Origin of the sequence: Pseudomonas sp. IT-P218 (assembly GCF_949767605.1) — a bacterium.
Lineage (GTDB): Bacteria > Pseudomonadota > Gammaproteobacteria > Pseudomonadales > Pseudomonadaceae > Aquipseudomonas > Aquipseudomonas putida_AE.
In genome coordinates, this window is the sequence record NZ_CATKQQ010000096.1 from 1 (window position 1) to 55,687 (window position 55,687).

The following is a 55,687-nucleotide window of genomic DNA, read 5'->3' on the forward strand; positions in this document are numbered from 1 at the left end:
TTTTGTCCGCAGGAAAATCTGTCACCCCGGGTTTCTATGCAAGGGCTCAGGGCGTGGCTATCATGCGGGCCTCATTGTGAGGCGAGACCTGCATGCTGACGTTGTTAGAGCTTCTTAAAGATGGCCGATTCCATTCGGGCGAGGCGCTGGGCGCTGCCCTGGGTATCAGTCGCAGTGCTGTGTGGAAGCAGCTTCAGCATCTTGAGGCTGAGCTGGGGTTGTCCATTCATAAGGTTCGAGGACGCGGCTATCAACTGGCTGCGCCGTTGACTCTGCTTGATCCCGTGGAGGTAGAGCGACTGGCTCCCTCTTGCAAATGGCCAGTTCTGGTCTTCGACTCTCTTGATTCCACCAATGCCGAAGCCTTGCGCGCCATCGAGCGGCACCAGGTTGCGCCTTTTGTTGTGCTTGCCGAGCGGCAGACTGCGGGCCGCGGGCGGCGAGGGCGAAAATGGGTCAGTCCATTCGCAGAGAATATCTACTACAGCCTGGTCTTGCGGATCGAGGGGGGCATGCGCCAGCTGGAAGGCTTGAGCCTTGTCGTGGGGCTCGCCGTCATGCAGGCCTTGCGCGAGCTTGGTATTCCCGGTGTGGGCTTGAAATGGCCCAACGATGTGCTGGTGGGGCAGAAGAAGATCGCCGGCATCCTGCTTGAGTTGGTGGGGGACCCTGCCGACGTCTGTCACGTGGTGCTGGGTGTCGGGATTAATGTAAACATGCAGATGACCGATGAAGTCGACCAGCAATGGACGTCCATGCGCCTGGAGTCGGGCAGGGCGTTTGATCGCAATCGCCTGGTCGCGCAGCTGGGGGAAATGCTGCAGAAGTACCTGGCTCGCCATCAGGCGGATGGCTTTTCGGCAATCCAGGCTGAGTGGGAGCAGCATCACCTGTGGCAGGGGCGTGCGGTGTCGTTGATTGCGGGTGCAAACCAAATAGATGGCGAAGTGCTGGGCATCGATGGTCAGGGTGCGCTGCGCTTGAAGGTGGGTGATGTGGAAAAAGTCTTCAGTGGTGGTGAGCTAAGTCTGAGGTTGCGTCATGATTCTTGAGCTCGACTGCGGAAACAGTTTCATCAAGTGGCGCGTCCTCGAGGCGAATGCCCGTCAGGTCGTGGGAGAGGGTGTCGTCGATTCCGACCTGGCATTGCTTGAGGGTGTGAAAGAGATTCAAGGCCTTGCCCTGAAGTTCTGTCGCCTGGTGAGTGTCAGGACGGCCGAAGAAACCGGTGACTTGATTGCCCGGCTGAAGGCGACCTTCGACATTTCAGTGGTCTGTGCAGCCCCCACAGAGGCAATGGCCGGTGTTCGCAACGGCTATGAGGAATTCGAACGACTGGGCCTTGATCGCTGGCTGGCGCTGCTGGGAGGTTTTCATCTGGCGTCTGGCGCCTGCCTTGTACTTGATTTTGGTACGGCGGTGACTGCGGACTTTGTTTCCGGGAATGGAGAGCATCTCGGAGGGTTCATATGCCCTGGGATGCCATTGATGCGAAACCAGCTGCGCACCCACACCCGCAAGATTCGTTATGGAGATCTGGCGGCTGAGCGCGCCTTGGAGCGGCTTGTTCCAGGTCGTACAACGGTCGAGGCGGTTGAGCGCGGCTGCCTGCTGATGCTTCGGGGGTTCGTTCTGACGCAGCTGGAGATGGCGCGTGGTTATTGGGGGGAGAGTTTTACGGTATTCCTCACTGGTGGCGATGCGACGCTGGTCAGCGAGATCGTGCCTGAGGCTCGGGTGGTTCCCGACCTGGTGTTCGTCGGCTTGGCGATGGCATGCCCTTTGTCCTGAGGTCTTTATGCGTTGGTTGTTTCTGCTGCTGCTCGTTCTCAATGTGTTCTATTACGTCTGGCATCAACAGGAGGCCCCCCTGCGAGCCAAGGATGTGACGCCCCTGAGCTTGTATCGCGGCTCCCAGCAGGACATTCGTCTCTTGAGCGAGGCGACGGACAAGGCCAAGGATAAAGGGCAGGTGGCGCAGGCAGAGGCGGAGTGCCTATATCTGGGTGGTTTTACTCGCCAGGAGGTCGAGCAAGCGCTTGAACGCAGGTTGACCGGCATGGGCGTGAAGTATCAGTCGCTGCCGCCCAGTGCCGCTGAACCCCCTGCGTACTGGGTCCGAGTGGCCCCTGAAAGCAAGCGCTGGCTGGATGACCTGCAGCTGATAAACCTTTCTAGAGAATTCAATGAGTTAAAACATAAAATAATGCTGTGTGGGGGGGTTGCACCCACCGAATAGTTTGCATAGAATGGCGCCCGCTCCACAGCGAAGACCTAAAGCGGTCAACGAGGTGAAGCGAGGTCAACGCAGATAAGCTCAGGATTTTAATGAGAAAAATGCTTGACAGAAGGCTGGCATGATGTAGAATGCCGGCTCGCTTAGGAGGGGTTCCCGAGCGGCCAAAGGGATCAGACTGTAAATCTGACGTCTACGACTTCGAAGGTTCGAATCCTTCCCCCTCCACCATTTTTAGCGAGAGCTGCAAGCCTCGCGGGTATAGTTTAGTGGTAGAACCTCAGCCTTCCAAGCTGATGATGCGGGTTCGATTCCCGCTACCCGCTCCACGTTTGCAGGTTTTGCACAGTGTTACGCTCTTGTAGCTCAGTTGGTAGAGCACACCCTTGGTAAGGGTGAGGTCAGCGGTTCAAATCCGCTCAAGAGCTCCATATAACAAGGCAGATATGAAAATATCTGCCTTTGTTTTAATGGCCTGGTTGTGTTTCGTTGTGCTTGAGGGCGGTTTGAGTCCCAGGTGCTGGTGGAGTGCAAAGGTCATTGAGTAAGTGTTGTAAAGTCTTTTTCGGGCCTGCATAATGGTCGGCCTGATTTTGTTTTAGGTCAGTAGCTCAATTGGCAGAGCGACGGTCTCCAAAACCGTAGGTTGGGGGTTCGATTCCCTCCTGACCTGCCAGATTCACTCGGTGTGTCTGGCTTTCTTTTCACAGGATCTTCATAGATGACTCCTAAAGCTGAAGCTCAAGGCTCGCGCTTAGATCTGCTCAAGTGGCTAGTAGTAGTCGCTTTGGTGGCTGTTGGCGTTGTTGGCAATCAGTATTACTCTGCTTCGCCAATCCTGTACCGCGTGCTCGCTTTGCTTGTGATCGCTGCTGTAGCTGCCTTTGTAGGCCTGCAGACGGTCAAGGGCAAGTCTTTCTTTGTACTGGTTAAGGAAGCGCGCACCGAGATTCGTAAAGTCGTATGGCCAACTCGCCAAGAAACCACGCAGACCACGTTGATCGTTGTGGCTGTTGTCCTGGTTATGGCGTTGCTGTTGTGGGGGCTTGATTCCCTGCTCGGCTGGCTTGTTTCCTTGATTGTCGGCTAAGGGTGTCCCGTGGCTAAGCGTTGGTACGTTGTGCATGCTTACTCCGGTTACGAGAAGCATGTTATGCGCTCGCTGATCGAGCGCGTGAAGCTGGCTGGCATGGAAGATGGCTTCGGCGAAATTCTGGTTCCCACTGAAGAAGTGGTTGAAATGCGTAATGGCCAGAAGCGCAAGAGCGAACGTAAGTTCTTCCCTGGCTATGTGCTGGTCCAGATGGATATGAACGAGGGTACTTGGCACTTGGTCAAGGATACTCCTCGTGTGATGGGCTTCATCGGCGGTACTGCCGATAAGCCGGCACCGATCACGGATAAAGAGGCAGAAGCGATTCTGCGTCGCGTCGCCGATGGTAGCGACAAGCCTAAGCCGAAGACGTTGTTCGAGCCGGGCGAGTCGGTGCGCGTCAATGACGGTCCGTTTGCCGATTTCACCGGCACGGTCGAAGAAGTCAACTACGAAAAGAGCCGGATCCAGGTCGCGGTGCTCATTTTCGGACGCTCTACCCCGGTAGAGTTGGAGTTCAGTCAGGTCGAAAAGGTCTAACTGAACAAGCATCCCAACCCCGCAGCCTTAGGCTGTGGGGTTTTGTCGTCACTGGGATAAACGCGCAAGTAACCGGGGAGCCTTTCGAGGCGTTTGAACCCGTAATTGGAGTGCCTCATGGCCAAGAAGATTACCGCTTACATCAAGCTGCAAGTGAAGGCCGCTCAGGCTAACCCAAGCCCACCTGTTGGTCCTGCTCTGGGTCAGCACGGCGTGAACATCATGGAATTCTGCAAGGCTTTCAACGCCCGTACTCAGGGTCTTGAGCCAGGTCTGCCGACTCCAGTGATCATCACTGTCTACAGCGACCGTAGCTTCACGTTCGAAACCAAATCCACCCCTGCTTCGGTTCTGCTGAAGAAGGCGGCCGGTCTGACCAGCGGTTCCGCTCGTCCGAACACCGTTAAGGTTGGCACTGTAACCCGTGCTCAGCTGGAAGAAATCGCGAAAACCAAAAACGCGGATCTGACTGCAGCTGATATGGAAGCAGCCGTGCGTACTATCGCCGGTTCTGCTCGTAGCATGGGCCTTAACGTGGAGGGTGTGTAATGGCTAAGCTGACCAAGCGTCAAAAGGCTATCGCCGGCAAAATCGAAGCAGGCAAGGCCTACAACTTTGTAGACGCCGCTGCTCTGCTGGCTGAGCTGTCGACTGTCAAGTTCAGCGAGTCGTTCGACGTTGCTGTAAACCTGGGTGTTGACCCGCGTAAATCCGACCAGGTCGTTCGTAGCGCTACTGTGCTGCCACACGGCACTGGCAAGACCGTTCGCGTTGCTGTGTTCACCCAGGGGCCAGCTGCTGAAGCCGCTCTGGCTGCCGGCGCTGACCGTGTAGGCATGGACGACCTGGCTGCCGAAATGAAAGGCGGCGACCTGAACTATGACGTAGTGATCGCATCCCCGGATGCCATGCGCGTTGTAGGTCAACTGGGTCAGATCCTCGGTCCACGTGGTCTGATGCCTAACCCGAAAGTCGGCACCGTAACTCCAGACGTAGCTACCGCGGTTAAAAACGCCAAGGCTGGTCAGGTTCGTTATCGCACCGACAAAAACGGCATCATCCACACTTCCGTTGGCAAGATCGGCTTCGACGCCGTCAAGCTGAAGGAAAACGTTGAAGCCCTGATCGCTGATCTGAAGCGTATCAAGCCAGCTTCCTCGAAAGGCATCTACGTCAAGCGCGTTACCCTGAGCACCACTATGGGCCCAGGTCTGGTTATCGACCAGAGCTCGCTGGACGCGTAAGACACAGATTGGCGCGAGTGATCACGCCAATTGAAAAATTGGGGTCCCTGCCTGGCGGGGGCTATCCAAGACCGTAGGCGACGCAAGTCTTAAACCACAAGCCTACGCAGATGGTGCTCCCGGTTCCTTACCGAATCAGACACCAAAACGACATCCGGTTTCGACCAGATGAAACGGTAACAAGCAGGAGTTAAACCCGTGGCAATTAAACTCGAAGACAAGAAGGCCATCGTCGCTGAAGTCAACGAGGCTGCCAAAGTCGCTCTGTCCGCTGTCGTGGCTGATGCCCGTGGCGTAACAGTAGGCGCGATGACCGGACTCCGTAAAGAGGCTCGTGAAGCTGGCGTTTACGTACGTGTTGTACGTAACACCCTGCTCAAGCGCGCTGTTGCTGACACTGAATTCAGTGTCCTCAACGACGTGTTCACTGGCCCTACCCTGATTGCCTTCTCCAAGGAACATCCAGGCGCTGCTGCCCGGATCTTCAAAGAGTTCGCAAAGGGTCAGGACAAGTTCGAGATCAAGGCAGCTGCGTTCGAGGGCAAGTTCCTCGCAGCTAACCAAATCGACGTACTGGCAACTCTGCCGACCCGTGACGAAGCAATTTCTCAGCTGATGAGCGTGATTCAAGGCGCTACCAGCAAATTGGCTCGTACTCTGGCGGCAATTCGCGACCAGAAAGAAGCTGCTGCAGCCTAAGGCTCGTCAACTTCTCGCGTTTTTTGTTTTTTTCGATGGTCGCGTAGGCCGTCCCCAATATCAGGAATTAGATTCATGTCTATCTCTCAGAACGATATCCTTGAAGCAGTTGGCAACATGTCCGTAATGGAAGTTGTTGAGCTGATCAAAGCTTTCGAAGAAAAATTCGGTGTTACCGCTGCTGCTGCTTCGGCAGGTCCAGCTGCTGCTGCCGCCGTTGTTGAAGAGCAAACTGAATTCAACGTCATGCTGACCGAAGCTGGCGAGAAGAAAGTTAACGTGATCAAGGCAGTACGTGAACTGACCGGTCTGGGCCTGAAAGAAGCCAAGGCTGTAGTTGACGGCGCTCCTGCCATGGTTCTGGAAGCTGTTGCCAAAGACGCAGCTGACAAAGCCAAAGCAACTCTGGAAGAAGCAGGCGCTAAAGTCGAGCTGAAGTAAGCATCGACTTTGCGTCTCCAGCCCGAGCGTTAAGCGACAGGCTGATGGCTGGTGGCTCTTGCCACCGGCCTTTTTCCGTTATTGGCAGCCGACTGGGTCGGTGCCGGTAACGAGCTGTAACCACCCGATGCGGTGGCGCAAACCATGGGGTTTGCACGATTTTCTGGCTGCTCCCGTCGGGAGGGGCCAAACAAGCAGGTGACCAAGCTGGGGAACGCTGATGGCTTACTCATATACTGAGAAAAAACGTATCCGCAAGGACTTTAGCAAGTTGCCGGACGTCATGGATGTGCCGTACCTCCTGGCCATCCAGCTGGATTCGTATCGTGAATTCTTGCAAGCGGGAGCGACTAAAGATCAGTTCCGCGACGTGGGCCTGCATGCGGCCTTCAAATCCGTTTTCCCGATCATCAGCTACTCCGGCAATGCTGCGCTGGAGTACGTCGGTTATCGCCTGGGCGAACCGGCATTTGATGTCAAAGAATGCGTATTGCGCGGTGTAACTTACGCCGTACCTTTACGGGTAAAAGTGCGCCTGATCATTTTCGACAAAGAATCGTCGAACAAAGCGATCAAGGACATCAAAGAGCAAGAAGTCTACATGGGTGAAATCCCCCTGATGACTGAGAACGGTACCTTCGTAATCAACGGTACCGAGCGTGTAATCGTTTCCCAGCTGCACCGTTCCCCTGGCGTGTTCTTCGACCACGACCGTGGCAAGACGCACAGCTCCGGTAAACTGCTGTACTCCGCGCGCATCATTCCTTACCGCGGTTCGTGGCTGGACTTCGAGTTCGACCCGAAAGACTGCGTGTTCGTGCGTATCGACCGTCGTCGCAAGCTGCCTGCATCGGTACTGCTGCGCGCGCTCGGCTATACCACTGAAGAAGTGCTGGACGCGTTCTACACCACCAACGTATTCCACGTTAAGGGCGAGACCCTGAGCCTGGAGCTGGTGCCTCAGCGCCTGCGCGGTGAAATCGCTGTCCTCGATATCCAGGACGACAAAGGCAAGGTTATTGTCGAGCAAGGTCGTCGTATCACTGCTCGCCACATCAACCAGCTGGAAAAAGCCGGGATCAAAGAGCTGGATGTGCCTCTGGACTACGTCCTGGGTCGCACAACCGCCAAGGTCATCGTGCATCCGGCAACCGGCGAAATCCTGGCAGAGTGCAACACCGAGCTGAACACCGAGATCCTGGCGAAAATCGCCAAGGCCGGCGTTGTTCGCATCGAAACTCTGTACACCAACGATATCGACTGCGGTCCGTTCGTCTCCGACACGCTGAAGATCGACTCCACCAGCAACCAACTGGAAGCGCTGGTCGAGATCTATCGCATGATGCGTCCTGGCGAGCCGCCAACCAAAGACGCTGCCGAGACTCTGTTCAACAACCTGTTCTTCAGCCCTGAGCGCTACGACCTGTCTGCGGTCGGCCGGATGAAGTTCAACCGTCGTATCGGTCGTACCGAGATCGAAGGTTCGGGCGTGCTGTGCAAGGAAGACATCGTCGCGGTACTGAAGACCCTGGTCGACATCCGTAACGGTAAAGGCATCGTCGATGACATCGACCACCTGGGTAACCGTCGTGTTCGCTGCGTAGGCGAAATGGCCGAGAACCAGTTCCGCGTTGGCCTGGTACGTGTTGAGCGTGCGGTCAAAGAGCGTCTGTCGATGGCAGAAAGCGAAGGCCTGATGCCGCAAGACCTGATCAACGCCAAGCCAGTGGCTGCGGCGGTGAAAGAGTTCTTCGGTTCCAGCCAGCTGTCGCAGTTCATGGACCAGAACAACCCGCTGTCCGAGATCACCCACAAGCGTCGTGTTTCTGCACTCGGCCCTGGCGGTCTGACGCGTGAGCGTGCCGGCTTTGAAGTTCGTGACGTTCACCCGACGCACTACGGTCGTGTTTGCCCGATCGAAACGCCGGAAGGTCCGAACATCGGTCTGATCAACTCCCTGGCCGCCTATGCGCGCACCAACCAGTACGGTTTCCTCGAGAGCCCGTACCGTGTGGTGAAAGACGCCCTGGTCACCGACGAGATCGTGTTCCTGTCCGCCATCGAAGAAGCCGATCACGTGATCGCCCAGGCTTCGGCCACGATGAACGACAAGAAAGTCCTGATCGACGAGCTGGTAGCTGTTCGTCACCTGAACGAGTTCACCGTCAAGGCGCCGGAAGACGTCACCTTGATGGACGTATCGCCCAAGCAGGTAGTTTCTGTTGCAGCGTCGCTGATCCCGTTCCTCGAGCACGACGACGCCAACCGTGCGTTGATGGGTTCGAACATGCAGCGTCAAGCTGTACCGACCCTGCGCGCTGACAAGCCGCTGGTAGGTACCGGCATGGAGCGTAACGTAGCCCGTGACTCCGGCGTTTGCGTCGTGGCTCGTCGTGGCGGCGTGATCGACTCCGTCGACGCCAGCCGTATCGTGGTTCGTGTTGCCGATGACGAAGTTGAAACCGGTGAAGCCGGTGTCGACATCTACAACCTGACCAAGTACACCCGCTCCAACCAGAACACCTGCATCAACCAGCGTCCGCTGGTGCGTAAAGGTGATCGGGTTCAGCGTAGCGACATCATGGCCGACGGTCCGTCCACCGACATGGGTGAACTGGCACTGGGTCAGAACATGCGCATCGCCTTCATGGCATGGAACGGCTTCAACTTCGAAGACTCCATCTGCCTGTCGGAACGCGTTGTTCAGGAAGACCGTTTCACCACGATCCACATCCAGGAACTGACCTGTGTGGCCCGTGACACCAAGCTTGGCCCAGAGGAAATCACTGCGGACATCCCGAACGTGGGTGAAGCTGCACTGAACAAGCTGGACGAAGCCGGTATCGTTTACGTAGGTGCTGAAGTTGGCGCAGGCGACATCCTGGTCGGTAAGGTCACTCCGAAAGGCGAGACCCAACTGACTCCGGAAGAAAAACTGCTGCGTGCGATCTTCGGTGAAAAAGCCAGCGACGTTAAAGACACCTCCCTGCGCGTACCTACCGGTACCAAAGGTACTGTCATCGACGTACAGGTCTTCACCCGCGACGGCGTTGAGCGTGATGCTCGTGCCCTGTCGATCGAGAAGTCCCAGCTGGACGAGATCCGCAAGGACCTCAACGAAGAGTTCCGTATCGTCGAAGGCGCTACTTTCGAACGTCTGCGTTCCGCACTGGTCGGCCACAAAGCCGAAGGCGGCGCCGGCTTGAAGAAAGGCCAGGACATCACCGACGAAGTTCTCGACGGTCTTGAGCACGGCCAGTGGTTCAAACTGCGCATGGCTGAAGATGCTCTGAACGAACAGCTCGAGAAGGCCCAGGCCTACATCGTTGATCGTCGCCGTCTGCTGGACGACAAGTTCGAAGACAAGAAGCGCAAACTGCAGCAGGGCGATGACCTGGCTCCAGGCGTGCTGAAAATCGTCAAGGTCTACCTGGCAATCCGTCGTCGCATCCAGCCGGGCGACAAGATGGCCGGTCGTCACGGTAACAAGGGTGTGGTCTCCGTGATCATGCCGGTTGAAGACATGCCGCACGATGCCAATGGCACCCCGGTCGACGTCGTCCTCAACCCGTTGGGCGTACCTTCGCGTATGAACGTCGGTCAGATCCTTGAAACCCACCTGGGCCTCGCGGCCAAGGGTCTGGGCGAGAAGATCAACCGCATGGTTGAAGAGCAGCGTAAAGTTGCCGAGCTGCGCAAGTTCCTGCACGAGATCTACAACGAGATCGGCGGTCGTCAGGAAAGCCTCGATGACTTCTCGGACCAGGAAATCCTGGACCTGGCTCAAAACCTGCGTGGCGGCGTTCCAATGGCCACTCCAGTGTTCGACGGCGCCAAGGAAAGCGAAATCAAGGCCATGCTGAAACTGGCAGACCTGCCAGAAAGCGGCCAGATGCAGCTGACCGACGGCCGTACCGGCAACAAGTTCGAGCGCCCGGTTACCGTTGGCTACATGTACATGCTGAAGCTGAACCACTTGGTAGACGACAAGATGCACGCGCGTTCTACCGGTTCGTACAGCCTGGTTACCCAGCAGCCGCTGGGTGGTAAGGCGCAGTTCGGTGGTCAGCGTTTCGGGGAGATGGAGGTCTGGGCACTGGAAGCATACGGTGCCGCTTACACTCTGCAAGAAATGCTCACAGTGAAGTCGGACGATGTGAACGGCCGTACCAAGATGTACAAGAACATCGTGGATGGCGATCACCGTATGGAGCCGGGCATGCCCGAGTCCTTCAACGTGTTGATCAAGGAAATTCGTTCCCTCGGCATCGATATCGATCTGGAAACCGAATAACACGTGACGCGAATCGAGAGCGGGGCAGCACTGCCCGCTCTCTGCTCCGCCAGGAGGAAAGGCCTTGAAAGACCTACTGAATTTGCTGAAAAACCAGGGTCAAGTCGAAGAGTTCGACGCCATCCGTATCGGATTGGCATCGCCTGAGATGATCCGTTCGTGGTCGTTCGGTGAAGTTAAAAAGCCGGAAACCATCAACTACCGTACGTTCAAACCCGAGCGTGACGGCCTGTTCTGCGCCAAGATCTTTGGCCCGGTAAAGGATTACGAGTGCCTGTGCGGTAAGTACAAGCGCTTGAAGCACCGTGGTGTGATCTGCGAGAAGTGCGGCGTTGAAGTCGCGCTGGCAAAAGTTCGTCGTGAGCGCATGGCGCACATCGAACTGGCCTCGCCAGTTGCCCACATCTGGTTCCTGAAATCGCTGCCGTCGCGTATCGGCTTGCTGATGGACATGACCCTGCGCGATATCGAACGCGTTCTCTACTTCGAGAGCTACGTCGTTATCGATCCAGGCATGACCACCCTTGAAAAAGGTCAGCTGCTCAACGACGAGCAGTACTTCGAAGCGCTGGAAGAGTTCGGCGACGATTTCGATGCCCGCATGGGTGCCGAAGCTGTCCGCGAACTGCTGCACGCTATCGACCTGGAACACGAGATTGGCCGTCTGCGTGAAGAAATTCCGCAAACCAACTCCGAAACCAAGATCAAGAAGCTGTCCAAGCGTCTGAAGTTGATGGAAGCCTTCCAGGGTTCCGGCAACCTGCCAGAGTGGATGGTGCTGACCGTTCTGCCGGTTCTGCCGCCAGACCTGCGTCCACTGGTCCCGCTGGATGGCGGTCGCTTCGCGACTTCCGACCTCAACGATCTGTATCGTCGAGTGATCAACCGTAACAACCGTTTGAAGCGCCTGCTGGATCTGTCCGCTCCGGACATCATCGTGCGCAACGAAAAGCGTATGTTGCAGGAAGCTGTCGATGCACTGCTCGACAACGGTCGTCGTGGCCGCGCTATCACCGGTTCCAACAAGCGTCCTCTGAAATCCCTGGCTGACATGATCAAGGGTAAGCAGGGTCGTTTCCGTCAGAACTTGCTCGGTAAGCGTGTTGACTACTCCGGTCGTTCGGTAATTACCGTAGGCCCGACCCTGCGTCTGCACCAGTGCGGTCTGCCGAAGAAGATGGCTCTCGAGCTGTTCAAGCCGTTCATTTTCGGCAAGCTGGAAATGCGTGGTCTGGCGACCACCATCAAGGCTGCCAAGAAGATGGTCGAGCGCGAACTGCCAGAGGTTTGGGACGTTCTCGCTGAAGTGATTCGCGAACACCCGGTTCTTCTCAACCGTGCACCGACCCTTCACCGTCTGGGTATCCAGGCGTTTGAACCGGTACTGATCGAAGGTAAGGCTATCCAGCTGCACCCGCTGGTCTGCGCCGCGTACAACGCCGACTTCGACGGCGACCAAATGGCCGTGCACGTACCGCTGACGCTGGAAGCCCAGCTCGAAGCGCGTGCGTTGATGATGTCGACCAACAACATCCTGTCGCCAGCCAACGGTGAGCCAATCATCGTTCCGTCGCAGGACGTTGTATTGGGTCTGTACTACATGACGCGTGAAGCGATCAACGCCAAGGGCGAAGGTCGTGTGTTCGCGGATCTGCAGGAAGTTGACCGTGTGTTCCGTGCCGGCGAAGCCGCACTGCACGCCAAGGTCAAAGTGCGGATCAACGAAACCGTCAACGACCGTGATGGCGGCAGCGTGACCAACACCCGTATCGTCGACACCACTGTCGGCCGTGCGCTGTTGTTCCAGGTTGTGCCAAAAGGTCTGTCGTACGACGTCGTCAACCTGCCGATGAAGAAAAAGGCGATTTCCAAGCTCATCAACCAGTGCTACCGCGTGGTTGGTCTGAAAGAGACCGTGATCTTCGCTGACCAGTTGATGTACACCGGTTTTGCCTATTCGACCATTTCCGGCGTTTCCATCGGCGTTAACGACTTCGTTATCCCGGATGAAAAAGCCCGCATCATCGGTGCTGCCACCGACGAAGTGAAAGAGATCGAAAGTCAGTACGCCTCCGGCCTGGTAACCCAGGGCGAGAAGTACAACAAAGTGATCGACCTTTGGTCCAAGGCGAACGACGAAGTTTCCAAGGCGATGATGGCCAACCTCTCGAAAGAGAAAGTCATCGACCGTCATGGCGTCGAAGTCGACCAGGAGTCCTTCAACTCGATGTACATGATGGCCGACTCGGGTGCGCGGGGTTCCGCAGCACAGATTCGTCAGCTGGCCGGTATGCGTGGCCTGATGGCCAAGCCGGACGGTTCCATCATCGAAACGCCGATTACTGCGAACTTCCGTGAAGGTTTGAGCGTACTCCAGTACTTCATCTCCACTCACGGTGCTCGTAAAGGTCTGGCGGATACCGCGTTGAAAACGGCGAACTCGGGTTACCTGACCCGTCGTCTGGTAGACGTGGCGCAAGACCTGGTTGTAACCGAGATCGATTGCGGCACCGAACACGGTTTGCTGATGACTCCGCACATTGAAGGCGGTGACGTAGTAGAGCCGTTGGGTGAGCGCGTATTGGGTCGTGTTATCGCCCGTGACGTATTCAAGCCAGGTACCGAGGACGTTATCGTTCCTGCCGGCACCCTGGTGGACGAGAAGTGGGTCGAGTTCATCGAACTCAACAGCATCGACGAAGTGATCGTACGTTCGCCGATCAGCTGCGAAACCCGTTTCGGTATCTGCGCCAAGTGCTACGGTCGCGACCTGGCTCGTGGTCACCAGGTGAACATCGGTGAAGCGGTCGGCGTTATCGCTGCCCAGTCCATCGGTGAGCCGGGTACCCAGCTGACGATGCGTACGTTCCACATCGGTGGTGCGGCAAGCCGGACCTCCGCAGCCGACAGCGTTCAGGTGAAGAATGGCGGTACCGTCCGTCTGCACAACCTGAAACACGTTGAGCGAGTGGATGGTCACCTGGTTGCTGTGTCCCGTTCCGGTGAGCTGGCTATCGCTGATGACTTCGGTCGTGAGCGCGAGCGCTACAAGCTGCCGTACGGCGCCGTGATTTCGGTTAAAGAAGGTGACAAGGTCGACGCTGGCGCAATCGTGGCCAAGTGGGATCCGCACACTCACCCGATCGTTACCGAAATGAAAGGTACCGTGACCTACGTGGGCATGGAAGAAGGCATCACGATCAAGCGTCAGACTGACGAATTGACCGGTATGACCAACATTGAAGTACTCGACGCCAAAGACCGTCCAGCTGCCGGCAAGGATATCCGTCCTGCTGTGAAGATGGTCGATGACAACGGCAAGGATCTGTTGCTGCCAGGCACTGACGTTATCGCTCAGTACTTCCTGCCAGCCAACGCCCTGGTCGGTGTGGCGGACGGTGCGAAGATCGCGATCGGTGATGTTATCGCGCGTATCCCGCAAGAAACTTCGAAGACTCGTGACATCACCGGTGGTCTGCCGCGTGTTGCCGACTTGTTCGAAGCTCGTCGTCCGAAAGAAGCGTCGATCCTGGCTGAAGTCAGCGGCACCATCGCGTTCGGTAAAGAGACCAAGGGCAAGCGCCGTCTGGTTATCACCCCGAACGACGGTAGCGATCCGTATGAAGAGCTGATTCCGAAGTGGCGTCACCTGAACGTGTTCGAAGGCGAACAGGTAAACCGCGGCGAAGTTATCTCCGACGGCCCGAGCGATCCACACGACATCCTGCGTCTGCTGGGTGTGAGTGCGCTGGCCAAGTACATCGTCAACGAGATCCAGGACGTTTACCGTCTGCAAGGCGTGAAGATCAACGACAAGCACATCGAGACCATCCTGCGTCAGATGCTGCGTAAAGTTGAAATCGCTGAATCCGGCGATTCCAGTTTCATCAAGGGCGACCAGATGGAATTGACTCACGTTCTGGTAGAGAACGAGCGTTTGAGCGGCGAAGACAAGTTTGTCTCCAAGTTCACTCGCGTTCTGCTGGGTATCACCAAGGCGTCGTTGTCCACCGAATCGTTCATCTCGGCGGCTTCCTTCCAGGAAACCACTCGCGTACTGACCGAAGCGGCGGTAACCGGCAAGCGCGATTACCTGCGCGGCCTGAAAGAAAACGTGGTCGTGGGTCGTCTGATCCCGGCTGGTACCGGTCTGGCTTATCACAGCGAGCGTAAGCGTCGCCGTGATGCAGACAAGCCGTTGCGCGTGAGCGCCAGTGAAGTGGAAGCTGCACTGACCGAAGCGCTGAACTCGAGCGGTAACTGAGTTCTGCGGTAAATGAGCTGAGGCCCTGGTCACTCCGTTCATCGAATCGAGACAATTTGTCGAGGTTTGATAGGCGGGGAGGTCGGGGCCTTGCCTTGACTGGGGACAAGATCCTCTTTAGACTCTTGTACCCCTAAATTTGGCGGGAATTCGTTCCTGCCATTTTGCTTTTCTTGCAAGACAATAGCGTCGCAAGACAACAGTGGAGCTAGTAGATGGCAACTATCAACCAGCTGGTACGTCAGCCGCGTAAGCGTATCGTCGAGAAATCCGACGTGCCTGCGCTGCAGAACTGCCCGCAACGCCGTGGCGTGTGCACCCGTGTGTACACCACCACGCCGAAAAAACCTAACTCGGCACTGCGTAAAGTATGCCGTGTGCGCCTGACCAACGGTTTCGAGGTTTCCTCGTACATCGGCGGTGAAGGCCACAACCTGCAAGAGCACAGCGTGGTACTGATCCGCGGCGGTCGTGTAAAAGACTTGCCAGGTGTTCGTTACCACACCGTTCGCGGTTCGTTGGATACTTCCGGCGTTAAAGGTCGTAACCAGGGTCGTTCGAAGTACGGTACCAAGCGTCCGAAGTAATGGTCGCTTGCTGCAAAAAACTGATTTCTATTTTTCTGAGTCGATAAGAGTAAGGTCGGAGGCGTCCCGTAACGGGCACCGATTCCGAGCGAACCTGAAGACCGTTTGAGGGCTTATCCATGCCAAGAAGACGCGTAGCAGCCAAGCGCGAAGTGCTTGACGATCCAAAATACGGAAGCCAAATCCTGGCCAAGTTCATGAACCACGTGATGGAAAGCGGCAAGAAAGCCGTTGCCGAGCGTATCGTTTATGGCGCGCTGGAAAAGGTTAAAGAACGCAAGAACAGCGACCCCCTGGAAATCTTCGAGAAAGCTCTCGACGCCATCGCTCCGCTGGTCGAAGTAAAGTCGCGCCGTGTAGGCGGTGCTACTTACCAGGTTCCGGTTGAAGTTCGTCCGTCCCGTCGTAACGCTCTGGCAATGCGCTGGTTGGTAGACTTCGCCCGTAAGCGCGGCGAGAAGTCTATGGCTCTGCGTTTGGCTGGCGAACTGTTGGACGCTGCCGAAGGTAAAGGTGCTGCAGTTAAGAAGCGTGAAGACGTGCACCGTATGGCTGAAGCTAACAAAGCTTTCTCGCACTACCGCTTCTAATTTTAGCGTCACTCATTTTGCGAGGGCTTTATGGCTCGTACTACACCGATTAACCGCTACCGTAACATTGGTATCGTTGCTCACGTGGATGCTGGTAAAACCACCACCACCGAGCGCGTCCTTTTTTACACTGGCAAAAGCCACAAGATGGGCGAAGTGCATGACGGCGCTGCGACCACTGACTGGATGGTTCAGGAGCAGGAGCGTGGTATTACCATTACTTCTGCTGCTATTACCGCCTTCTGGCAGGGTTCTGCGAAGCAGCACAAAGACCAATACCGCTTCAACGTCATCGATACCCCGGGCCACGTAGACTTCACCATTGAAGTTGAGCGTTCCCTGCGTGTACTCGACGGCGCTGTCGTTGTGTTCTGTGGTACTTCCGGCGTTGAGCCGCAGTCCGAAACCGTATGGCGTCAAGCCAACAAGTACGGTGTTCCACGTATCGTTTACGTGAACAAGATGGACCGTGCCGGCGCGAACTTCCTGCGCGTGATCGCTCAGATCAAGCAGCGTCTGGGTCACACTCCGGTGCCGATCCAGTTGGCTATCGGTTCCGAAGACAACTTCCAGGGTCAGATCGATCTGATGACCATGGAAGCGGTTTACTGGAACGATGCTGACAAGGGCATGACTCCACGTCGCGAAGCCATCCCTGCTGAACTGCAGGAACTGGCTGAAGAGTGGCGCAGCAACATGGTAGAGGCCGCGGCCGAAGCCAGCGAAGAGCTGATGAACAAGTACCTGGAAGGTGAAGAGCTCACCATCGAGGAAATCAAGGCCGCTCTGCGTCAGCGTACTATCGCTGGCGAAATCGTCCTGGCTGTTTGCGGTTCTTCGTTCAAGAACAAGGGTGTTCCCCTGGTTCTCGACGCCGTTATCGACTACCTGCCGGCTCCAGTCGACATTCCTGCTATCAAGGGTTCCAACCCTGATAACGAGGAAGAAATGATGGAGCGTCATGCAGACGACAACGAGCCGTTCTCGGCTCTGGCGTTCAAGATCGCTACCGACCCATTCGTGGGTACCTTGACCTTCGTCCGCGTTTACTCGGGCGTGTTGGCCTCCGGCGACGGCGTGATCAACTCGGTTAAAGGCAAGAAAGAGCGCGTGGGTCGTATGGTGCAAATGCACGCAAACGCCCGTGAAGAGATCAAGGAAGTACGCGCTGGCGACATCGCGGCCCTGATCGGCATGAAGGACGTCACCACTGGTGAAACCCTCTGCAACGCTGACAAGCCAATCATCCTGGTTCGCATGGACTTCCCGGAGCCGGTTATTTCGGTTGCCGTAGAGCCTAAGACCAAGGATGACCAGGAAAAAATGGGTATCGCTCTGGGCAAACTTGCTCAGGAAGACCCGTCTTTCCGCGTCAAAACTGATGAAGAGACTGGTCAAACGATCATCTCCGGCATGGGCGAGTTGCACCTGGACATCCTGGTTGACCGGATGCGCCGTGAGTTCAACGTCGAAGCCAACATCGGTAAGCCTCAAGTTTCGTATCGTGAGCGCATCACGAAGAATTGCGAAATCGAAGGCAAGTTCGTTCGTCAGTCCGGCGGTCGTGGCCAGTTCGGTCACTGCTGGATCCGTTTTGCTCCTGCTGACGAAGGTCAGGAAGGTCTGCAATTCGTGAACGAAGTAGTGGGTGGTGTGGTTCCTAAGGAATACATCCCGGCTATCCAGAAGGGTATCGAAGAGCAGATGAAGAACGGCGTAGTTGCCGGCTATCCGCTGATCGGCCTGAAGGCTACCGTGTTTGATGGTTCTTACCACGACGTCGACTCGAACGAGATGGCGTTTAAGGTGGCTGCTTCCATGGCGACCAAGCAACTGGCCCAGAAGGGCGGTGGTGAGTTGCTCGAGCCGATCATGGCGGTAGAGGTTGTTACGCCTGAAGACTATATGGGTGACGTGATGGGCGACCTGAACCGTCGTCGCGGCATGATTCTGGGTATGGAAGATACGGTTTCCGGTAAGGTTATCCGTGCTGAAGTTCCGTTGGGCGAGATGTTCGGTTATGCGACCGACGTTCGTTCGATGTCCCAGGGTCGCGCAAGCTACTCTATGGAATTCAAAAAATACAATACGGCTCCGTCGCACATCGTCGAAACCGTTACCAAAAAACAAGGCTGATTCAGTCCTTTAGGCAAGGAGTTAATTGTCGTGGCTAAAGAAAAATTTGATCGTTCCCTACCGCACGTAAACGTTGGCACCATCGGCCACGTTGACCACGGTAAAACCACTCTGACCGCTGCTCTGACTCGCGTCTGCTCCGAAGTTTTCGGTTCGGCCGTAGTTGAATTCGACAAGATCGACAGCGCTCCAGAAGAAAAAGCTCGTGGTATCACCATCAACACCGCGCACGTCGAGTACAACTCGAACATTCGTCACTACGCTCACGTTGACTGCCCAGGTCACGCTGACTACGTGAAGAACATGATCACTGGTGCTGCCCAGATGGACGGCGCGATCCTGGTTTGCTCGGCCGCTGATGGTCCGATGCCACAAACCCGTGAGCACATCCTGCTGTCCCGTCAGGTAGGCGTTCCGTACATCGTGGTTTTCCTGAACAAGGCTGACCTGGTAGACGACGCTGAGCTGCTGGAACTGGTTGAGATGGAAGTTCGCGACCTGCTGTCCACCTATGACTTCCCAGGCGACGACACTCCGATCATCATCGGTTCTGCTCGTATGGCGCTGGAAGGCAAAGACGACAACGAAATGGGCACCACTGCCGTTCGTAAGCTGGTTGAAACTCTGGATACCTACATCCCAGAGCCAGAGCGTGCTATCGACAAGCCATTCCTGATGCCAATCGAAGACGTATTCTCGATCTCGGGTCGTGGTACTGTTGTGACTGGTCGTATCGAGCGCGGTATCGTTCGCGTTCAAGATGCACTGGAAATCGTTGGTCTGCGTGACACCACCACCACCACCTGCACCGGTGTTGAGATGTTCCGCAAGCTGCTCGACGAAGGTCGTGCTGGCGAGAACTGCGGCGTTCTGCTGCGTGGCACCAAGCGTGACGACGTTGAGCGTGGTCAGGTTCTGGTTAAGCCAGGTTCGGTTAAGCCGCACACCAAGTTCACCGCAGAAGTTTACGTTCTGAGCAAGGAAGAAGGCGGCCGTCACACTCCGTTCTTCAAAGGCTACCGTCCACAGTTCTACTTCCGTACTACTGACGTGACCGGTAACTGCGAGCTGCCAGAAGGCGTTGAAATGGTAATGCCAGGTGACAACATTCAGATGACTGTTACCCTGATCAAAACCATCGCAATGGAAGACGGTCTGCGCTTCGCTATCCGTGAAGGCGGCCGTACCGTTGGTGCTGGCGTTGTAGCTAAAATCATCGAGTAATCTCCTCACCGAGACAGCTTTGATGTTTTGAAAAGGCCCCCGCTCAGCGGGGGCCTTTTTTATTGGGTTGACACCTATCTGGGGCGTCTATAGAATTGCGCCTCCTTTTAACGGGCGTATTGCGCTCGGTGGGAATAGCAGCCGGAGTCTGAAATCCAATGCAAAATCAGCAAATCCGTATCAGGTTGAAGGCTTTTGACCATCGCCTGATCGACCAATCCACCCAGGAAATCGTGGAAACCGCGAAACGTACTGGTGCTCAAGTGCGTGGTCCAATTCCACTGCCTACCCGTAAAGAGCGGTTCACCGTTCTGGTCTCCCCGCACGTCAACAAAGACGCGCGTGACCAGTACGAGATCCGTACTCATAAGCGCGTTCTGGACATCGTCCAGCCAACGGATAAAACCGTTGATGCACTTATGAAGCTTGATCTTGCGGCCGGTGTGGAAGTGCAGATCAGCCTCGGCTAAGACTCGGTCTTAGTCGTGTAACGCTCTGAAATGGGCGGCCATAGCGGGTGAAAGCCCCGTACACTCATGAGGTTTACAACATGACTATTGGTGTAGTCGGTCGTAAATGCGGTATGACCCGTATTTTCACCGAAGAAGGTGTCTCCATTCCGGTCACGGTCATTGAGATCGAACCGAATCGCGTCACCCAGTTCAAAACTGAAGAGACCGATGGCTATCGTGCAGTGCAAGTCACTGTCGGCGAGCGTCGTGCTTCGCGTGTAACAGCAGCTCAGGCTGGCCACTTCGCTAAAGCGAACGTTGCCGCTGGTCGTACCGTAATGGAATTCCGCCTTGAAGAAGGCGAGTACCAGGCCGGCGATCTGATCAACGCTGAAATCTTCGCCGCTGGTCAACTGGTTGATGTAACCGGTCAGTCCAAGGGTAAAGGCTTCCAGGGTACGATCAAGCGTTGGAATTTCCGCGGGCAAGATAACACCCACGGTAACTCCGTATCCCACCGCGTTCCAGGCTCTATCGGCCAGTGCCAGACTCCTGGTCGTGTATTCAAGGGCAAAAAAATGTCCGGTCATATGGGCGCTGAGCGCGTGACCGTGCAGTCCCTCGAAGTAGTGCGCGTGGACGCTGAACGCAATCTGTTGTTGGTCAAGGGCGCTGTTCCTGGCGCTACTGGCGGCAACTTGGTTGTACGTCCAGCAGCCAAGGCTCGCGGTTAAGGGGAAGCTGACATGCAATTAAATGTAAATGACGCTCAAGCGATCGAAGTTTCCGAACTGACATTTGGCGGCGAATTCAACGAGACGCTGGTTCACCAAGCAGTCGTAGCCTACATGGCTGGCGGTCGTCAGGGTTCCAAGCAGCAAAAGACCCGTTCCGACGTTCGTGGTGGCGGTAAGCGCCCATGGCGTCAGAAAGGTACTGGCCGTGCTCGTGCCGGTACTATCCGTAGCCCAATCTGGCGTGGCGGCGGTACCACTTTCGCAGCTCGTCCTCAGGATCACTCCCAGAAGCTGAACAAGAAGATGTATCGCGCAGCAATGCGTTCCATCCTTGCTGAGCTGGTGCGTACTGATCGTCTGGTCGTGGTTCAGGATTTCGCCGTTGAAACGCCGAAAACCAAAGACCTGCTGGGCAAACTGAACAACATGAGCCTGACCGACGTTCTGATCGTGTCGGACGCTGTTGATCAGAACCTGTACCTGGCTGCTCGTAACCTGCCACACGTAGATGTACGTGACGTGCAAGGTTCCGATCCAGTTAGTCTGATCGCATACGACAAGGTGTTGATCACCGTGTCGGCCGTGAAGAAATTCGAGGAGCTGCTGGGATGAACCAGGAACGCGTATTTAAAGTTCTGCTTGGCCCGCACGTTTCCGAGAAGGCTACGGTTCTGGCAGACAAGAAAGGCCAGTTCGTTTTCAAGGTTGCTACTGACGCAACCAAGCTGGAAATCAAGAAGGCCGTCGAAAGCCTGTTCAGCGTGAAAGTAGAGCGTGTTACTACCCTGAATGTTCTGGGTAAGAGCAAGCGCACTGCTCGCGGTCTGGGCAAGCGTAATGACTGGAAGAAGGCAGTTATCTCCCTTCAGCCAGGCCAAGATCTCGATTTCAGCAGCAGTGCTGAGTAAGGAAGGGGTGCATCATGGCAATCGTTAAATGCAAACCGACTTCCCCTGGCCGCCGTTTTGTGGTCAAGGTGGTCAACCAGGAGCTGCATAAAGGCGCTCCTCACGCACCGCTGCTCGAGAAGAAGTCGAAGTCTGGTGGTCGTAACAACAATGGCCGTATTACCACTCGTCACATCGGTGGTGGTCATAAGCAGCATTATCGTCTGGTCGACTTCCGTCGCAACGACAAAGATGGCATCGCTGCCACTGTCGAGCGTATCGAATACGATCCAAACCGTACTGCTCACATCGCTCTGCTGCTGTACGCAGATGGCGAGCGTCGCTACATCATCGCCCCTAAAGGCGTGAGTGCTGGCGACCAGCTGATCGCAGGCGCACTGGCTCCAATCAAGCCAGGTAACGCTCTGCAACTGCGTAACATTCCAGTTGGTAGCACCGTACACGGCATCGAATTGAAGCCAGGTAAAGGCGCTCAGATCGCTCGTTCCGCTGGTGCTTCGGCTCAGCTGATCGCTCGTGAAGGCGTTTACGTGACCCTGCGTCTGCGTTCTGGTGAGATGCGTAAAGTGCTGGCTGAATGCCGCGCGACCCTGGGCGAAGTCTCGAACTCCGAGCACAGCCTGCGTTCGCTGGGTAAAGCTGGTGCCAAACGCTGGCGTGGCGTTCGCCCAACCGTTCGTGGTGTTGCCATGAACCCGGTTGACCACCCACATGGTGGTGGTGAAGGTCGTACCTCTGGTGGTCGTCATCCGGTATCGCCATGGGGCTTCCCGACTAAGGGCGCGAAGACTCGTGGTAATAAGCGTACCGACAAAATGATCGTCCGTCGTCGCAAGTAAATAGAGGGATACGACAGTGCCACGTTCTCTGAAAAAAGGTCCTTTTATCGATCTTCACCTACTGAAGAAGATCGAAGTGGCGACGGAAAAGAACGATCGCAAGCCGGTGAAAACCTGGTCGCGTCGTTCGATGATCCTGCCACAAATGGTCGGTCTGACCATCGCAGTACACAACGGTCGTCAACACGTCCCAGTTCTCGTTAACGAAGACATGGTCGGCCACAAACTGGGCGAGTTCGCCGGTACCCGCACTTATCGTGGGCACGTGGCAGACAAGAAAGCCAAGCGTTAAGGGGTTAGGAAATGGAAGTAGCCGCTAAGTTGTCGGGCGCTCGAATCTCCGCCCAGAAAGCCCGCTTGGTCGCCGACCAGATCCGCGGGAAGAAGGTGGGCGAAGCGCTCAACCTGTTGGCTTTCAGCAGTAAGAAAGCCGCCGAGATCATGAAGAAAGTGCTGGAGTCGGCCGTAGCCAACGCCGAGCATAACGAAGGCGCAGACGTTGATGACCTGAAGGTCAGCACCGTTTTCGTCAACGAAGGGCGTTCGCTGAAGCGCATCATGCCACGTGCCAAAGGCCGTGCTGATCGCATCGTCAAGCGGTCTTGCCATATCACTGTCAAGGTTGCTGACAAGTAACGGAGTCGAAGAGATGGGTCAGAAAGTACATCCCATTGGCATTCGCCTGGGAATCGTCAAGGAGCACACCTCCGTCTGGTACGCAGACGGTCGGACTTATGCGGACTATTTGCTCGCAGATCTGAAGGTGCGTGAGTATCTCCAAGACAAACTAAAAAGCGCGTCCGTAAGCCGTATCGATATCCATCGTCCGGCCCAAACTGCACGTATCACCATCCACACCGCTCGTCCAGGTATCGTTATCGGGAAGAAAGGTGAAGATGTTGAGAAACTGCGCCAGGACCTGACCAAGCAAATGGGTGTGCCTGTGCACATCAATATCGAAGAGATCCGCAAGCCGGAACTCGACGGTATGCTGGTTGCGCAGAGCGTAGCTCAGCAGCTGGAGCGTCGCGTAATGTTCCGTCGCGCTATGAAGCGCGCTGTACAGAACGCAATGCGCATTGGTGCCAAAGGCATCAAAATCCAAGTGAGCGGTCGTCTCGGCGGTGCTGAAATCGCACGTACTGAATGGTATCGCGAAGGTCGTGTGCCATTGCACACCCTGCGTGCCGACATCGACTATGCCAACTACGAAGCTCACACCACCTACGGTGTGATCGGTGTAAAGGTTTGGATCTTCAAAGGCGAAGTAATTGGTGGTCGCCAAGAAGAACTGAAACCACAAGCACCAGCGCCTCGTAAAAAAGCTGCTAAGTAAGGGGTACGCCAAATGTTGCAACCAAAGCGTACGAAGTTCCGCAAGCAAATGACTGGTCACAACCGTGGCCTGGCATTGCGCGGTAGCAAAGTCAGCTTCGGCGAGTTCGCGCTGAAGTCTGTAGCTCGTGGTCGTCTCACCGCTCGTCAGATCGAGTCAGCACGTCGTGCTCTGACCCGTCACGTAAAACGTGGCGGCAAGATCTGGATCCGTGTATTCCCGGACAAGCCGATCTCCAAAAAGCCTCTCGAGGTTCGGATGGGTAAAGGTAAGGGTAACGTGGAATACTGGGTTGCCCAGATTCAGCCAGGCAAAGTCCTGTATGAAATCGAGGGTGTTTCTGAAGAGCTGGCGCGTGAGGCTTTCGCCCTGGCTGCTGCAAAGCTGCCGCTCGCCACCTCCTTTGTTAAACGGACGGTGATGTGATGAAAGCGAATGAACTTCGTGAAAAATCCGCACAGCAGCTGAACGAGCAACTGCTCGGCCTGCTGCGCGACCAGTTCAATCTGCGTATGCAGAAAGCAACTGGCCAGTTGGGGCAGTCTCATCTGCTCTCGCAAGTTAAGCGTGACATCGCTCGCGTGAAGACTGTGCTCAACCAGCAGGCAGGTAAGTAATCATGGCTGAAGCCGAAAAAACTGTCCGTACGCTGACTGGCCGTGTTGTCAGCGACAAGATGGACAAAACCATCACCGTTCTGATCGAGCGTCGCGTTAAGCACCCGATCTACGGTAAATACGTTAAGCGTTCGACTAAGCTGCACGCGCACGACGAAACCAATCAGTGCCACATCGGCGACAAAGTCACTATTCGTGAAACTCGTCCTTTGGCCAAGACCAAGTCTTGGGCGCTGGTTGATGTTCTCGAACGCGCTGTGGAAGTCTAAGGACTAGGGGTCGGAGAAATTATATGATTCAGACTCAATCCATGCTCGATGTGGCCGATAACAGCGGCGCTCGCCGCGTTATGTGCATCAAGGTGCTGGGTGGCTCCCATCGTCGTTACGCTGGTATCGGTGACATCATCAAGGTTACCGTTAAGGAAGCAATTCCTCGCGGTAAAGTGAAAAAAGGCCAAGTGATGACTGCTGTTGTAGTCCGCACTCGTCACGGCGTACGTCGTGCTGATGGCTCCATTATCCGCTTTGATGGCAACGCTGCTGTTCTTCTGAACAACAAGCAAGAGCCGATCGGCACCCGTATCTTTGGGCCAGTGACCCGTGAACTTCGTACTGAGAAGTTCATGAAGATCGTCTCGCTCGCCCCAGAAGTGCTGTAAGGAGATCCGACATGCAAAAGATTCGTCGTGACGACGAGATCATCGTGATCGCCGGCAAAGACAAAGGTAAGCGCGGTAAGGTGCTGAAGGTTCTTGCTGACAACCGTCTGGTTGTTGGTGGTCTGAACCTGGTCAAGCGTCATACCAAGCCTAACCCGATGTCGGGCGTACAAGGCGGTATCGTCGAGAAAGAAGCGCCACTGCACGCTTCTAACGTAGCCATCTTCAACGGCGAAACCAACAAGGCTGACCGCGTTGGTTTCAAAGTAGAAGACGGTAAGAAAATTCGTGTCTTCAAGTCGACCCAAAAAGCGGTTGATGCTTGAACACTGCTAGGTAGAAGACCATGGCACGACTAAAAGAGATTTACCGGAAGGAAATCGCTCCGAAACTTAAGGAAGAACTTAAGCTTTCGAACGTGATGGAAGTTCCGCGCGTTACCAAAATCACCCTGAACATGGGTCTGGGCGAAGCGATCGGCGACAAAAAAGTCATCGAGCACGCTGTTGCTGACCTGGAAAAGATCACCGGCCAGAAAGTCGTTGTGACCTACGCTCGCAAATCCATCGCTGGCTTTAAAGTCCGTGAAGGTTGGCCGATCGGCGTCAAAGTGACCCTGCGCCGTGAGCGTATGTACGAGTTCCTGGATCGTCTGCTGTCGATCTCCCTGCCTCGGGTTCGCGACTTCCGCGGCCTGAATGCCAAGTCCTTCGATGGTCGTGGTAACTACAGCATGGGCGTGAAAGAGCAGATCATCTTCCCGGAAATCGACTACGACAAGATCGATGCTCTCCGCGGTCTGGACATCACCCTGACCACCACTGCCAAGAACGATGATGAAGGCCGCGCTCTGCTGCGTGCGTTCAAATTCCCGTTCCGCAACTGATTGGAGTAGGACCATGGCCAAGATGAGCATGAAAAACCGCGAGCTGAAGCGTCAGCTCACGGTTGCCAAGTACGCCAAGAAGCGTGCAGCACTGAAAGCTATCATCGTTGATCTGAACGCAAGTCCAGAAGCGCGTTGGGAAGCTACAGTAGCCCTGCAGAAGCAGCCACGTGACGCAAGCGCTTCGCGCATGCGTAACCGCTGCCGCCTGACCGGTCGTCCACACGGCGTTTACCGCAAGTTCGGCCTCGGCCGTAACAAACTGCGTGAAGCGGCAATGCGTGGTGACGTACCAGGTCTGGTTAAAGCCAGCTGGTAAGTACTGTCAAAGTCTCGGTGGGAAGGTTCGCAAGAACCTGACCACCGGTGGCCTTGAATCTGGAACAAGCCCCTTTTGGGGCTTGTTTCATTTCCGGAGTGTGTCTAGAATACCCGGCTCGCCTGAGCCCGTGTTTTTTTACCCGGAGATTCTCGGCGACACGTAGTAGCCGCAAGGCTAATTTTTCTGTATTAGGAGCGTCTAGCCCATGAGTATGCAGGACCCGTTAGCGGACATGCTAACTCGAATCCGTAATGCCCAGATGGCTGAAAAGTCCGTCGTAAGCATGCCATCTTCCACGTTGAAGGTAGCTGTTGCCAAAGTCCTGAAGGACGAAGGTTACATCGCGGGTTATCAGATCAGCAGCGAAACCAAACCACTGCTGTCTATCGAGCTGAAATATTTCGAAGGCCGTCCGGTTATCGAAGAAGTGAAGCGCGTTAGCCGTCCAGGCCTGCGTCAGTACAAGTCCGTCGATGATCTGCCAAAAGTTCGTGGCGGTCTCGGTGTGTCTATCGTCTCCACCAACAAGGGTGTGATGACTGATCGTGCTGCGCGCGCTGCCGGTGTCGGCGGCGAAGTTCTTTGCACTGTGTTCTAAGGGGGGATAAGCATGTCTCGCGTCGCTAAGAACCCCGTTAAGCTGCCAGCCGGCGTCGAAGTAAAATTCGCAGGCCAACAGCTTTCGGTGAAGGGTGCCAAGGGCACTCTCGAACTGAACATCCATTCGTCCGTTGAGATCGTTGAAGAAGCTGGTGAGCTGCGTTTCGCTGCTCGCAATGGCGATCAACAAACTCGCGCAATGGCTGGTACCACTCGTGCGTTGGTAAACAACATGGTCCAAGGCGTAAGCCAAGGCTTCGAGCGCAAGCTCCAGCTGGTCGGTGTTGGTTACAAAGCGCAAGCAAAAGGCACAGTGCTGAACCTGGCTCTTGGCTTCTCGCATCCAGTGGATTACGAACTGCCGGAAGGCATCACCGCTGAGACTCCTAGCCAGACCGATATCCTGATCAAGGGCATCGACAAGCAGCTGGTAGGTCAAGTGGCCGCCGAGATCCGCGACTTCCGTCCACCAGAGCCGTACAAAGGCAAAGGTGTGCGCTACGCGGACGAAGTCGTCCGTCGTAAAGAAGCCAAGAAGAAGTAGGGCATAGCAAATGACCGACAAAAAAGTTACTCGACTGCGTCGCGCTCGCAAAGCACGCCTGAAAATGCACGAACTCGAAGTCGTGCGTCTCTGCGTGTTCCGCTCTTCGCAGCACATCTACGCCCAGGTCATTTCGGCCGACGGCAACAAAGTCCTGGCAAGCGCCTCGACTTTGGATAAAGAACTGCGTGATGGCGCCACTGGCAACATCGACGCGGCCACTAAGGTTGGCCAGCTGGTCGCTACGCGTGCTAAGGCCGCTGGCGTCTCGCAGGTGGCTTTCGACCGCTCTGGCTTCAAGTACCACGGCCGCGTTAAAGCGCTGGCTGATGCTGCTCGTGAAGCTGGGCTGGAGTTCTAAGTTATGTCAAATAACGACCAAAAGCGCGACGAAGGCTACATCGAGAAGCTGGTTCAAGTTAACCGCGTAGCCAAAACCGTTAAAGGCGGCCGTATCTTCACTTTCACCGCGTTGACCGTGGTTGGTGATGGTAAAGGGCGTGTTGGCTTCGGCCGTGGCAAGTCGCGTGAAGTGCCTGCTGCGATCCAGAAGGCAATGGAAGCTGCTCGCCGCAACATGATCCAGGTTGATCTGAACGGCACCACCCTGCAGTACGCAATGAAGTCCGCCCATGGCGCTTCGAAGGTGTACATGCAGCCTGCTTCTGAAGGTACCGGTATCATCGCTGGCGGCGCTATGCGTGCCGTTCTCGAAGTTGCTGGCGTTCAGAACGTTCTGGCCAAGTGCTACGGCTCGACTAACCCTGTAAACGTGGTTCACGCCACTTTCAAGGGTCTGAAGGCTATGCAGTCTCCTGAATCCATTGCCGCCAAGCGTGGCAAAAGCGTCAAGGAGATCTTCTGATCATGGCTACCGTTAAAGTTACGCTGATCAAAAGCATGACCGGCCGCATCCCTAACCACAAACTGTGCGTTAAGGGTCTGGGTCTGCGTCGCATCGGTCACACTGTAGAAGTCCAGGATACTCCCGAGAATCGCGGGATGATCAACAAGGCTTACTACATGCTGCGTGTCGAGGGTTAATCGATGAAACTCAATGATCTGAGTCCAGCGCCGGGTTCCCGTCGCGAAAAGCATCGTCCGGGCCGTGGTATCGGTAGTGGTTTGGGTAAGACTGGTGGCCGTGGTCACAAAGGTCAGACTTCCCGCTCCGGTGGCACCATTGCTCCAGGCTTTGAAGGCGGTCAACAGCCGCTGCATCGTCGCCTGCCGAAGTTCGGTTTCGTTTCCCTGAAAGCCATGGACCGCGCAGAAGTGCGTCTGTCCGAGCTGGCCAAAGTGGAAGGCGACATCGTCACCGTGCAGTCCCTGAAAGATGCCAACGTGATCAACGTCAACGTACAGCGTGTGAAAATCATGCTGTCCGGTGAAGTGACTCGCGCTGTCACTATCGGCAAGGGAATCGGCGCCACCAAAGGTGCGCGTGCGGCTATCGAAGCAGCTGGCGGCAAGTTCGAGGAATAAATGGCTAAGCAAGGTGCTCTCTCTGCGCTCGGCAAAGGCGGTATGTCTGAACTCTGGGCTCGTCTGCGTTTTCTGTTCCTGGCGATTATCGTCTACCGAATAGGCGCACACATCCCGGTTCCAGGTATCAACCCGGACCGACTCGCGGACCTGTTTCGACAGAATGAGGGGACCATTCTTAGCTTGTTCAACATGTTTTCCGGCGGCGCGCTGGAGCGGATGAGCATCTTTGCACTGGGGATCATGCCGTACATTTCGGCATCGATCATCATGCAACTGATGTCAGCCGTCAGCCCGCAGCTGGAGCAGTTGAAGAAGGAAGGTGAAGCTGGCCGTCGCAAGATTAGCCAGTACACCCGCTACCTCACTGTCGTACTTGCTCTTGTCCAGGCCATTGGCATGTCCATTGGTCTGGCGGGGCAGGGCGTTTCGTTCACTGGTGACTTTAGCTTCCATTTCGTCGCGGTAACCACTTTTGTGGCTGGTGCGATGTTCATGATGTGGCTGGGTGAGCAGATTACTGAGCGTGGTGTTGGCAACGGTATCTCGATGTTGATTTTTTCGGGTATCGTCGCCGGTCTTCCGAGAGCGATCGGGCAGTCTTTCGAGTCTGCACGTCAGGGTGATATCAACATCTTCGCCCTGGTTGCCATCGGTTTGCTGGCAGTAGCGATCATCGGTTTCGTGGTGTTCATTGAGCGTGGTCAGCGTCGTATCGCTGTTCACTACGCCAAGCGTCAGCAGGGCCGCAAGGTCTTCGCTGCGCAGACTAGCCACTTGCCGCTGAAAGTGAACATGGCCGGTGTTATTCCGGCCATTTTCGCGAGCAGCATTTTGCTGTTCCCGGCTTCGCTGGGTGCCTGGTTCGGTCAGTCTGAAGGTATGGGCTGGTTGCAGGACATCTCGCAGTCGATCGCTCCTGGTCAGCCGTTGAATATTCTGCTGTTTAGTGCAGGGATTATTTTCTTCTGCTTCTTCTATACGGCGTTGATGTTCAATCCGAAAGACGTAGCGGAAAACCTGAAGAAGTCCGGTGCCTTTATTCCGGGCATCCGTCCAGGTGAGCAGTCTGCGCGCTACATTGATGGCGTTCTGACTCGTTTGACCCTGTTCGGTGCTCTTTACATGACGGCCGTGTGCCTGTTGCCCCAGTTCCTGGTGGTTGCAGCCAACGTTCCGTTCTACCTTGGCGGGACCTCGTTGCTGATCGTCGTCGTGGTTGTGATGGACTTCATGTCCCAAGTACAATCGCACCTCGTTTCGCACCAGTACGAATCCCTGATGAAGAAAGCCAACCTGAAGGGTTACGGCAGCGGCATGCTGCGCTGACCCATAAGGTTCGAGGAGTTGGTGATGAAAGTTCGTGCATCGGTGAAAAAGCTGTGCCGTAACTGCAAGATTATTCGCCGCGAAGGTGTTGTTCGAGTAATTTGCAGCGCGGAACCGCGTCACAAACAGCGCCAAGGCTGAGTGTGATTGTGCTTCAAGCCCGGCAGCTAGTGCGCTGCCGGGTTGATTATTTGTTATTACAGCGATATTATCTCGCGCCCTATTTCTTGGCTTCCGGGGCGTAGGTAGCTGTCAATTGGAGTCCCACTGAATGGCCCGTATTGCAGGCGTTAACATTCCAGATAACAAGCATACTGTTATCTCGCTGACCTACATCTATGGTGTTGGTCGCACTACTGCACAGAAAATTTGTGCAGAGACTGGGGTAAACCCAGCAGCAAAGATCAAAGATCTGAGCGACGAGCAGATTGAACAGCTGCGTGGCGAAGTGGCGAAGTTCACCACTGAAGGTGACCTGCGTCGCGAAATCAACATGAAAATCAAGCGCTTGATGGACCTCGGTTGCTATCGCGGTCTGCGTCATCGTCGTGGTCTGCCAGTACGCGGTCAGCGTACCAAGACCAACGCGCGTACCCGTAAAGGTCCGCGTAAGCCGATCCGCAAGTAATCGCCCCAGCGAATCGACAGGAAAATTATCATGGCAAAACCTGCTGCTCGTCCTCGTAAAAAAGTTAAAAAGACAGTGGTTGATGGCATCGCCCACATCCATGCATCTTTTAACAACACCATCGTGACCATTACCGACCGTCAAGGTAACGCTCTTTCCTGGGCTACCTCCGGTGGTTCGGGTTTCCGCGGTTCCCGCAAGTCCACCCCGTTTGCTGCTCAAGTAGCTGCTGAACGTGCTGGTCAAGCTGCGCTGGAATACGGCCTGAAAAACCTCGACGTAAACGTCAAAGGTCCAGGTCCAGGTCGTGAATCCGCAGTCCGCGCTTTGAACGGCTGTGGCTACAAGATCGCCAGCATCACCGACGTGACGCCAATCCCGCACAACGGGTGCCGTCCGCCGAAGAAGCGCCGCGTGTAATCCAGGAGATTGTAAAGAATGGCTCGTTACATTGGTCCAAAATGCAAACTCGCTCGTCGCGAAGGCACCGATCTCTTTCTGAAGAGCGGCGTGCGCGCGATCGAATCGAAGTGCAACATTGAAGCAGCACCTGGTATCCACGGCCAACGCCGCGGTCGCCAGTCCGACTACGGCACCCAACTGCGTGAAAAGCAGAAGGTCCGTCGTATCTACGGCGTTCTCGAGCGTCAATTCAGCGGCTACTACAAAGAAGCTGCTGGCAAGAAAGGTGCAACCGGTGAAAACCTGCTGCAACTGCTCGAATGCCGTCTGGACAACGTTGTATACCGTATGGGCTTTGGTTCTACTCGTGCCGAATCCCGTCAGCTGGTATCGCACAAGTCGATCAGCGTAAACGGTCAGACCGTTAACGTTCCGTCCTACCAGGTTCGTGCTGGTGACGTGGTCGCTGTTCGCGAGAAAGCAAAAAACCAACTTCGCATTGTCCAAGCTCTCGATCTGTGTGCCCAACGTGGCCGCGTAGAATGGGTAGAAGTAGACACTGAGAAGAAGTCGGGCGTTTTCAAGAACGTTCCAGCTCGCAGTGATCTGTCCGCCGACATCAACGAAAGCCTGATTGTCGAGCTCTACTCCAAGTAAGGGCTAGAAAATAGGTGCATCCATGCAGATTTCGGTAAATGAGTTCCTGACACCTCGCCACATTGATGTGCAAGTTGTCAGTCCAACCCGCGCCAAGATCACGCTCGAGCCTCTCGAGCGTGGCTTTGGCCACACCCTGGGCAACGCGCTGCGCCGCATCCTGTTGTCCTCAATGCCCGGCTGTGCAGTAGTCGAGGCCGAGATTGACGGTGTGCTCCACGAGTACAGCGCCATCGAAGGTGTACAGGAAGACGTAATTGAAATCCTGTTGAACCTTAAAGGTCTGGCTATCAAGCTGCACGGCCGTGACGAAGTTACGCTGACCTTGTCGAAGAAGGGTTCGGGGGTGGTTACCGCTGCCGATATTCAGCTGGATCATGATGTCGAGATCGTTAACCCCGATCACGTAATCGCTAACCTGGCGTCTAACGGCGCCCTGAACATGAAGCTCGTAGTAGCTCGTGGTCGTGGTTATGAACCGGCAGACTCGCGTCAGAGCGATGAAGACGAAAGCCGCAGCATCGGTCGCTTGCAGCTTGACTCTTCGTTCAGCCCGGTTCGCCGTATCGCATACGTGGTGGAAAACGCCCGTGTCGAACAGCGTACTAACCTGGACAAGCTGGTTATTGATCTGGAAACCAACGGTACCCTGGATCCTGAAGAGGCTATCCGCCGTGCTGCAACCATTCTGCAACAGCAGTTGGCTGCGTTCGTCGACCTCAAAGGTGACAGTGAGCCAGTGGTTGTCGAGCAGGAAGACGAGATCGATCCGATCCTGCTTCGCCCGGTTGACGATCTGGAACTGACTGTACGTTCGGCTAACTGCCTTAAGGCGGAAAACATCTACTACATCGGCGACCTGATTCAGCGTACCGAAGTAGAGCTGTTGAAGACTCCGAACCTGGGCAAGAAATCCTTGACTGAAATCAAGGACGTTCTGGCCTCCCGCGGTCTGTCCCTCGGCATGCGCCTCGACAACTGGCCGCCTGCAAGTCTTAAGAAGGACGACAAGGCGACTGCCTGATCGTCGTAATCACCGAACGTAGTGTTTGGTAAGGAATGAACCATGCGTCATCGTAAAAGTGGTCGTCACCTGAGCCGCACCAGCTCGCACCGCAAGGCCATGTTCCAAAACATGGCGGTGTCGCTGTTCGAGCACGAGCTGATCAAAACGACTCTGCCAAAAGCTAAAGAACTGCGCCGCGTTGCCGAGCCGCTGATCACTTTGGCCAAGACAGATAGCGTTGCTAACCGTCGTCTGGCTTTCGACCGTACTCGTTCGAAAGCTATCGTTGGTAAGCTCTTCAACGACCTGGGCAAGCGTTACGCTACCCGTGAGGGTGGCTACCTGCGCATCCTCAAGTGCGGTTTCCGCGCTGGCGACAACGCGCCTATGGCGTACGTCGAGTTGGTTGATCGTGCTACTGCTGGCGAAGCTGTATCTGCCGAGTAAGACGTCAGTCTGAAACAAAAAACCGGGCCTAGTGCCCGGTTTTTTGTGCCTGTAATAAACGCGCCCTTTGTACAAGTCTCTCCTTCGTCACGTCGTCATTATGTGATGGGGATGATCATTAGTATTTCTCTATCGATGTCTACAGGTTAATGAATTTGTAGCTGACATAGCGATGATCAATACTCCTTCTCAGCCGATAGCCGGCAGTTCAAGACCGATAGATGAAGGAAGATCGCATGAGCCAAAACAAAACGCTTACCACCGCCAGTGGCGCTCCTGTTGCCGATAACCAGAATTCCCGTTCCGCCGGCCCTCGCGGCCCACTGCTGCTCGACGACTTCCACCTGATCGAAAAGCTGGCACACTTCAACCGCGAAAACATCCCGGAACGCCGTGTGCACGCCAAAGGCTCAGGCGCCTACGGTACCTTTACTGTTACGCGGGATATCACCCAATACACCAGCGCCAAGCTCTTCGAGACCGTCGGTAAGCAAACGCCAACCTTCCTGCGATTTTCCACTGTCGGTGGTGAACGCGGTTCAGCGGATACCGAGCGCGATCCTCGTGGTTTCGCGCTGAAGTTCTACACCGAGGAAGGCAACTGGGACATTGTCGGCAACAATACGCCGGTGTTCTTCATCCGTGATCCGCTGAAATTCCCGGACTTTATCCACACCCAAAAACGCCTGCCGCAAAGCAATCTCAAAAGCGCACAGGCCATGTGGGACTTCTGGTCGCACTCTCCGGAAGCGCTGCACCAGGTCACCATTCTGTTCTCCGACCGGGGTATTCCTGATGGCTACCGTCACATGCACGGCTTCGGCAGCCACACTTACAGCCTGATCAGCGCCAATGGCGAGCGCCATTGGGTCAAGTGGCACTACAAGACCCAACAAGGGATCAAGAATCTCGCCCCTGCAGAGGCGGCGCGCCTGGCAGGCACCGATCCGGATTACGCCCAGCGCGACCTGTTCGAAGCCATCGAGCGCGGTGACTTTCCGAAATGGCGTGTGTGCATTCAGATCATGACCGAGGCCCAGGCCGCAGCACACTACGAGAACCCGTTCGACGTGACCAAGACCTGGTCGCAGAAGGAGTTCCCGTTGATCGAAGTCGGTGAGTTGGAGCTCAATCGAAACCCGCTGAACTACTTCGCCGAAGTCGAGCAAGCCGCGTTCGGCCCCAGCAACATGGTGCCAGGCGTCGGTCTTTCGCCAGACCGCATGCTGCAAGGTCGTGTGTTCGCTTACGCTGATGCGCACCGCTACCGTGTCGGCACCAATCACCAGCAGTTGCCGGTCAACGCGTCACGCAGCCCGGTGAATACCTATCAGCGCGATGGCTCCATGGCTTTTGGCAGCAATGGCGGTGCGGCACCGAACTACGAGCCCAATAGCTACATCGAGTCGCCAAAACAGGCACCTCGTTATGCTGAACCGGCGCTGGCCTTGAGAGGTGCGGCTGGTCGCTACGATCATCGCGAAGACACCGATTACTACAGCCATGCCGGCGCGCTGTTCCGCCTGATGAGTGACGAGCAGAAAGCGCTGCTGGTCAATAACATTGCCAGCGCCATGGCGGGTGTCTCGAGCGACGTCGTCGATCGCCAGTTGCAGCACTTCTTCAAGGCCGATCCGGCGTATGGAGAAGCAATCGCAACGCTGCTCAACGTACAGCTTAACGAAGTCTAAATGAGAAGCAGAACCGCCCTTAATTGGGCGGTTTTTGCGTTATTTAAGCTGCTTTTCTCAGAATATCTTCGCTTTTATTGCGTCTTCCGAGTGACGTTGGCGCCAGGTTGGTTCAAACTACAGACTTTCAAGCAGGGAGATGTAGGGCGATGCAAGGCCACCCAGACGTTATCGATTACCTCAACACGTTGCTGACCGGCGAACTGGCCGCGCGTGATCAATATTTCGTCCACTCGCGGATGTATGAGGACTGGGGTTTCACCAAGCTCTACGAACGAATCAACCACGAGATGGAAGAGGAAGCAGGGCACGCTGATGCACTGATGCGCCGGATCCTGATGCTCGAAGGCACGCCGCGCATGCGTCCGGACGATCTGGATGTCGGCACCACAGTGACGGAGATGCTCGAAGCGGATCTGCGCCTGGAATACAAGGTACGGGCTGCGCTGTGCAAGGGCATCAAGCTCTGCGAGCAGCACAAGGACTATGTCAGTCGCGAAATGCTACGGGTCCAGTTGCATGACACCGAAGAAGATCACACCTACTGGCTCGAGAAGCAGTTGGGCCTGATCAAGTTGATCGGTCTCGAGAATTACCTGCAATCCCACACCTGATTGCGGCGGATACAAAAAAGCCCCTGTCACTGATGAAGTGACAGGGGCTTTTTCATGGGGCTCGATCAGGCCCGGTCGCGCTCCAGCAAAGGCTTGAGGTAGTAACCGGTGTGGGACTGCTTCATCTCGGATACTTCCTCAGGCGTGCCGACGGCAATGATCTGCCCGCCCTTCGAACCTCCTTCCGGCCCCAGGTCCACCAGCCAGTCGGCGGTCTTGATGACGTCCAGGTTGTGCTCGATCACCACCACGGTGTTGCCGTGGTCACGCAGGCGATGCAACACGTCCAGCAGTTGCTGGATGTCCGCGAAGTGCAGCCCGGTGGTGGGTTCGTCGAGGATGTACAGGGTCTTGCCGGTATCACGCTTGGACAGCTCGCGGGACAGTTTCACCCGCTGGGCTTCACCGCCGGACAGCGTGGTCGCCGATTGCCCCAGCTTGATGTACGACAGACCGACGTCCATCAACGTTTGCAGCTTGCGCGCCAGGGCCGGTACCGCATCGAAGAACTCCCGGGCTTCCTCGATGGTCATCTCGAGGGTTTCATGGATGCTCTTGCCCTTGTACTTGATCTCGAGGGTTTCACGGTTGTAGCGCTTGCTCTTGCAGACATCGCAGGGCACATAGATGTCCGGCAGGAAGTGCATTTCCACCTTGATCAGGCCATCACCCTGGCAGGCCTCGCAGCGTCCGCCCTTGACGTTGAAGGAGAAACGCCCGGGGCCATAACCGCGGGAGCGGGATTCCGGCACGCCGGCAAACAGCTCGCGAATCGGTGTGAACAGGCCGGTGTAGGTGGCCGGGTTGGAACGCGGCGTACGACCGATGGGGCTCTGGTCGATGTCGACGACCTTGTCCAGGTGCTCCAGGCCCTTGATGCTGTCGTGAGCGGCCGCTTCGAGGGTGGTCGCACCGTTGAGTGCCGTGGCGCTCAACGGGAAGAGCGTGTTGTTGATCAGCGTCGACTTGCCTGAGCCGGACACGCCGGTCACGCAGGTCAGCAGGCCGATCGGGATCTCCAGGTCGACATTGCGCAGGTTGTTGCCACGGGCACCCTTGAGTGTCAGCGACAGCTTTTTGTTGCGCGGCGTACGTTTGGCCGGCACCGCGATCTTCACCCGGCCCGACAGGTACTTGCCGGTCAGGGAGTCGGGATGCGCCATTACCTCGGCCGGCGTACCTTCGGCGACGATGTGCCCACCGTGAACCCCCGCGCCCGGGCCGATATCCACGACATAGTCGGCCAGGCGAATCGCGTCTTCATCGTGCTCGACCACGATCACCGTGTTGCCGATGTCTCGCAGGTGTTTCAACGTGCCGAGCAACCGGTCGTTATCGCGCTGGTGCAGGCCGATCGAAGGTTCGTCGAGGATGTACAGGACGCCGACCAGGCCGGCACCGATCTGGCTGGCCAGGCGAATACGCTGGGCCTCGCCACCGGACAGGGTGTCCGCGCTGCGATCCAGCGACAGATAATCGAGGCCGACGTTGACCAGGAACTGCAGGCGTTCGCGAATTTCCTTGAGGATCTTGTCGGCAATCTCGCCACGACGGCCAGTCAGCTTCAACCCACCGAAATAATCGCAGGCATCGCCGATGGGCAGGTTGGTCACCGCCGGCAGGGTTTTTTCGCCGACCCACACATGCCGCGCCTCGCGACGCAGGCGGGTGCCGCGGCAATCAGGGCAGGACTGGGTGCTGAGGAACTTGGCCAGTTCTTCGCGTACCGAGGCCGACTCGGTTTCGCGATAACGACGCTCCAGGTTGGGCACGATGCCTTCGAACGGGTGCGAGCGCTTGACGATATCGCCGCGGTCATTCAGGTATTTGAAATCGACGTTTTGCGAACCGCTGCCGTGCAGGATGCTCTTCTGCTGATCGGCCGGCAGTTCGTTGAACGGCACTTCCAGGCTGAACTTGTAGTGGGAGGCCAGCGAGCCGAGCATCTGGAAATAATAGACGTTGCGCCGGTCCCAGCCTCGAATCGCGCCTTCTGCCAGGGTCAGTTCACCGTTGACCAGGCGCTTGATGTCGAAGAACTGCTTGACCCCCAGGCCATCACAGGTCGGGCAGGCGCCAGCCGGGTTGTTGAAGGAAAACAGCTTCGGCTCGAGTTCGCTGATGGCATGCCCGCAGATCGGGCAGGCGAAACGCGCGGAGAAGATCATCTCTTCGCCCGGCTCGTCGTCCATCGGCGCTACCAGGGCGATGCCGTCTGCCAGTTTCAGCGCGGTTTCAAAGGATTCGGCCAGTCGTTGTTGCAGGTCCGCGCGAACCTTGAAACGGTCGACCACGACATCGATGGTATGTTTTTTCTGCTTGTCGAGCTTGGGCGCTTCATCCAGCTCATACAGCTTGCCGTTGATCCGGGCCCGGACGAAACCCTGGGCGCGCAGCTCTTCGAAGACTGAAAGGTGTTCACCTTTGCGCTCGCGAATGACCGGGGCCAGCAGCATCAGCTTGCTGCCCTCCGGTTCGGCGAGGACCAGGTCGACCATCTGGCTGACGGTCTGCGCTTCCAGGGGAATGTCGTGGTCCGGGCAGCGCGGAATGCCGACGCGTGCATACAGCAGGCGCAGGTAGTCATAGATTTCGGTGATGGTGCCGACGGTCGAACGCGGGTTGTGCGAGGTCGACTTCTGTTCGATGGAGATCGCCGGCGACAGGCCTTCGATGGTGTCGACGTCAGGTTTTTCCATCATCGACAGGAACTGCCGGGCGTAGGCCGACAGCGACTCGACATAACGACGCTGGCCTTCGGCGTACAGCGTGTCGAAAGCCAGGGAGGACTTGCCGGAGCCGGACAGGCCGGTGATGACGATCAGCTTGTCCCTTGGCAGGGTCAGGTCGATGTTCTTCAGGTTGTGGGTTCGGGCCCCACGAATCAGGATCTTGTCCAAAGTGGCCTCGCTCGGCGGGCGTCGAAAACGTAGGAGTATACGGCCAAATACTGGATGGATGCACACTATCGAATACTGGTTTTGTCGCCTTACATGAAAGCTCTTTCATCTACACGTGGCAAAGCGTCGCGATATACCCTGTCAATCGATGGGACTGGTAGAATCGCCGCCGGTTCACATGAGGTTTTTCCATGCACGATCCCCACAGCGAACGCATGAGTGGCAGTGAGACCCGCGCAGCAAGCGGTCTGGCCCTGGTGTTCGCCTTCCGTATGCTTGGCATGTTCATGGTGTTGCCGGTATTGGCGACCTATGGCATGGACCTGGCGGGAGCGACCCCGGCCCTCATCGGGCTGGCGATTGGCGCTTACGGCCTGACCCAGGCGATTTTCCAGATTCCCTTCGGTTTCATTTCCGACCGCATCGGGCGCCGCCCGGTGATTTACCTGGGGCTGATCGTCTTCGCCCTCGGCAGCGTTTTGGCGGCCAACGCCGACTCGATCTGGGGCGTGATCGCCGGGCGCATCCTGCAAGGTGCTGGCGCGATTTCCGCGGCGGTGATGGCCTTGCTGTCCGACCTGACCCGCGAGCAGCATAGGACTAAAGCCATGGCCATGATCGGCATGACGATCGGCCTGTCGTTTGCGGTCGCCATGGTGGTAGGGCCGTTGCTGACCCGTGCTTTCGGCCTGTCCGGATTGTTCCTGGCCACCGGTGGCATGGCACTGTTCGGTATCGTGATCGTGATGTTCATGGTGCCGTGCTCCACGGGTCCGTTGCAGCACCGTGAATCCGGCGTCGCCCGCCAGGCACTGATACCGACGCTCAAGCACCCGGACCTGCTGCGCCTGGATCTTGGTATCTTCGTGTTGCATGCGATGCTGATGTCGAGTTTCGTCGCCTTGCCCCTGGCGCTGGTCGAGAAAGCCGGCCTGCCCAAGGAGCAGCATTGGTGGGTGTACCTGACCGCGCTGCTGATTTCCTTCTTCGCCATGATTCCGTTCATCATCTACGGCGAGAAGCGACGCAAAATGAAACGAGTTTTGCTCGGCGCCGTCGTGACGCTGATGCTCACTGAGCTATTCTTCTGGCAGTTCGGCGACAGCTTGCGAGCTCTGGTGATTGGAACCGTGGTGTTTTTCACGGCCTTCAATCTGCTGGAAGCTTCGTTGCCGTCGCTGATCAGCAAGGTTTCACCGGCGGGCGGCAAGGGCACGGCGATGGGGGTCTACTCCACCAGTCAGTTCCTCGGTTCGGCACTGGGCGGCATACTCGGCGGCTGGCTGTTCCAGCATGGCGGTCTGTCGGTTGTGTTCCTTGGATGCGCCGGTCTGGCTGCCCTCTGGCTGGCCTTTGCTGTTACCATGCGTGAACCTCCCTACGTGACAAGCCTGCGCTTGCCATTGTCGCCCGAGGCGATCCGCGAAGCGGGGCTGGTTGAGCGCCTGAAGGCCGTCGTAGGGGTAACAGATGCAGTGATAGTCGCTGATGAGGCGGCCATTTACATCAAATTGGACACCGAACTATTGGATCGCACCACCCTTGAAAGCCTGGTGAACAACCCGGCCGGGGCAGCGTGCGTAGCCTAGGAGAACGTAATGGCCCGTGGGGTTAACAAAGTCATATTGGTCGGCACTTGCGGCCAGGATCCTGAAGTTCGTTACCTGCCGAATGGCAACGCCGTGACCAACCTGAGTCTGGCAACCAGCGAACAGTGGACCGACAAGCAAACCGGTCAGAAAGTCGAAAAAACCGAATGGCACCGTGTGTCGATGTTCGGCAAGGTCGCAGAGATCGCCGGCGAATACCTGCGTAAAGGTTCGCAGGTCTACATCGAAGGCAAACTGCAGACCCGCGAGTGGGAAAAAGACGGTATCAAGCGTTACACCACTGAAATCGTGGTCGACATGCAAGGCACCATGCAATTGCTGGGCGGTCGTCCACAGCAGGGTGACCAGCAAGGCCAGGGCGGTGGTAACAACTACCAGCAATCCGCGCCACGCCAGCAGGCTCCGCGTCCACAGCAGTCGGCCCCGCAACAGTCGCGCCCGGCTCCTCAGCAGGCCGCTCCGCAGCCGGCTCCGGACTTCGACAGCTTCGATGACGATATTCCGTTCTAAAACAGCGGTAAGCCCCGAGCTACAAGCGGCGAGCTGAAAAACAAAACCCGCACTTCGATCTGAAGTGCGGGTTTTTTTTGCGGTGAAACTCCTTGAAAGAAGTTTCAGTTCGCGAGGAATTCGTCCGTGGACACCACGTTGGCGTAGGCAAAGCCCAGGGCCGACATGAAGGCTGCATGTACATGAGCCGCCGGAACGGTCACGCCGTTGAACTCCAGGTCACGGGAGGCACAGGCATCGTGGATCACCGTGACGCTGTAGCCGAGGTCGTTGGCAGCGCGGGTGATGCCGTCGACACACATGTGGCTCATGCTGCCGACCACCACCAGTTCCTTGATGCCTTGCTCGTCGAGAATGGACTGCAGTTCGGTTTCGCGGAACGAGTTGACGAAGTGTTTGAGCACCACTGGCTCATTGTCCTGGTTGAGCACTTTAGGGTGCAGCTTGGCGCCGTCGGAGCCTGGGGTGAAAAACGGTGCGTCTTCGGAAGTGAATTCGTGGCGGATGTGCACCACCGAATCCCCGGCATCACGAAAGGCCTTGAGCAGGCGGACGGCGTTGTCTGCCGCGGCATCGGCGCCGGCCAGCGGCCACTTGCCTTCTGGGAAGTAGTCTTTTTGGATATCGACTACGATGAGTGCTTGCTTGGCCATGACTGTTTCCTCGAAGTGCGGTTTGGGTGTGGAATGGAGTATTGGCCCTGGCCGAGCGTCCGGGGATTGGCCGCACCGACAATAGAAGGGGGAAAACTGACAATGGATGCACAAAGGGCGATCGCCGAGCTGGGCGTGTTGATCTATCCCGGCGCGCAGATGGCGGCGGTGCATGGCTTGACGGACCTGTTCGGGGTGGCCAACCGGATCGCCGCCGAGCATCAAGAGGCGCGCTTGCCCTTGCTGCGCGTGAGCCATTGGCAGGTCGATGGCCAGCAGGCACCGTCGCGCGTCTATGACAGTCATCCCGCGACAGACGACGCATTGGTGGCGGTATTGATTCCACCGTCGATTGCCGGGTTCACCGAAGGCCAGGCGCCGCAGCCGTTGCTGCGCTGGCTGCGCCAACAACACGCCAGCGGCGCGACCCTCGGGGGCGTCTGCGTGGGTTCGCTGCTGTTGGCTGAAAGCGGACTGCTCGACGGGCGCAGCGCCACCACTCACTGGACTTCGGCAAAGTCCTTCAGCGAGCGTTACCCGGCGATCAAGCTCAAGGCCGATACTCCCATCGTCGATGACGGTGACCTGATTACCACCGCCGGACTGATGGCCTGGTCTGAATTGGGACTGCGCCTGGTGGATCGACTGTTGGGGCCGAGCATTGCCACCGGCACTGCGCGTTTCCTGGTGGTGGAACACAGCGACAGCGCCAGTGAGTGCGGCAGCAATTTCGCGCCGATTCTCAACCATGGCGATGCCTCGATTCTCAAGGTTCAACACTGGCTGCAAAGCACTGGCGCCACCGATGTCTCGCTGGCGACCATGGCTGAGCGGGCAGGGCTGGAAGAGCGTACGTTCCTGCGCCGTTTCCGCGCGGCGACGGGGCTCAAGCCTACGGAATATTGCCAGCATCTGCGGGTCGGCAAGGCTCGGGAAATGCTCGAGTTTACCAACGGCACCATCGATCACATTGCCTGGACCGTCGGGTATCAGGATCCGGGAGCGTTTCGTTCGACGTTCAAGAAGATTACCGGGCTGGCGCCGAGTGATTATCGGGCGCGGTTTGGGGTGATGCCCAGTGTTGCAACCCGTTAGCGGCTGCATCACACAACCCTGTGGGAGCGGGCTTGCTCGCGAAAGCGGTATGTCAGTCAAAACTGGTGGGACTGGAAGATTGCTTTCGCGAGCGAGCCCGCTCCCACAGGGGGGGCGATGTCAGGTTTGAATCGTGCAAAATGCCGGTATGAAAAATCCGGTCGTGCAGAATAAGGCGGGCGAGGTGCCACCATCGTTTCTGCTACAGGCTGATTTACATAGCATTTTTCTCAGCAGGCGGTTGGCCTGAACCCTGCACCCCATCAGCTACATTCATATCGCGACAACTGAAGGGGGACGCATGACCCCAACAAACCGCAAGAAATTGGTCGTCGCCCATTCGGTGCGCGACGATGCACCGGTTCACGAAGTCGAAACCAATCGCGCCCTGGCCCGTTGGCTGGCGCAAATCCTCGGGCTCAAATTCGGCGGCAGCTACGATCCGCAGGTACACAGCGGTCGAGACATCTATCTGTTACCGACCCAGACCCTGGTGGGGGCCGCAGCCGCCCGGCATTTGGGCGTCAAGGGACCGGAGGATTTGTGGGGCGGTTATGTCGAGCATGATTTCATCTGCACCAAAGCCATCAGCCATGGTTTGTTGAATCGACATGCCCATGCTCCGCAAGGCTGGGCGCCGTTGTTTTCCGAACGGGTGCGCACGGTGGTGCTTGATGGTCTGAGTGTGTTCTCGTTCGAGGATGCGCGTCCGGCGGCGGAGCATCTGCTCTACAGCGGCGCGATCCGCATCAAGCCGATCCATGCCTGTGCCGGGCGTGGTCAGGAAGTCATCAAGAGCCTCGACCAGTTCGACGAAATCCTCGCCCGTCCTGATGCGAAAGCGCTGTTCAGTGAAGGCGTGGTGCTGGAGCAGGACCTGGACCAGGTGATTACCCACAGCGTCGGGCAGAGTTTCATTGGTGAAAAGGTGCTCAGTTACTGCGGTGATCAATACTTGACCACAGACGCCCACGGCGAAGAGGTCTATGGTGGTTCCAACCTGCTGGTGGTGCAGGGTGGCTACGACGATCTGCTGACCCTGGATTTACCCGACGATGTGCAACTGGCGATCCGGCAGGCTCAGGTATTTGACGGTGCCGCAGACGAAGCCTATCCCGGTTTCTACGCCTCACGGCGCAATTACGACATCGCCCAGGGTATCGCCAGTGATGGCCAGCAACGCAGCGGCGTGCTCGAGCAATCCTGGCGCATGGGTGGGGCTAGCAGCGCTGAAGTCGCAGCCTTGCAGAGCTTCGTCAACGATCCGGGGATGCGCGCGATTCGCGTGTCTTCGGTGGAGACCTACATCGATCAACCCTTGCCGGCGGACGCCATCGAGGTGTACCGCGGGCCGGCGGAAAACAGCGATTTCCTCCTCAAGTACGTAACGGTCAAATCCTATGACGGCTAGAAGCGAAAGCATTCAAATCGACATCGACGACGAACAGATGAGCGGGACTTTTCTCAGCCCCAAATCGAAAGTCCCCGGCGTGTTGTTTGTGCACGGCTGGGGCGGCAGTCAGGAGCGGGACCTGGAACGGGCGAAGGGTATCGCCGGATTGGGTTGTGTGTGTTTGACCTTCGATCTACGCGGGCACACCGGCGGCACGGGTATTCCGCTGACCCGGGTAACCCGCGAAGACAACCTGCGCGACCTGCTGGCGGCCTACGACCGTTTGCTCGCGCACCCGGCGCTGGATACCTCGGCGATTGCCGTGGTCGGCACCAGCTACGGCGGTTACCTGGCTTCGATCCTCACTTCGCTGCGGCCGGTGCGCTGGCTGGCGTTGCGTGTGCCGGCGCTGTACCGCGACGATCAATGGCACACGCCCAAGCGCGACCTGGACAAGCTTGACCTGCGCGACTACCGCAGCACCCTGGTGCGCGCCGATAGCAACCGGGCGCTGCATGCCTGTTCGCAATTTACCGGGGATGTGTTGCTGGTAGAGTCGGAAACCGATGTCTACGTACCCCACGCGACCATCATGAGTTATCGCGCGGCGTGTCAGCAGACCCACTCGCTGACTCACCGCATCATCGATGGGGCCGATCATGCGCTGAGTGAACCCGTTTCACAGCAGGCCTACACCTCGATCCTGGTGGACTGGATCACGGAAATGGTGGTGGGTGAGCGGTTGAGCATTATTCAGTCCTCATAATCTTGTGGTGTTCTTTCGGGCTTCGAAAACAGCACCCATCACTTGGGCTTCTTCGAGATCCGCAACGACTTGGCCTTGGCCTCCACCAGCAGGTACATCACCAGCGTGATCAACAGCGGCAACAGGAAATAGATCGCCCGATAAGCCAGCAACCCCGCCACCAGGCTGCCCCGCGAGGCTTCGTGTTGCAGCAGTGCCACGAACACCGCTTCCAGCACACCGAGCCCGGCCGGAATGTGGGTGATGACCCCGGCGATGGCGCTGATCAGCAACACACCCAGCACCAGCGGATAGTCCAGTTTGCTCGGCAACAGGGTGAAAATCACTGCGGCCATCAACGACCAGTTCAGCGCCCCCAGGGCCAGTTGCAGGATTGCCATGCGCAGCGACGGCAAGTTGATTTCCACCCCGCGAATCGACCATTCCCGACGCTTGGAGAACTGGCACGCCGCCAGATACCCCGCACTCACCAATAGCAGCAACACGCCCACCGCCTGTAGCGCGCCGCTGCTCAGTTTCCAGCCTGGTGGCATGCGCACCAGTCCGCTGCTGAACACCGCGCCGGCGATCACCATGTAGCCGAACCAGTTGGTCGCCAGGCTCAGGCCGAGGATTTTCGCAATGTTGGATTTGCTCACCCCGAGACGTGAATACAGGCGATACCGCATGGCAATGCCGCCGACCCAGGCGCTCAGGTTGAGGTTGAAGGCGTAGCTGATGATGCCCACCGGCAGGATCTGTTTCCACGTCAGGTCCTGGCGGATGTAGGTGCGGCCAATCAGGTCGAAGCAGGCATAAACCAGGAAGCTCACCAGGGTCAGGCCGGCCGCGATGATCAAGGTGCGTACCTTGAAATCGGTCAGGGTCTCGAACACTTCGTTCCATTCAATGCGCTGGGCGAACATCGTCAAGAGGACGATCAGCGCCAGGAAAAACAGCATCGTCAACGGTCTTTTCCAACGGCTCCAGCGCGATTTGGCCGGGTGCTCGGCGTGGGACGCCGCCTGTGCTTCAGTGCGGCTCATGTTGATCGCTCCCGGTCGGTGGGGTGAATGCTTTCAATCGTGGTTTGTGCGCGGGCAACCAGCCGGCCCATGCCGGAAAATGCCGCAGGAAGTGGAACACCAGGAAGCCCACGGTCATGTGCCAGATTCGCCCGCGCGGGGCTTTGTCCACGGACATGGCCTTGCAATGGTTATCGCTGAGTTCCTCGAGCCGTTCGAACAGGTCACGGTTGAACGCACGGTCACGGATCAACACGTTGGCCTCCAGGTTCATCGACAGGCTCAACGGGTCGAGGTTGCTCGAGCCGACGGTGCTCCAGTCTTCGTCCACCAACGCGACCTTGCCGTGCAGTGGGCGGTCGCAGTATTCGAAGATTTTCACACCGGACTTGAGCAGGTAATCGTAAGTCATGCGCGCTGCCAGTTTGGCCACCAGCATATCCGGCTGGCCCTGCAGGATCAGGCGCACTTCAACGCCGCGGCGCGCCGCGTTACGGATCTCGCGCAGCAAGCGATAGCCTGGAAAAAAGTAGGCGTTGGCGATGACCACGCGCCGCTGCGCCGTGCGCAGCGCCAGGCGGTAAACCTCTTCGATGTCGGTCGAATGCTCGGCGTTGTCGCGGTACACCAGCCGCACCTGGCCATCGTGATCGGTCACGACCAGTTCCGAGCGCCGTTGCCGACGGCGTTGCCACCAGTATTTCGCGCGGGCCGGGCGACCGCATTGCAGCAAGGCAAAGTGGTGGATGTCGGCCACCGCCGGGCCTTGCACTTCAACCGAATAATCCTGTTTGGCTTCCGGGCCGAAGTCGGCCAGATGATCGGCGGAGAAGTTGATCCCGCCGATGAACGCAAGCGTTCCGTCCACCACCACGATCTTGCGATGCAGGCGGCGGAACCAGTTGGTGCGGATGCCCAGGCGCTTGGGGGCCGGGTCGAACATCTGCAAATGCACGCCGGCACCGCTCAGGGCGGTGAGATACCCGGCAGACAACTCTCCGCAGCCAAACCCGTCAAAACTGGCCGTCACGCGTACGCCCCGTTGAGCCGCCTCGATGAGCACGTCCTTCAGTTCTTCGCCCACCTTGTCCTCGAACACAATGAAGGTTTCCAGGAGTATCTCGGTTTTGGCCTGGCGCATGGCCTCGAACACCCTGGGGAAATAGGCTTCGCCATTTTCCAACAGTTCGACCCGATTGTTACCCTGCCAGCCGTACTCGACGTCGACCCTTTGCGGCTCGCTCATGGGCGGCGCGGCTATCGTTTTTTCCAGCGCGGTTTTTTCCATCGACGGGCTACTCATAGCTCAATCTCCACCGACAACGGTGCGTGATCCGAAAGGTGTGACCAGGGCCGGGTGGCCAGTACCTGCGGACGGCTGGCCTTGAGGTTGCGCACGTAGATGCGGTCCAGGCGCAGGGTCGGCAATCGCGCGGGAAAACTGCGCGCCGGCTTGCCATGGTGCTCGGCGAACACTTCGCGCAAACCGCAGGGCTTGAGCAGGGCATCGGCGCGTTGGCGCCAGTCATTGAAATCACCGGCCACGATCACCGGCGCGTCGCCTGGCAACGACTCAAGACGGCGCCCCAGCAACTTGAGCTGTTCATTGCGGTGGTTTTCGCGCAATCCGAGATGGACGCATATGGCATGCACCTCCGGGCCTTCGCCAGGCAGGCGCAGCACGCAGTGCAAAATGCCGCGGTTCTCGTGGCCGCTGATGGACACGTCGAGGTTGTCGTGGCGAACGATCTGGAATTTCGACAACAAGGCATTACCGTGATCGCCTGCCGGATAGACCGCGTTGCGGCCGTAGGCAAACTGCGGCCAGAGGGTATCGGCGAGGAATTCGTACTGGGGTATCGCCGGCCAATTGTCGTAGCGCTTGGGATGATGTTCGTGGGTGCCGTGTACCTCCTGCAGAAACACCACGTCGGCAGACACGCTGCGCACCGCTTCGCGCAGTTCAGGCAGGATGAAGCGCCGGTTCAACGCCGTGAAACCCTTGTGGGTGTTGACCGTCAGCACGGTGAAACGGTGCACCGTGCTCTCGATGGTCGCCTGCTCGTCGGTGGTACCAACCGGTTCGGAAATGCTCATGGCAACACTCCTTCGGCAGCGGGTTCGCCGGGGGCAGTGAGCAGCTCTTTGTCGAGGTCGAAGCGCTCCAGCAAACGACGCGCATCGAAGGGCGCGCGAACCTTGATGTCGTTATCGAAATAGCAGAACACTTCCCGAGACTTGCGCGCCCTGGGTTTCAGGCGCGGCGCGATCAAATGCGGATCGGCCGGTTGCCGCCCCTGATGCCAGGCCTCGATCCGGTCGCCCCAACGCTTCAGTGCCTGAGGGGTGTAGCCGCTGGCGTAGAGCTCTTCGGCACCGTGCAGCCGCAGGTACACGAAGTCGCTGGTGAGGTCCTCGCGGTACGGCCATTTGCCGGCGGTGTCGGCGATGACCAGGGCCGTGTTGTGGCGTTTGAGCAGGCGGACAAATAGCGGATCGATGAAGCTCTCGTTGCGGATTTCCACGGCATGGCGCAAGGGCTGTTTCCTGCTCGCCTTCAGGCTGGCGTGGCCGTTTACGTGGGAATCGTGCTGGCGGGCGAGGGCGGCGGCCTGTTGGGTGTCGTGGGGCAATTGTTCGAGGAAGGTCTCGAACAGTTCGGCGTCGAATTTGAAGTTGGGCGGAAACTGCCAAAGAATCGGGCCGAGTTTTTCCTTGAGTTCCAGCACCCCGGAGGCGAAGAAATTCGCCAGGGGTTTGTGGATGTCACGCAGACGCTTGATATGGGTGATGAAACGCGGGGCTTTGACGCTGAACACGAAGTGCGCCGGGGTTTCGGCATACCACTGGGCGTAGCGTTCGGGCCGTTGCAGGGCGTAGAACGATCCATTGATCTCGATGCTGTTGACCGCCCGTGAGGCGAATTGCAATTCGCGCCTCTGGGCCAGGCCCTTCGGGTAGAAATCCCCCCGCCAGGGCGTGTAGCGCCAACCTGATATACCGATGTGAATCGCCGCCATGTCGCCTCCCGTGTGACTGCCCCCTGATCTTTTGATGACTGTGGGGCAGTGGCGAAAGTTTCGATGGAGCTACGGACGGTCACGTTTTACAAGTCACCACAAAACCAGTAGGAGCCGGCTTTCTGGCGATGGCGGCGGCACATTCGACATGGATGTGACCGACATATCGCTATCGCCAGCAAGCCGGCTCCTACGGGGGATCAGAGGCCTGCGACCAGGCCGGTGAACATGATCGCGCTGGCGGCTTTTCCCTCGGGCACTAGACTGGTGGCGATGGTAAAAATACAGGGATGAACATTTGATATTTGTCTTGAGCGCAAAGATTGCTGGGGATTTGCCGGCCAGCAGCGAACTAGTCCGGCAATTCTCGATCAGTTCCTTACAGTCCTATCCAAAGGAGCGGATGCCTTGATCAGGCTCAAGACAGCGATATTACTGGGGGCGCTGTTGTTTTTCGGCAGCGAGGAACTGCAGGCAGCGGCCATACCGGGCGTGCCGGCCGCCGCCACACCGGCGGCACACCCGGAACCCTTGGTCCAGGGCGGGTTGCTGGGCGCCATCAGTTCGAGCATCGACGACGTCCAGAGCAAGCTCAACCTCGACAAGGACCTGCTCGACGCCTGGCGTTTGCGCGCTGATCGTGCGGCCGATGAGGTAGACCAACTGGTCAATCGCCCATCGACCCGTTCGAGTTGGAGCGTGGCGGGGGATTTCCTGCTGCTGACGGCGGTGTGGGCGGGTGTCTTCGGCCTGCTCTGGATGTTCGGCAAATTCTTGACCGAACGCCTGTGCCGCCATCGTGTGCTGCTCAGCCGAGAGCGTGGGCAGGCCTTGCTGGGTTATGTCTTGCCCTACAGCATCCCCGCGGTGATCAGCCTGCCGTTGACGATTTATGCCAGCCAGTTATTGCCGGTGTCGGCCGGCAGGGCGCTGGCGTTGTGTTTTGCCTATGCCACCAGCAGTGGCGTGTTCGCTTCGTCGTTGGTGATGTCCCTGGTGGTGCTGTTCAATGTCGGTCACAAACGCCGGGCGGTGCAGATCATTCGCCAGGACAGCCCACGACCGCTGTTCGCGATTGGTTTCCTGGTCGCCCTGAGCGACGCCTTGACCAGCCCGCAGATCGCCCATCAACTGGGGAACAATCTCACCAGCAGCATCGCTGTATTTACCGGGCTGGCGGCCTCGATTTCCTTTGGTTTGCTGGTGTTCCGCCTGCGCCGTCCGGTCGCCCAGGTGATCCGTATCCTGCCGCTGGCCCAGCGTCGGGCGCAGCCAGCGTTGCGCGAAACCCTGCGGATTTTTTCCGGGCTCTGGTACTGGCCGATCCTGTTGATGGTGCTGGTCTCTGTCATCAACCTGATCGGCATTGGCGATGACAACCAGCAAGTGCTGCGCAGCGCGCTGTTCACCACGGTGTTGCTGATTGCGACGGTGTTTCTCAGCACGACGCTGCACCACCTGTTCAAGACCCGCAGCGAGTCCGAGGTGCGCCGCAGTGGCGCCTACAAGGAACGCTTCCTGAGCCTCTCCCACGCGTTGTTGCGCATCGCCATGGCCATCGTGTTCATCGATATCCTCGGACGAATCTGGGGCGTGTCGCTGTTCGATTTTGCGGTCAGCAATGCCGTGGGACGGGCGATCAGTGACTCCTTGAGTCATATCGGCCTGATCTTCCTGGTGACCTGGATGGTCTGGGTGGTGCTCGACACGGCGATCCAGGAGGCCCTGAAACCTCCGGCCAGCAAACGCGGGGCACGCCAGCCGAGTACGCGTATCAAGACCATCCTGCCGTTGCTGCGCAATGCGATCAAAATCATTCTGGTGGTGATCTGCGCCATCACCACCATGGCCAATCTTGGCATCAATGTCGCGCCTTTCCTGGCCGGTGCCGGGGTCATTGGCCTGGCCATCGGTTTTGGCTCCCAGCAACTGGTGCAGGACGTAATTACCGGGTTGTTCATCATCATCGAAGACACCCTGTCGATCGGTGACTGGGTGGTGCTCGATTCCGGGCATGCCGGCACGGTCGAAGGCCTGACCATCCGCACCTTGCGCCTGCGCGACGGCAAGGGCTTCGTGCACTCGGTGCCCTTTGGCCAGATCAAGGCCGTGACCAACCAATCACGGCAGTTTGCCTATGCGTTCTTCTCCGTGCAGTTCACCTATGACACCGATGTCGACAAGGCCATCGAACTGATTCGCGAGGCGGGGCATTCGATCAGTGAAGACCCGTTCCTGCGGTACAACCTGCAAGGGCCACTGGATGTGTTCGGCGTCGACAGGATGGACCTCAATGGCGTAGTGCTGACGGCACAATTTCGCACCGTGTCGGGCGGGCAATATGCGGTGAGCCGGGCGTTCAACCAGCGGTTGAAAAAGCTTGTGGATAACAGTCCGTGGGTGCATTTCGCGCAGACTTATCCACAGCAGGTTTTAGTGCAGGGGCCGGCGGCGGAGCCTGTGCATGATGGGGCGGCTGAGCCGGAACATGCGGCGGTGTTGATGCCGGATCGGCCACGGCCTCAATAAATTTGGCGGCTGTTATGGCCCCATCGCCAGCAGGCTGGCTCCCACAATGGATCTGTGAACACCGGTCCAGTGGGAGCTAGCCTGCTGGCGATGGGGCCGGCGCAGGCAACCCTAATGCCGGATCAGCTTGCTCTGCACTTCAACCATGGCCTGATGCTCCAGCTCCAGCCACACATGCTTCTTGCCCGCAATCTCCGCCGCTGCCGGTAAACCATCGCGATACACCAGCCGATTGCTCGCCAGCGCCGGCACTTTCGCACCGGGCAACAGGGTGCCGGCAAGGTTCAGCGGATCGACCCCGCACACCGCGACCAAGCTGCCGTCATGGGGTCGGCGGCGGACTTCGCGCAGCAATGGAATCGCCTCCGGCAGCGCGAATTGCTCGCCCGCCAAGCCACTGACAAAACGTCCGCCACGAATCTCACCCCGCGCTTCCAGCCGATGGAAGGTGCGCAGCAATTCCCGCCAGCTCGGCAGCCAATCGGCCTCACGCTCCAGCAAGCGCCAGAACACCACGCCGTAGCGGCGCAACAAGGTCATGGCGATGTGTTCCAAGGTGTCGGCGGGCGTTGGCGTCGGTCGCGGGTTATCCACAACCGGCGCGGTCACTGCGCGTCGCAACAGCGCCCAGCGCCCGGCGTCGTCCATGCCGCCGACAAAGGCCCCGCGTCCGCGTCGGCTGCTACGCTGCTGGCGCTTGCTGGCCGGTGTGATCAGCGCCCGCAGGCCGGCAAAACTGTCGGCGTTCACCAGCCCCGCACCCACCAGCTCCTGCAGGGCGATTTCCAGCTCCGCGCGCAGCAGGTGGGCTTCGTGAATCAGCTCATCGAAAAACAGCGCGCCGTGCTGGCTGAGGGCGGCGTGTACCTTCTGTGTCTTGGGCGACAGTTCGCTGACCGGCGTTTGCTCGGTCAAGTCGCTCCAGAGTCCGACCCGATTACGCGGCAACAGCACGATCGGTGTACTGCGCAGGGCGGTGCCGGTGCTGCGGTTGCGCGCAGTCAGTCGGCTCCAGACCAGTTTGCCGCTACGGCACGCCTCATCGAGCCAGGTGGGCGAATAGTCCTTGATCCGCGCGGGCAAAAGGTCGCTGTCCCAGGCCGACGCGGCGGCGGGGTAGCCTTCGAACTGGGCGACGATCGCCGGCAGCACCGTGCTGCCCTGGCCACGGGTGGCGTTGGACAGGTGCTGCCAGTCGAACAGGAAGCGCATGAAATCCTGCAAGGCCACGGGCTCGATTTCCCGGCGCAGGCGCTTGACGGTGTAGCGATGAATCCGCGCCAGCAAATGTCGCTCACACCATTCTTCTTCGGTATTGCCTGGGGTGAAGCGCCCGCGCAGCACATAGCCTTCGCGTTCCAGGTGCGCCAATGCCTGGGTGACTTTCAGAGCGGGCAATTCGAGGGGGGCGGCAATCGCCTGCATCGGCAATGGACCAAAGGCGCTGAGCCGCGCTCGAATCACTTCTACGACGGCGTCGTCCGGCGTCCAGGCCAGATCGAAACCCGGCAGAGCCTGCAAGGGTGGAGTCCGATCCGCTTGTGGATAAATCGCCTGCAGGCACGTCAGCCGTTCCAGCGCCAGCCACAGTGATTGGTTGATGCGGCAGGCTCGGCCGCTGTCAGCCAGGGCATTCAACCATTCCAGCCAATGCGGGTTGGCGCTGGCCTCGGCGTCGGTGATGCAGGCCAGGCTCATCAAGGTCTCGTGCATCTCATCGACATTGCCGGGCGTGGGCCAGGCCTCTTCCCGCACGGCGTCAATGGCGTCGGCGTCCAGCGCGCCCAGGTCGTCAGTGGACTGCGGCTCGCTCCAGCGGCGGTTGAGCACCGCCTGCGTGCGGCGTTCCTCCAGGGGCGCATCGTCGAGAAAGGTGTAGGGCCTGGCGCTGAGGATTTCCGCGGCCAGGGGCGAGGGCGCGGGCAGGTCGCGGCTGATCAGGCGGACCTCGCCGCGTTCCATGCGCCGCAGGAGGGCCAACCAGCCGTTGCTGTCCATGGCATCGTGCAGGCAATCGTCGAGGGTCTGCTCCACCAGCGGATGGTCGGGAATGTCGCGCTCGCCCACGAGGTTTTCCACGCAGGCAATCTGGTCGGGGAACACGCTGGCGGTGAGGTCTTCGCTTTTCATCCGCTGGATCTGCGGCGGCACCTTGCGCCCGCCGCGAAAGCGCGGCAGCGCCAGCGCCACACCGGCATTCCAGCGCCAGCGCACGCCAAACAACGGGGCATCGAGCACGGCCTGGATCAGGATGTGCTCAGCGGTGTTGCTGTGCAGGTAGCGCCACACATCAGCCAGCTCAAAGCTGTGGCTGGAGGACAGCGACAACACGATGGCGTCCTCGCTCGCGGCGGCCTGCAACTCGAAGTTGAAGGTGCGACAGAAGCGTTTGCGCAAGGCCAGGCCCCAGGCGCGGTTGATGCGACTGCCGAACGGGCTGTGGATAACCAGCTGGGTGCCACCGGACTCGTCGAAGAAGCGCTCCATCAGCAAGGTGTCTTGCGACGGCAACGCGCCCAGTGTCTGCCGTGCGCGGGCCAGGTATTCCACCAGTTGTTCGGCGCTGGCCAGGTTCAGGCCCAGGGTCTGCGTCAGCCAATCGAGGGCAGGCTGCAAGTTACCCGGCGTCGCGCCCAGCAGAGTATCGAGCTGGGCCTGCAAGCGCGCCACGGCAAACGACAGTTCGGCGCTACGCCCCGGAGCCTCGCCGAGCCAGAACGGAATGGTCGGCGGCTGACCCTGAGCATCCTCCACCCGGACCTTGCCGGTGTCGACCCGCAGGATCCGGTACGAGGTATTGCCCAGCTGGAACACATCCCCGGCAATGCTCTCCACCGCGAAGTCTTCGTTGACGCTGCCGATGTTCAGGCCTTGTGGCTCGAGCAGAACGCTGTAGTCGGCATTGTCGGGGATGGTCCCGCCGCTGGTCACCGCCGTCAGCTTGGCGCCCCTGCGACCGCGCAGGGTGCGGCTCACGGCGTCACGATGCAGATAGGCACTGCGGATGCCCTGGCGCCCGTCGAAGCCCTCGGCGAGCATCTGCAGTAGCGCCTGATAGTGTTTTTCGTCGAGCCTGCTGTAGGGCGAGGCGTTGCGGAACAATTCCAGCAGCGCCTGCTCCGGCCATTCCTGGCAACTGACTTCGGCGATGATCTGTTGCGCCAGGACGTCCAGCGGCGCTTCGGGGATCAGCAGGGTGTCGAGCTCGCCCCGGCGCACGCAGTCGAGCAGCGCGACGCATTCGATCAGGTCGTCGCGGGTGGTAGCAAACAGGCGGCCCTTGGGGGTGCCGCCGACCTGGTGCCCGGAGCGACCAACCCTTTGCAAAAAGCCGGCAATCGAACGCGGCGAGGCGATCTGGCACACCAGGTCGACATCGCCAATGTCGATGCCCAGCTCAAGCGACGCGGTGGCAATCAACACTTGCAATTCGCCACGCTTGAGCCGCTGTTCGGCGTCCAGGCGAAACTCCTTGGCCAGGCTGCCGTGGTGGGCGGCCACCGCGTCCTTGCCCAGGCGTTCGCTCAGGTGGCGGCTCAGGCGCTCGGCGAGACGTCGGGTGTTGACGAACACCAGCGTGGTGCGGTGTGCGCGGGCGAGGGCGGCAAGTCGGTCATAGACCAGTTCCCAGACATCGTTGGCCATCACTGCCGATAGCGGCACGGGCGGCACTTCGATGTCCAGGTCACGTGGGCGGGCGTGGCCGATATCGACGATCTCGCAGGGTCGATCACGACCGACCAGAAAGCGCGACACCGCCTCAATGGGTTTTTGCGTGGCCGACAGGCCGATGCGCACCAGCGGTTCGGCGCACAGTGCCTGCAAACGCTCGAGGCTCAGCGCCAGGTGGCTGCCGCGCTTGCTGGCGGCGATGGCGTGGATTTCATCAACGATCACCGTGCCGGTGGTGCTGAGCATCTGCCGCCCGGAGTCGGAACCGAGCAGCACGTAAAGCGATTCCGGGGTGGTGACCAGAATGTGCGGCGCGGTCTTGCGCATCGCCGAGCGGTCTTTTTGCGGTGTGTCGCCGGTGCGCACGGCGGTGCTGATCCGCAGCTCGGGCAGGCCCATCCGCCGCAACTGTTCGGTGATGCCGGCCAATGGGTCTTGCAGGTTGATCTGGATGTCGTTGGACAGCGCCTTGAGCGGCGAGACGTAGACCACCAGGGTTTCGTTTGGCAGGCCTTGGGAGTTTTCCAGGCCACGGTGAACCAGGTCGTCGATCACGGCGAGGAAGGCGGTGAGGGTCTTGCCGGAACCGGTGGGGGCGGCGATCAGGGTCGAGCGGCGCTGGCGGATCAGCGGCCACGCCCGGGCCTGGGCGGCGGTGACCGTCGCGAATTTGTTGCTGAACCAGGCGCTGACGGCGGGGTGGAAGCCGGCCAGGGCACTGTCGGCGGGGATGGGCAGGTTCATATTCTGATTTATGCGGGTGAGGGCGCGAAGATGCAAGTACCACTCAAAATCTTCGCCAACCTTCAGGGCCAGCAGCATCACAAATCCCGCACATCTACACTTTACGGATGACGGTTGCGCACTAAACCCGCAAAATGCAACGATTCCGGCAACTATCGATGACATCGCCCGCGGGCGGTGTCGATACAGCCATCGTTCCAATCAGACTGGGCCTGCTGACTCTATGCGAATGCGCCTTATGTTACTGGGCGGCGGAAATGCCCTTGGGCAGGCGCTGATTCG

The 55,687-nt window shown here is 57.9% G+C and carries 59 protein-coding genes and 4 tRNA genes (1 of these 63 cut by a window edge); 56 read left to right on the forward strand and 7 right to left on the reverse strand.

Features of this window, described 5'->3' with window-relative positions; translation table 11 throughout:
• Positions 1–92: 92 nt before the first annotated feature.
• From birA to bfr, 49 genes are all read left to right on the forward strand, one after another.
• Positions 93–1,052, forward strand: a complete 960-nt coding sequence (gene birA, locus ACM6I6_RS29060; protein WP_274074385.1) for a bifunctional biotin--[acetyl-CoA-carboxylase] ligase/biotin operon repressor BirA — start codon at positions 93–95, stop codon at positions 1,050–1,052.
• Positions 1,042–1,791 (forward strand): pantothenate kinase, encoded by a 750-nt coding sequence (locus ACM6I6_RS29065; protein WP_323607742.1) that lies wholly within the window; start codon positions 1,042–1,044, stop codon positions 1,789–1,791. The genes birA and ACM6I6_RS29065 overlap by 11 nt, the downstream gene beginning before the upstream one ends.
• 7 nt (positions 1,792–1,798) lie before the next feature.
• Positions 1,799–2,239 (forward strand): hypothetical protein, encoded by a 441-nt coding sequence (locus ACM6I6_RS29070; RefSeq protein ID WP_274074387.1) that lies wholly within the window; start codon positions 1,799–1,801, stop codon positions 2,237–2,239.
• Positions 2,240–2,382: 143 nt separating this feature from the next.
• Positions 2,383–2,467, forward strand: a tRNA-Tyr gene (locus ACM6I6_RS29075).
• 24 nt (positions 2,468–2,491) lie between these two features.
• A tRNA-Gly gene (locus ACM6I6_RS29080) sits at positions 2,492–2,565 on the forward strand.
• Positions 2,566–2,591: 26 nt separating this feature from the next.
• A tRNA-Thr gene (locus ACM6I6_RS29085) sits at positions 2,592–2,667 on the forward strand.
• Positions 2,668–2,836: 169 nt separating this feature from the next.
• Positions 2,837–2,912, forward strand: a tRNA-Trp gene (locus tag ACM6I6_RS29090).
• Between the two features lie 45 nt (positions 2,913–2,957).
• The gene (gene secE / locus ACM6I6_RS29095) at positions 2,958–3,326 is read left to right on the forward strand and encodes a preprotein translocase subunit SecE (RefSeq protein WP_274074388.1); all 369 of its coding nucleotides are present in this window, start codon (positions 2,958–2,960) and stop codon (positions 3,324–3,326) included.
• Positions 3,327–3,335: 9 nt separating this feature from the next.
• Positions 3,336–3,869, forward strand: a complete 534-nt coding sequence (gene nusG, locus ACM6I6_RS29100; protein WP_007933727.1) for a transcription termination/antitermination protein NusG — start codon at positions 3,336–3,338, stop codon at positions 3,867–3,869.
• Positions 3,870–3,986: 117 nt separating this feature from the next.
• Positions 3,987–4,418: a 50S ribosomal protein L11 gene (gene rplK, locus ACM6I6_RS29105; RefSeq protein ID WP_007933726.1), complete on the forward strand. Its 432-nt coding sequence runs from the start codon at positions 3,987–3,989 to the stop codon at positions 4,416–4,418.
• Complete coding sequence (gene rplA / locus ACM6I6_RS29110; protein WP_003186095.1) at positions 4,418–5,113, forward strand: 50S ribosomal protein L1; 696 nt, start codon at positions 4,418–4,420, stop codon at positions 5,111–5,113. The genes rplK and rplA overlap by 1 nt, the downstream gene beginning before the upstream one ends.
• Positions 5,114–5,311: 198 nt before the next feature.
• On the forward strand, positions 5,312–5,812 hold the full coding sequence (rplJ, locus tag ACM6I6_RS29115) for a 50S ribosomal protein L10 (RefSeq protein ID WP_007970413.1): 501 nt from the start codon (positions 5,312–5,314) through the stop codon (positions 5,810–5,812).
• 75 nt (positions 5,813–5,887) lie between these two features.
• On the forward strand, positions 5,888–6,253 hold the full coding sequence (gene rplL, locus ACM6I6_RS29120) for a 50S ribosomal protein L7/L12 (RefSeq protein ID WP_034148078.1): 366 nt from the start codon (positions 5,888–5,890) through the stop codon (positions 6,251–6,253).
• Between the two features lie 220 nt (positions 6,254–6,473).
• A complete protein-coding gene (rpoB, locus tag ACM6I6_RS29125; protein WP_008018199.1) occupies positions 6,474–10,547 on the forward strand; it encodes a DNA-directed RNA polymerase subunit beta in 4,074 nt (1,357 codons plus the stop codon).
• A 64-nt stretch (positions 10,548–10,611) separates the two neighbouring features.
• A complete protein-coding gene (rpoC, locus tag ACM6I6_RS29130; protein ID WP_008065703.1) occupies positions 10,612–14,811 on the forward strand; it encodes a DNA-directed RNA polymerase subunit beta' in 4,200 nt (1,399 codons plus the stop codon).
• A 215-nt stretch (positions 14,812–15,026) separates the two neighbouring features.
• Entirely contained in the window at positions 15,027–15,398 is a 372-nt protein-coding gene (gene rpsL, locus ACM6I6_RS29135; protein ID WP_003186084.1) for a 30S ribosomal protein S12, read from the forward strand.
• Between the two features lie 119 nt (positions 15,399–15,517).
• A complete protein-coding gene (gene rpsG, locus ACM6I6_RS29140) occupies positions 15,518–15,988 on the forward strand; it encodes a 30S ribosomal protein S7 (protein ID WP_002555493.1) in 471 nt (156 codons plus the stop codon).
• A 30-nt stretch (positions 15,989–16,018) separates the two neighbouring features.
• Positions 16,019–18,124, forward strand: a complete 2,106-nt coding sequence (fusA, locus tag ACM6I6_RS29145; protein ID WP_034148075.1) for an elongation factor G — start codon at positions 16,019–16,021, stop codon at positions 18,122–18,124.
• Between the two features lie 30 nt (positions 18,125–18,154).
• Positions 18,155–19,348, forward strand: a complete 1,194-nt coding sequence (gene tuf, locus ACM6I6_RS29150) for an elongation factor Tu (RefSeq protein WP_008065716.1) — start codon at positions 18,155–18,157, stop codon at positions 19,346–19,348.
• 158 nt (positions 19,349–19,506) lie between these two features.
• Positions 19,507–19,818, forward strand: coding sequence for a 30S ribosomal protein S10 (gene rpsJ / locus ACM6I6_RS29155; protein WP_003186070.1), 312 nt, complete (start codon positions 19,507–19,509; stop codon positions 19,816–19,818).
• An 80-nt stretch (positions 19,819–19,898) separates the two neighbouring features.
• The gene (rplC, locus tag ACM6I6_RS29160) at positions 19,899–20,534 is read left to right on the forward strand and encodes a 50S ribosomal protein L3 (RefSeq protein WP_003186059.1); all 636 of its coding nucleotides are present in this window, start codon (positions 19,899–19,901) and stop codon (positions 20,532–20,534) included.
• A 12-nt stretch (positions 20,535–20,546) separates the two neighbouring features.
• The gene (gene rplD, locus ACM6I6_RS29165) at positions 20,547–21,149 is read left to right on the forward strand and encodes a 50S ribosomal protein L4 (RefSeq protein WP_003228735.1); all 603 of its coding nucleotides are present in this window, start codon (positions 20,547–20,549) and stop codon (positions 21,147–21,149) included.
• On the forward strand, positions 21,146–21,445 hold the full coding sequence (rplW, locus tag ACM6I6_RS29170; protein ID WP_002555488.1) for a 50S ribosomal protein L23: 300 nt from the start codon (positions 21,146–21,148) through the stop codon (positions 21,443–21,445). The genes rplD and rplW overlap by 4 nt, the downstream gene beginning before the upstream one ends.
• Positions 21,446–21,459: 14 nt before the next feature.
• A complete protein-coding gene (gene rplB / locus ACM6I6_RS29175; protein ID WP_003186055.1) occupies positions 21,460–22,284 on the forward strand; it encodes a 50S ribosomal protein L2 in 825 nt (274 codons plus the stop codon).
• A 16-nt stretch (positions 22,285–22,300) separates the two neighbouring features.
• Positions 22,301–22,576 carry a 30S ribosomal protein S19 gene (rpsS, locus tag ACM6I6_RS29180; protein WP_119138201.1) on the forward strand — a complete coding sequence of 92 codons (276 nt, stop codon included), beginning with the start codon at positions 22,301–22,303 and terminating at the stop codon, positions 22,574–22,576.
• A gap of 11 nt (positions 22,577–22,587) precedes the next feature.
• Positions 22,588–22,920, forward strand: coding sequence for a 50S ribosomal protein L22 (gene rplV, locus ACM6I6_RS29185; protein ID WP_003103908.1), 333 nt, complete (start codon positions 22,588–22,590; stop codon positions 22,918–22,920).
• A gap of 13 nt (positions 22,921–22,933) precedes the next feature.
• On the forward strand, positions 22,934–23,620 hold the full coding sequence (gene rpsC / locus ACM6I6_RS29190; RefSeq protein ID WP_008065719.1) for a 30S ribosomal protein S3: 687 nt from the start codon (positions 22,934–22,936) through the stop codon (positions 23,618–23,620).
• Positions 23,621–23,632: 12 nt separating this feature from the next.
• Positions 23,633–24,046 (forward strand): 50S ribosomal protein L16, encoded by a 414-nt coding sequence (rplP, locus tag ACM6I6_RS29195; protein WP_003228729.1) that lies wholly within the window; start codon positions 23,633–23,635, stop codon positions 24,044–24,046.
• Positions 24,046–24,237 carry a 50S ribosomal protein L29 gene (gene rpmC, locus ACM6I6_RS29200; RefSeq protein WP_002555481.1) on the forward strand — a complete coding sequence of 64 codons (192 nt, stop codon included), beginning with the start codon at positions 24,046–24,048 and terminating at the stop codon, positions 24,235–24,237. Before rplP ends, rpmC begins: the two co-directional genes overlap by 1 nt.
• A 2-nt stretch (positions 24,238–24,239) precedes the next feature.
• The gene (gene rpsQ / locus ACM6I6_RS29205) at positions 24,240–24,506 is read left to right on the forward strand and encodes a 30S ribosomal protein S17 (protein ID WP_003176419.1); all 267 of its coding nucleotides are present in this window, start codon (positions 24,240–24,242) and stop codon (positions 24,504–24,506) included.
• Positions 24,507–24,529: 23 nt separating this feature from the next.
• Positions 24,530–24,898 (forward strand): 50S ribosomal protein L14, encoded by a 369-nt coding sequence (gene rplN, locus ACM6I6_RS29210; protein WP_002555479.1) that lies wholly within the window; start codon positions 24,530–24,532, stop codon positions 24,896–24,898.
• A gap of 11 nt (positions 24,899–24,909) precedes the next feature.
• Positions 24,910–25,224, forward strand: a complete 315-nt coding sequence (gene rplX, locus ACM6I6_RS29215) for a 50S ribosomal protein L24 (protein ID WP_003186046.1) — start codon at positions 24,910–24,912, stop codon at positions 25,222–25,224.
• 20 nt (positions 25,225–25,244) lie between these two features.
• A complete protein-coding gene (gene rplE / locus ACM6I6_RS29220) occupies positions 25,245–25,784 on the forward strand; it encodes a 50S ribosomal protein L5 (RefSeq protein WP_003210069.1) in 540 nt (179 codons plus the stop codon).
• A gap of 13 nt (positions 25,785–25,797) precedes the next feature.
• Complete coding sequence (rpsN, locus tag ACM6I6_RS29225; protein ID WP_003176414.1) at positions 25,798–26,103, forward strand: 30S ribosomal protein S14; 306 nt, start codon at positions 25,798–25,800, stop codon at positions 26,101–26,103.
• A gap of 208 nt (positions 26,104–26,311) precedes the next feature.
• Positions 26,312–26,704: a 30S ribosomal protein S8 gene (gene rpsH / locus ACM6I6_RS29230; RefSeq protein ID WP_008065722.1), complete on the forward strand. Its 393-nt coding sequence runs from the start codon at positions 26,312–26,314 to the stop codon at positions 26,702–26,704.
• A 12-nt stretch (positions 26,705–26,716) separates the two neighbouring features.
• On the forward strand, positions 26,717–27,250 hold the full coding sequence (gene rplF, locus ACM6I6_RS29235) for a 50S ribosomal protein L6 (RefSeq protein WP_003176412.1): 534 nt from the start codon (positions 26,717–26,719) through the stop codon (positions 27,248–27,250).
• A 10-nt stretch (positions 27,251–27,260) separates the two neighbouring features.
• Entirely contained in the window at positions 27,261–27,611 is a 351-nt protein-coding gene (gene rplR / locus ACM6I6_RS29240) for a 50S ribosomal protein L18 (RefSeq protein ID WP_003186037.1), read from the forward strand.
• Positions 27,612–27,614: 3 nt separating this feature from the next.
• Positions 27,615–28,115 (forward strand): 30S ribosomal protein S5, encoded by a 501-nt coding sequence (gene rpsE / locus ACM6I6_RS29245; protein WP_003186035.1) that lies wholly within the window; start codon positions 27,615–27,617, stop codon positions 28,113–28,115.
• A gap of 2 nt (positions 28,116–28,117) precedes the next feature.
• Complete coding sequence (gene rpmD, locus ACM6I6_RS29250) at positions 28,118–28,294, forward strand: 50S ribosomal protein L30 (RefSeq protein ID WP_003176408.1); 177 nt, start codon at positions 28,118–28,120, stop codon at positions 28,292–28,294.
• Between the two features lie 3 nt (positions 28,295–28,297).
• Positions 28,298–28,735: a 50S ribosomal protein L15 gene (gene rplO / locus ACM6I6_RS29255; protein WP_003228720.1), complete on the forward strand. Its 438-nt coding sequence runs from the start codon at positions 28,298–28,300 to the stop codon at positions 28,733–28,735.
• The gene (gene secY, locus ACM6I6_RS29260) at positions 28,736–30,064 is read left to right on the forward strand and encodes a preprotein translocase subunit SecY (protein WP_274074389.1); all 1,329 of its coding nucleotides are present in this window, start codon (positions 28,736–28,738) and stop codon (positions 30,062–30,064) included. It begins immediately after the preceding gene.
• 24 nt (positions 30,065–30,088) lie between these two features.
• Entirely contained in the window at positions 30,089–30,205 is a 117-nt protein-coding gene (rpmJ, locus tag ACM6I6_RS29265) for a 50S ribosomal protein L36 (protein WP_002555468.1), read from the forward strand.
• A 130-nt stretch (positions 30,206–30,335) separates the two neighbouring features.
• Positions 30,336–30,692: a 30S ribosomal protein S13 gene (rpsM, locus tag ACM6I6_RS29270; protein ID WP_009045849.1), complete on the forward strand. Its 357-nt coding sequence runs from the start codon at positions 30,336–30,338 to the stop codon at positions 30,690–30,692.
• A 30-nt stretch (positions 30,693–30,722) separates the two neighbouring features.
• Complete coding sequence (gene rpsK / locus ACM6I6_RS29275) at positions 30,723–31,112, forward strand: 30S ribosomal protein S11 (RefSeq protein WP_002555466.1); 390 nt, start codon at positions 30,723–30,725, stop codon at positions 31,110–31,112.
• A gap of 18 nt (positions 31,113–31,130) precedes the next feature.
• Positions 31,131–31,751 carry a 30S ribosomal protein S4 gene (gene rpsD, locus ACM6I6_RS29280; protein WP_003176404.1) on the forward strand — a complete coding sequence of 207 codons (621 nt, stop codon included), beginning with the start codon at positions 31,131–31,133 and terminating at the stop codon, positions 31,749–31,751.
• Between the two features lie 22 nt (positions 31,752–31,773).
• Positions 31,774–32,775 carry a DNA-directed RNA polymerase subunit alpha gene (locus ACM6I6_RS29285; protein WP_007970428.1) on the forward strand — a complete coding sequence of 334 codons (1,002 nt, stop codon included), beginning with the start codon at positions 31,774–31,776 and terminating at the stop codon, positions 32,773–32,775.
• A 42-nt stretch (positions 32,776–32,817) separates the two neighbouring features.
• Entirely contained in the window at positions 32,818–33,204 is a 387-nt protein-coding gene (gene rplQ / locus ACM6I6_RS29290; RefSeq protein ID WP_007970429.1) for a 50S ribosomal protein L17, read from the forward strand.
• 236 nt (positions 33,205–33,440) lie between these two features.
• Complete coding sequence (locus ACM6I6_RS29295) at positions 33,441–34,895, forward strand: catalase (RefSeq protein WP_414921150.1); 1,455 nt, start codon at positions 33,441–33,443, stop codon at positions 34,893–34,895.
• A 149-nt stretch (positions 34,896–35,044) separates the two neighbouring features.
• Positions 35,045–35,509, forward strand: a complete 465-nt coding sequence (bfr, locus tag ACM6I6_RS29300; protein ID WP_008053867.1) for a bacterioferritin — start codon at positions 35,045–35,047, stop codon at positions 35,507–35,509.
• Between the two features lie 65 nt (positions 35,510–35,574).
• Here the strand turns inward: bfr and uvrA are convergent, their stop codons facing one another.
• Positions 35,575–38,409 (reverse strand): excinuclease ABC subunit UvrA, encoded by a 2,835-nt coding sequence (uvrA, locus tag ACM6I6_RS29305; RefSeq protein WP_323607757.1) that lies wholly within the window; start codon positions 38,407–38,409, stop codon positions 35,575–35,577.
• Between the two features lie 191 nt (positions 38,410–38,600).
• Here uvrA and ACM6I6_RS29310 point away from each other — a divergent pair, with 191 nt between their 5' ends.
• Together ACM6I6_RS29310 and ACM6I6_RS29315 are read left to right on the forward strand one after the other, a co-directional pair.
• A complete protein-coding gene (locus ACM6I6_RS29310; protein WP_414921151.1) occupies positions 38,601–39,998 on the forward strand; it encodes an MFS transporter in 1,398 nt (465 codons plus the stop codon).
• 9 nt (positions 39,999–40,007) lie between these two features.
• The gene (locus tag ACM6I6_RS29315; protein ID WP_020799826.1) at positions 40,008–40,529 is read left to right on the forward strand and encodes a single-stranded DNA-binding protein; all 522 of its coding nucleotides are present in this window, start codon (positions 40,008–40,010) and stop codon (positions 40,527–40,529) included.
• 104 nt (positions 40,530–40,633) lie between these two features.
• On the opposite strand, the gene ACM6I6_RS29320 is transcribed toward ACM6I6_RS29315, so the two are convergent.
• Positions 40,634–41,182 carry a cysteine hydrolase family protein gene (locus tag ACM6I6_RS29320; protein WP_274074393.1) on the reverse strand — a complete coding sequence of 183 codons (549 nt, stop codon included), beginning with the start codon at positions 41,180–41,182 and terminating at the stop codon, positions 40,634–40,636.
• Between the two features lie 102 nt (positions 41,183–41,284).
• Here ACM6I6_RS29320 and ACM6I6_RS29325 point away from each other — a divergent pair, with 102 nt between their 5' ends.
• The 3 genes from ACM6I6_RS29325 (at position 41,285) to ACM6I6_RS29335 (ending at position 44,436) form a co-directional block, all read left to right on the forward strand.
• The gene (locus tag ACM6I6_RS29325; protein ID WP_274074394.1) at positions 41,285–42,277 is read left to right on the forward strand and encodes a GlxA family transcriptional regulator; all 993 of its coding nucleotides are present in this window, start codon (positions 41,285–41,287) and stop codon (positions 42,275–42,277) included.
• 301 nt (positions 42,278–42,578) lie between these two features.
• Positions 42,579–43,688 (forward strand): DUF3182 family protein, encoded by a 1,110-nt coding sequence (locus tag ACM6I6_RS29330; protein ID WP_406592083.1) that lies wholly within the window; start codon positions 42,579–42,581, stop codon positions 43,686–43,688.
• Complete coding sequence (locus tag ACM6I6_RS29335; protein WP_274074396.1) at positions 43,678–44,436, forward strand: alpha/beta hydrolase family protein; 759 nt, start codon at positions 43,678–43,680, stop codon at positions 44,434–44,436. Before ACM6I6_RS29330 ends, ACM6I6_RS29335 begins: the two co-directional genes overlap by 11 nt.
• A 38-nt stretch (positions 44,437–44,474) precedes the next feature.
• Here ACM6I6_RS29335 and ACM6I6_RS29340 read toward each other — a convergent pair whose 3' ends face one another.
• The 4 genes from ACM6I6_RS29340 to ACM6I6_RS29355 are packed head-to-tail and all read right to left on the reverse strand — an operon-like array spanning position 44,475 to position 48,460.
• Complete coding sequence (locus ACM6I6_RS29340; protein ID WP_274074397.1) at positions 44,475–45,461, reverse strand: lysylphosphatidylglycerol synthase domain-containing protein; 987 nt, start codon at positions 45,459–45,461, stop codon at positions 44,475–44,477.
• Entirely contained in the window at positions 45,448–46,743 is a 1,296-nt protein-coding gene (gene clsB, locus ACM6I6_RS29345; RefSeq protein WP_274074398.1) for a cardiolipin synthase ClsB, read from the reverse strand. The genes ACM6I6_RS29340 and clsB overlap by 14 nt, the downstream gene beginning before the upstream one ends.
• Positions 46,740–47,537: an endonuclease/exonuclease/phosphatase family protein gene (locus tag ACM6I6_RS29350; protein ID WP_414921152.1), complete on the reverse strand. Its 798-nt coding sequence runs from the start codon at positions 47,535–47,537 to the stop codon at positions 46,740–46,742. Before ACM6I6_RS29350 ends, clsB begins: the two co-directional genes overlap by 4 nt.
• Positions 47,534–48,460 carry a DUF72 domain-containing protein gene (locus ACM6I6_RS29355; protein ID WP_323607763.1) on the reverse strand — a complete coding sequence of 309 codons (927 nt, stop codon included), beginning with the start codon at positions 48,458–48,460 and terminating at the stop codon, positions 47,534–47,536. Before ACM6I6_RS29355 ends, ACM6I6_RS29350 begins: the two co-directional genes overlap by 4 nt.
• Positions 48,461–48,868: 408 nt before the next feature.
• Here ACM6I6_RS29355 and ACM6I6_RS29360 point away from each other — a divergent pair, with 408 nt between their 5' ends.
• Positions 48,869–50,989, forward strand: a complete 2,121-nt coding sequence (locus tag ACM6I6_RS29360; RefSeq protein WP_323607764.1) for a mechanosensitive ion channel family protein — start codon at positions 48,869–48,871, stop codon at positions 50,987–50,989.
• Between the two features lie 111 nt (positions 50,990–51,100).
• Here ACM6I6_RS29360 and ACM6I6_RS29365 read toward each other — a convergent pair whose 3' ends face one another.
• The gene (locus ACM6I6_RS29365; protein ID WP_323607765.1) at positions 51,101–55,405 is read right to left on the reverse strand and encodes a DEAD/DEAH box helicase; all 4,305 of its coding nucleotides are present in this window, start codon (positions 55,403–55,405) and stop codon (positions 51,101–51,103) included.
• A gap of 223 nt (positions 55,406–55,628) precedes the next feature.
• On the opposite strand from ACM6I6_RS29365, the gene ACM6I6_RS29370 reads away from it, so the two are divergent.
• Positions 55,629–55,687: the 5' end (the start) of a sugar nucleotide-binding protein gene (locus tag ACM6I6_RS29370; protein WP_046815894.1), read on the forward strand. It continues 826 nt past the right edge of the window; the window shows 59 of its 885 coding nt (coding positions 1–59); it begins with the start codon at positions 55,629–55,631; its stop codon lies off the right edge, out of view.

Bases quoted from the DNA above. Each gene is read 5' to 3' on its own strand.
- rpsG (WP_002555493.1), top strand. From the start codon at position 15,518: ATGCCAAGAAGACGCGTAGCAGCCAAGCGCGAAGTGCTTGACGATCCA.
- ACM6I6_RS29320 (WP_274074393.1), bottom strand. From the start codon at position 41,182: ATGGCCAAGCAAGCACTCATCGTAGTCGATATCCAAAAAGACTACTTC.
- rpsD (WP_003176404.1), top strand. From the start codon at position 31,131: ATGGCTCGTTACATTGGTCCAAAATGCAAACTCGCTCGTCGCGAAGGC.
- rplL (WP_034148078.1), top strand. From the start codon at position 5,888: ATGTCTATCTCTCAGAACGATATCCTTGAAGCAGTTGGCAACATGTCC.
- rplD (WP_003228735.1), top strand. From the start codon at position 20,547: ATGCAATTAAATGTAAATGACGCTCAAGCGATCGAAGTTTCCGAACTG.
- rpsL (WP_003186084.1), top strand. From the start codon at position 15,027: ATGGCAACTATCAACCAGCTGGTACGTCAGCCGCGTAAGCGTATCGTC.
- rplC (WP_003186059.1), top strand. From the start codon at position 19,899: ATGACTATTGGTGTAGTCGGTCGTAAATGCGGTATGACCCGTATTTTC.
- fusA (WP_034148075.1), top strand. From the start codon at position 16,019: ATGGCTCGTACTACACCGATTAACCGCTACCGTAACATTGGTATCGTT.
- ACM6I6_RS29365 (WP_323607765.1), bottom strand. From the start codon at position 55,405: ATGAACCTGCCCATCCCCGCCGACAGTGCCCTGGCCGGCTTCCACCCC.
- rplE (WP_003210069.1), top strand. From the start codon at position 25,245: ATGGCACGACTAAAAGAGATTTACCGGAAGGAAATCGCTCCGAAACTT.
- rplP (WP_003228729.1), top strand. From the start codon at position 23,633: ATGTTGCAACCAAAGCGTACGAAGTTCCGCAAGCAAATGACTGGTCAC.
- ACM6I6_RS29350 (WP_414921152.1), bottom strand. From the start codon at position 47,537: ATGAGCATTTCCGAACCGGTTGGTACCACCGACGAGCAGGCGACCATC.
- rplF (WP_003176412.1), top strand. From the start codon at position 26,717: ATGTCTCGCGTCGCTAAGAACCCCGTTAAGCTGCCAGCCGGCGTCGAA.
- ACM6I6_RS29325 (WP_274074394.1), top strand. From the start codon at position 41,285: ATGGATGCACAAAGGGCGATCGCCGAGCTGGGCGTGTTGATCTATCCC.
- ACM6I6_RS29335 (WP_274074396.1), top strand. From the start codon at position 43,678: ATGACGGCTAGAAGCGAAAGCATTCAAATCGACATCGACGACGAACAG.
- secE (WP_274074388.1), top strand. From the start codon at position 2,958: ATGACTCCTAAAGCTGAAGCTCAAGGCTCGCGCTTAGATCTGCTCAAG.
- rpsQ (WP_003176419.1), top strand. From the start codon at position 24,240: ATGGCTGAAGCCGAAAAAACTGTCCGTACGCTGACTGGCCGTGTTGTC.
- rplR (WP_003186037.1), top strand. From the start codon at position 27,261: ATGACCGACAAAAAAGTTACTCGACTGCGTCGCGCTCGCAAAGCACGC.
- ACM6I6_RS29310 (WP_414921151.1), top strand. From the start codon at position 38,601: ATGCACGATCCCCACAGCGAACGCATGAGTGGCAGTGAGACCCGCGCA.
- ACM6I6_RS29070 (WP_274074387.1), top strand. From the start codon at position 1,799: ATGCGTTGGTTGTTTCTGCTGCTGCTCGTTCTCAATGTGTTCTATTAC.
- rplO (WP_003228720.1), top strand. From the start codon at position 28,298: ATGAAACTCAATGATCTGAGTCCAGCGCCGGGTTCCCGTCGCGAAAAG.
- bfr (WP_008053867.1), top strand. From the start codon at position 35,045: ATGCAAGGCCACCCAGACGTTATCGATTACCTCAACACGTTGCTGACC.
- rpsE (WP_003186035.1), top strand. From the start codon at position 27,615: ATGTCAAATAACGACCAAAAGCGCGACGAAGGCTACATCGAGAAGCTG.
- ACM6I6_RS29330 (WP_406592083.1), top strand. From the start codon at position 42,579: ATGACCCCAACAAACCGCAAGAAATTGGTCGTCGCCCATTCGGTGCGC.
- rpsC (WP_008065719.1), top strand. From the start codon at position 22,934: ATGGGTCAGAAAGTACATCCCATTGGCATTCGCCTGGGAATCGTCAAG.
- secY (WP_274074389.1), top strand. From the start codon at position 28,736: ATGGCTAAGCAAGGTGCTCTCTCTGCGCTCGGCAAAGGCGGTATGTCT.
- rpsM (WP_009045849.1), top strand. From the start codon at position 30,336: ATGGCCCGTATTGCAGGCGTTAACATTCCAGATAACAAGCATACTGTT.
- rpmD (WP_003176408.1), top strand. From the start codon at position 28,118: ATGGCTACCGTTAAAGTTACGCTGATCAAAAGCATGACCGGCCGCATC.
- rplQ (WP_007970429.1), top strand. From the start codon at position 32,818: ATGCGTCATCGTAAAAGTGGTCGTCACCTGAGCCGCACCAGCTCGCAC.
- ACM6I6_RS29285 (WP_007970428.1), top strand. From the start codon at position 31,774: ATGCAGATTTCGGTAAATGAGTTCCTGACACCTCGCCACATTGATGTG.
- rplA (WP_003186095.1), top strand. From the start codon at position 4,418: ATGGCTAAGCTGACCAAGCGTCAAAAGGCTATCGCCGGCAAAATCGAA.
- rplW (WP_002555488.1), top strand. From the start codon at position 21,146: ATGAACCAGGAACGCGTATTTAAAGTTCTGCTTGGCCCGCACGTTTCC.
- rpoB (WP_008018199.1), top strand. From the start codon at position 6,474: ATGGCTTACTCATATACTGAGAAAAAACGTATCCGCAAGGACTTTAGC.
- rpsJ (WP_003186070.1), top strand. From the start codon at position 19,507: ATGCAAAATCAGCAAATCCGTATCAGGTTGAAGGCTTTTGACCATCGC.
- rpsN (WP_003176414.1), top strand. From the start codon at position 25,798: ATGGCCAAGATGAGCATGAAAAACCGCGAGCTGAAGCGTCAGCTCACG.
- rplK (WP_007933726.1), top strand. From the start codon at position 3,987: ATGGCCAAGAAGATTACCGCTTACATCAAGCTGCAAGTGAAGGCCGCT.
- clsB (WP_274074398.1), bottom strand. From the start codon at position 46,743: ATGAGTAGCCCGTCGATGGAAAAAACCGCGCTGGAAAAAACGATAGCC.
- ACM6I6_RS29340 (WP_274074397.1), bottom strand. From the start codon at position 45,461: ATGAGCCGCACTGAAGCACAGGCGGCGTCCCACGCCGAGCACCCGGCC.
- rplN (WP_002555479.1), top strand. From the start codon at position 24,530: ATGATTCAGACTCAATCCATGCTCGATGTGGCCGATAACAGCGGCGCT.
- ACM6I6_RS29065 (WP_323607742.1), top strand. From the start codon at position 1,042: ATGATTCTTGAGCTCGACTGCGGAAACAGTTTCATCAAGTGGCGCGTC.
- ACM6I6_RS29315 (WP_020799826.1), top strand. From the start codon at position 40,008: ATGGCCCGTGGGGTTAACAAAGTCATATTGGTCGGCACTTGCGGCCAG.
- rpmC (WP_002555481.1), top strand. From the start codon at position 24,046: ATGAAAGCGAATGAACTTCGTGAAAAATCCGCACAGCAGCTGAACGAG.
- ACM6I6_RS29295 (WP_414921150.1), top strand. From the start codon at position 33,441: ATGAGCCAAAACAAAACGCTTACCACCGCCAGTGGCGCTCCTGTTGCC.
- rpsH (WP_008065722.1), top strand. From the start codon at position 26,312: ATGAGTATGCAGGACCCGTTAGCGGACATGCTAACTCGAATCCGTAAT.
- rpmJ (WP_002555468.1), top strand. From the start codon at position 30,089: ATGAAAGTTCGTGCATCGGTGAAAAAGCTGTGCCGTAACTGCAAGATT.
- rplX (WP_003186046.1), top strand. From the start codon at position 24,910: ATGCAAAAGATTCGTCGTGACGACGAGATCATCGTGATCGCCGGCAAA.
- birA (WP_274074385.1), top strand. From the start codon at position 93: ATGCTGACGTTGTTAGAGCTTCTTAAAGATGGCCGATTCCATTCGGGC.
- rpsK (WP_002555466.1), top strand. From the start codon at position 30,723: ATGGCAAAACCTGCTGCTCGTCCTCGTAAAAAAGTTAAAAAGACAGTG.
- ACM6I6_RS29355 (WP_323607763.1), bottom strand. From the start codon at position 48,460: ATGGCGGCGATTCACATCGGTATATCAGGTTGGCGCTACACGCCCTGG.
- rplV (WP_003103908.1), top strand. From the start codon at position 22,588: ATGGAAGTAGCCGCTAAGTTGTCGGGCGCTCGAATCTCCGCCCAGAAA.
- rplB (WP_003186055.1), top strand. From the start codon at position 21,460: ATGGCAATCGTTAAATGCAAACCGACTTCCCCTGGCCGCCGTTTTGTG.